A 55,634-nucleotide genomic window follows, 5' to 3' on the forward strand; every position below is an offset into this window, starting at 1 on the left:
CCCCCCCCCCCCCCCCCCCCCCCCCCCCCCCCCCCCCCGCCCCCCCCCCCCCCCCCCCCCCCCCGCCCCCCCCCCCCCCCCCCCCCCCCCGGGCCCCCCGCCACGGCGTCGTCGTGGTGGTGCACGTCGTCGTGGTGGTCGTCGTGGTGGTCGTCGTCGTCGGCGAGGACCTCGAGGCCGCCGGTGGCGTCGTCGTCGTGGTGCTCGTGCGCGTCGTGCTCGTAGGGCTCCTGCCGGTCGGCACCCGCGCCGGGGACGGGCGGCGGGGGCAGCGGCGAGCCGACCGCCGGCTGGGCGACGGTGGCCTCGTCGTCCGGCGGCACGTCGGTGCGCCGCTGCAGCCGGGACCAGGTCCCCACCGGGCGCGGGGGCAGCGGCGCGCTGGGGTGCGTACCGGCCGGGGCCGGCGGCTCCGGCGGGACGTCGCCGAGGCCGGGCATGCGGCCGGTGCGGTCGTCCTCGCCGGGCGAGGAGTGGCGGGCGTAGTCGGCGATCGGGAAGTCGGCCGCGTGCTCGCGGTCGATGACGCCCGCGCGGCGCCGCGGCGGCGCGGCCGGTGCGGGGCCGATGGTCGTCGGCGGCTCCGGTCGCGCGGGGGCCTGCTGGCGCGGCAGCCCGGCGGCCCAGGCGCTCAGCGACTGGCCGGCACCGTCGGTCCGGGCGTGCCGACCCCGCCCACCGGGCGGGGTCGGGAAACTCACGAGCGCCCCCGCTGGGCGTCGAGATAGGCCTGGAGGATGACCACGGCGGCCGCCTGGTCGATCACGGGGCGCTGCTGGCGGCTGTCGAGCCCGCTCGCCCGCAGGGAACCGGCTGCAGTCACGGTGGAGAGCCTTTCGTCGACGAGGTGCACGGGCACGGACCCGATGCGCCCGGCCAGGGCCCGAGCGTAGGCACGGGCCTCGCGGGCCGAGGCGCCCGACGCACCCGAGAGGTGGCGCGGCTCCCCCACGATCACCTCTGTCACCTCGTGTTCCACCACGAGCGCGGCGATGCGGTCCAGGTCGGACTCGTCGCGGGCCCGCTGCACGGTCTCCAGCGGGCTGGCCAGCGTGCCGGTCGGGTCCGACAGCGCCACGCCGACGCGCACCGTGCCGACGTCGAGGCCGAGCCGGCGGCCCTGCCGGCCGCGGCGCGGCGGCAGCGGCGGCAGCCCCGCGGGCAGGCCCTTCGACAGGTCGATCTCGGTGGTCTCGTTGCGCACCGGCGGGAAGCCGGCCGCGCGCAGGTCGATCTCCGTCGTGGCGTGGTGCACCGGCTGGTCCTGCGTCGGCGGCTGGCCGCCCGGCCGCGGTCGCGCCGGCGGGACGGCGGGGCGCTGCACGCGCCGCTCGCCGACCGGACCGGTCTCCTCGGGGTCCCAGCGCTGCTCGGGCATCTCAGCTCACCTTCCGGACGCGCGGTCGCGGACCGCCTGCTCGCCGGCCGCCAGGGCCGCGGGGATGCCGCCGGGGTCGGTACCGCCCCCCTGGGCGACGTCGGCCTTGCCACCGCCGCGGCCGCCGACCGGCCCGGCGGCCGTCTTGATCAGGTCCCCGGCCGAGAGACCCCGCTCCTGCGCGGCGGGCGTGAGGGCCGCCACGAGGGCAACCTTGCCCCCGGACTCGGAGGCGAGCAAGACCACGGCGGGTCGGTCGCCCAGCCTCGCGCGGACGTCGAGCGCCAGGGTGCGCAGGTCGCCGCCGGCCAGACCCTGCGGCGAGCCGGTGACCAGGGCGATCCCGTCGACGTCGGTGGCGCCGGCGGCCAGCGTGCCCGCGGCGGCCAGGGTCTGCTGGGCCCGCAGGTCGGCGAGCTCCCGGTCGGTCTCGCGCTGCCGGGCGAGGATGCCGCTGATGCGGTCGGCCAGGCCGTCGGCCGGGGTCTTGAGCAGCTCGCCCAGCTGGCGCACGAGGTCGCGCTCGCGGGCCAGGTAGCGGAACCCCTCCAGCCCGACCGCGGCCTCGACGCGGCGGGACCCGGAGCCGACCGAGGACTCGCCGGTGAGCGCCAGCGTGCCGATCTGGGCGCTGCCGCGCACGTGGGTGCCACCGCAGAGCTCGCGCGACCACGGGCCGCCGATCTCCACGACGCGGACCTGCTCGCCGTAGGTCTCGCCGAACAGCGCCAGCGCACCGATGGCCTGGGCCTCGGCCAGCGTCATGTAGCTGGCGGTCACGCCGTGGTCGGCGCGGACGGCGGCGTTGGCGACGTCCTCGATGTCGGTCCGCTGCTGCGCGCTGAGCGCGCCCTGCCAGGCGAAGTCCAGCCGCAGGTAGCCGGGGCGGTTGTACGAACCGGACTGCAGGGCCTGCGGGCCGAGCACCTGGCGCAGCGCGGCGTGCACCACGTGGGTGCCCGAGTGCGCCTGGCAGGCCGACAGCCGCCACTCGCGGTCGACCTGCGCGGTCAGCTCGACGCCGGCGCGCAGCTCCCCCTCGAGCACCCGCACCTGGTGGGCGACCAGGCCCTTGACCGGCCGCTGCACGTCGAGCACCTCGGCGCGGCCGCCGTCCCAGGTCAGGACGCCGGCGTCGGCCACCTGACCGCCGGACTCGGCGTAGAACGGCGTCCGGTCCAGGACGACGCGGGTCACCTCGCCGGGGCCGGCGACCGTGGCGGCGCCGTCGGAGTCGGTCAGGTCCGAGACGACGGCGAGCACGCGGGAGTCGGTCCGCAGCGCCTCGTACGCCTGCCAGTCGGTGGGCCCGTGCTCGGCCAGCAGCCGGCGGTAGGCCAGGACGTCGACCGAGCCGGTGCGCTTGGCGCGGGCGTCGGCGCGGGCGCGGTCGCGCTGCTGCTGCATGAGCGCCCGGAAGCCCGCCTCGTCGACGGTCACGCCCTGCTCGGCGGCCATCTCGAGGGTGACGTCGATCGGGAAGCCGTAGGTGTCGTGCAGGGAGAACGCCTGCTCCCCGGTCAGCGAGGGCGCCCCCGCGGCCTTGGCCTCGCGCACGGCGGTGTCGAACAGCGCGGTGCCCGAGCTCAGGGTGCGGCGGAAGGCCTCCTCCTCGGCGTAGGCGACCGAGGAGATGCGGGCGAAGTCGGTGGCCAGCTCGGGGTAGCTCGGGCTCATCGCGTCGCGGGACACCGGCAGCAGCTCCGGCAGCGTGGCCTCGTCGACGCCGAGCAGCTTCATCGAGCGGACGGCGCGGCGCAGCAGCCGGCGCAGGATGTAGCCCCGGCCCTCGTTGCCGGGGGTGACGCCGTCGCCGATGAGCATCAGGCCGCTGCGCACGTGGTCGGCGACGACCCGCAGCCGCACGTCGGCGTCGTGGTCCTTGCCGTAGGTGATCCCGGCGAGCTCGGCGGCGCGGCGGAGCACCGGCGCGACCTCGTCGATCTCGTACATGTTGTCGACGCCCTGGAGCAGGAAGGCCACCCGCTCCAGGCCCATGCCGGTGTCGATGTTCTTCTTCGGCAGCTCGCCGAGGACGGTGAAGTCCTCCTTGCTCCGGACGTCGGCCAGCTCGTACTGCATGAAGACGAGGTTCCAGATCTCCAGGAACCGGTCGCCGCCGGTGTCGACCAGCGGGCCGCCGTCGGGCCCGAACTCCGGGCCGCGGTCGTAGTAGATCTCCGAGCACGGACCGCCGGGCCCGTCGGCCCCGGTGTGCCAGTAGTTGTCCTTCTTGCCCAGCCGCTGGATCCGCTCGACCGGCAGGCCGGCGATGCGGTGCCAGGCCTCGGCGGCCTCGTCGTCGTCCAGGTAGACGGTGACCCAGATGCGCTCGGGGTCGAAGCCCAGCCCGCCGTCGTCCAGGCGCCCGGTCACCAGCTCCCAGGCGTGCCGGATCGCCCCCTCCTTGAAGTAGTCGCCGAAGGAGAAGTTGCCGTTCATCTGGAAGAACGTGCCGTGCCGGGTGGTCTTGCCCACCTCCTCGATGTCGAGGGTGCGGACGCACTTCTGCACGCTGGTCGCGCGCGGGAACGGCGCCGGCTCGCGGCCGGTCAGGTACGGGATGAACGGCACCATGCCGGCGACGGTGAACAGCAGCGACGGGTCCGGCGAGACCAGCGACGCGCTGGGGACGACGGTGTGGCCGCGGGCGGCGAAGTGCTCGAGGAAGCGGCGGCGGATCTCGGCGGTCTGCATGTCCTACTCGGGGTTCTCAGGGGTGGGGCGCCGGGTGCCGCGGCGCCGCGGAGGTCAGCGGGCGGACGGCGGAGCGCTGTGCCGGCCGGGCAGCTCGACGGCGCCGCGCTCGGGCAGCGGCGCGTCCAGTCCGGTACCCGACCGCAGCTCGTCCTCACGCGCCGCGGCGGCGGCCCGGACGTCGGCGCCGAACTCGCCGATCGCGTCGGCGAGGTCGCGCAGCCCCTCGACCAGGGCGCCGGCGAGGCTCTGCGGGGTGAGCTTCTCCGCGGCGGCCGACAGCTTGCGGACGACGAGGGCGCCGATGGTGATCCCCATGGCGAGCCAGAACAGCCGGCGCATCAGGCGGCCCGCCGGGCGGCCCGGCGCGCGCGGCGCGCCTCCTTGTCCCGCTGGGCGGCCTCGGCGACCGCCTGGCCCTCGCGGCGCTTGCGCGCGGCGCTGCGGACGCCGTAGCTGAAGGCCGCGACCTTGATCAGCGGGCTGCCCAGGGTGGCGGCCACGACGCTGGTCAGCGCGGCCACGTTGCTGGAGACGTTCGCGGCGTTGCCGGTGATGTCGTCGACCCGCTCGAGGTTGCTGTTGACGTGGGTGACCGTGGTGGTCGCCTGCGCCAGGATCGGCTGGCTCTGCTCGCGGACCTGGCGGATGGTCAGCGTCGTCTCGTCGAGCGTGCGGCCCAGCTTGAGCAGCGGGACGGCCAGCAGTACGACCAGCAGCACCAGCGCCAGGGCTGCGATGAGTCCGGCCCACTCTCCTGCGGACACGCGCGGTCTCCTGTTCGTCGGTTGGCTTGCGGCCGGGCACCGTTCCCCGGCGGGATCACAGTAGTCGGCGGGCCCCCCGGGCCGTGCCGCCCGCGGGAGAGGTGGGGCTGGTGGTCAGCGGCCGCGGCGCAGGATGGCCCGCAGCTTCGGCAGGCGGGCCGCGATCGGCCCCTCGGCCCCGCGCTGGGTGGGCCGGTAGTAGTCGCGGCCGACCAGGGCGTCGGGCGGGTACTGCTGGGCGACGATCCCGTCGGGGGCGTCGTGCGGGTACCGGTAGGTGCCGCCGTGCCCGAGCTTCTTCGCGCCCGCGTAGTGGGCGTCGCGCAGCCCGGGCGGCACCGGCCCGGCCAGGCCCGCCCGGACGTCGGCGACGGACTCGCCCATCGCGACGGTGACCGCGTTGGACTTCGGTGCGGTGGCCAGGTGGACGACGGCGTGGGCGAGCGGGAAGTGGCCCTCGGGCATGCCGATCATCTGGACCGCCTGCGCCGCGGCGACGGCGGTCTGCAGCGCCGTCGGGTCGGCCATGCCGATGTCCTCGCTGGCGGAGATGACCAGCCGCCGGGCGATGAAGCGCGGGTCCTCCCCCGCCTCGACCATCCGGGCCAGGTAGTGCAGCGCCGCGTCGACGTCGCTGCCGCGGATGGACTTGATCAGCGCGCTGGCGACGTCGTAGTGCTGGTCGCCCTGCCGGTCGTAGCGGACCGCCGCCTGGGCGACCGCCGTCTCCAGCGTGGCGAGGTCGATCTCACCGGCGCCCGCGGCGACCGCCGCGCCGGCACCGGACTCCAGCGCGGTCAGCGCCTTGCGGCCGTCGCCGCCGGCGATGCGCACCAGGTGCTCCTCGGCCTCCGGGCTGAGCGTGACGGCGCCGTCGAGGCCGCGGTCACTGGTGAGCGCCCGGTGCAGCAGGGCGCGGACGTCGTCGTCGGCCAGCGGCTGCAGGGCCAGCACGAGGCTGCGCGACAGCAGCGGGCTGACCACGGAGAAGAAGGGGTTCTCGGTGGTGGCGGCGATCAGGCTGACGATGCGGTCCTCGACCGCCGACAGCAGCGAGTCCTGCTGGGTCTTGGAGAAGCGGTGCACCTCGTCGATGAACAGCACGGTGCGCCGGCCGGCGTAGGTGAGCTCCCGCTTGGCGGCGGTGATGACCGCGCGGACCTCCTTGACCCCGGAGTCCAGCGCCGACAGCTGCACGAACTGACGACTGGTGGCCAGGGAGATGACGTGCGCCAGGGTGGTCTTGCCGGTGCCCGGCGGGCCGTAGAGGACCAGCGACATCGGCTCGTCGGCCTCGACCAGCCGGCGCAGCGGCGAGCGCGGGCCGAGCAGGTGCTGCTGGCCGACGACCTCGTCGAGGGAGCGCGGCCGCATCCGCACCGCCAGCGGCGCCCCCGGGTCGACGGCGGCGGGCCCGCCCGCCGCCGTGGCGCCGGCCGGCTCGTCGAACAGCGAACTCACGGGTGACGACGCTACCCGCGGGGAACGACGGTCTGGTCGCCTACGAGAGGGTCCCCGTGCAGCAGCGCACCATCGGCAACGACACCGTCGGCCGCGTGTCCGTCAGCGCCATCGGGCTGGGCGCGATGCCCCTGTCCACCAAGACCGACCGGCCCACGCCGGAGCAGGCCGAGGCGGTGGTGCACGCCGCCCTGGACGCCGGGGTCACGCTGATCGACACCGCCGACGCCTACGCCCACGACGAGGCGGAGTTCGGCCACAACGAGGAGCTGGTCGCGCGGGCGCTGCGCTCCTACGGCGGCGGCACGGACGGCGTCCTCGTCGCGACCAAGGGCGGGCACACCCGGCACGGCACCGACTGGGACCTCGACGGCAGCCCCGGCTACCTCCGGCGGGCCTGCGAGGGGTCGCTGCGCCGGCTGGGCGTCGAGGCGATCGACCTGTACCAGTTCCACCGCCCCGACCCCGACACCCCGTGGGAGGAGTCGATGGCCGGGCTGCGGGCGCTGTACGACGCCGGGCTCGTGCGCACGGTCGGCGTCTCCAACGCCGACATCGCCCAGATCGACGTCGCCCGCTCGGTGCTGGGCGACGCGCTGGTGGCGGTGCAGAACCAGTTCTCCCCCGGCTGGCGCTTCTCCGCCGACGAGCTCGCCCACTGCGCCGGGCACGGCCTGGCGTTCATCCCCTGGAGCCCCTTCGGCGGGGTGACGGCCGCCGGCTCGCTCGACGCCACCGCGCCGGCCTTCGCCGAGGTCGCCGCCGAGCTCGGGGTGTCGGTGTACCAGGTGACGCTGGCCTGGCACCTGGCGCAGGCCGACGTCGTGCTGCCGATCCCCGGCGCCTCGCGGCCGGCGTCGATCACCGACTCCGCCGCCGCGGCCGAGCTCACCCTGAGCGCGGAGCAGCTCGCGCGCCTGGGCTGAGCGCCCCGCCGTCTGTCCCGCTGTGTCCCGCCGTGATCATGGGCGTCGTGCCGCTCGGGCCGGCGTGTCCGCGCGTGTCGCCGGCAACGCGCCCATGATCACGAGCGGGGAGCTGCCCGCAGGTCCCGCCACCCGCGGCTGACCAACGCCCGGCGGGTCCGGTCGACCACCACCCCGGGACCTCCGAGGTGCCGCCCGGCGAAGCGCAGCACCAGCCACCCGTCGGCGGCCATGAGCGAGTAGCGGTCCACGTCCCGGCCGAACTGCTCCGGGTCGGCGTGCTGACGCCCCTCGTACTCGACCGCGACGCGGTACCGCTCGTAGCCGACGTCCGCGTGCGCCACCTCCCGGCCCCACCGGTCCCGCACCGGGACCTGGACGTCGGGCGCCGGGAGGTCGCTGGTGGCCAGCCAGTAGCGGATGAGGCTCTCCGGCCGCGACCTCGCCTCCGCCGAGAGCAAGGGAGCACACTCCCGGGCGCGGACGACGCCCTTGACGCGGTCGGCCAGCGCGAGGCGGGCCGCGAGTGCGGCCTCGTCCATGCGTCCCTGCCGCAGCAGGGCGTCCCCCACGGCCACGAGTTCCTGCGGTGGGAGGTGCAGGGCGAGGTCGAGGAAGGTCCGGGCGCCGGAGGTGACCCTCAGCCCGGCCGCCTCGACGACGTCTCCCGCGAGCAGCGCCCGCTCGTGCACGACGAGACCGCGGCGGCGGGGCGGCACCGGACGAGGGGTCAGGACGACGTGCACATCGGGCGCCCGGAGCTCGCGGCAGAGGCCGTCGTCGGCGCCGAGCAGCGCGACCGCCGTCTGCATCCCGAAGGCGGCGTCCGCCGGCAGCAGGCGGGTCCAGGCGGAGCAGCGCGCGGCCAGCGTCGCCGGCGCGGCCCGCGAGAGGTACAGGCCGTGACCGAGTCGGACGCCGTCCGCCGCGATCTGCCGGCGGCGTGCCCCCGCCTCCCGCGCTCGTCTCCAGGTGTAGGCCAGGGGCAGCTCGACGTCGTCCACGGCAGGGACGGTGCGTGCTCCGCGCCGACTCCCGTGGCCGAGTGACCGCGCTGTGGAGCGTCGCCGCCCCTGTGGACGGCGCTGGTCCTCGCGATCATGGGCATCGTGCCGCCGACACGCTGCGACGCGCTGGAGCGAGCGGCAAAGTGCCCATGATCACGGCGAGGGGGCTGGCGAAGGGGCGGCTGGTGACGACGTCGACGCGCGAGAACGCGCGGCGAGGGCGGCCGAGACCAGCAGCGCGCCGAGGACGGCCACCACCCACGGGACGAGGTCCCGCGCGCCGGGCTCGGCCGCCAGCCCGAACACCTGCCAGGCGCCCGCCAGGGCGTCCAGCAGGGTGTCCGGAAGACCGGCGCCGGGTCGCAACGCCGGCTCGAGGTAGGCCGTGGCGGTCAGCGCGGGCCCGGCGGACCAGGCCAGCAGCACCACCGCCGGCCACCACAGCAGGTGGACCGGCGGCCGCAGCCCGGCGGCGACGAGTGCCAGCGCGAGCACGGCCGCCCCGCTCCAGGAGACGAGCCGGCCGATCCCGGTGGACGCCTCCGGTCCGGTCACGGCGAACACGACCGACGACAGCCAGGACGGCGTGAGCCCCGCCAGCACCCCCAGGGCCAGCGCGAGCCCGCCGCGGCCGAGCAGCGCCAGCGAGCCGGCCAGCCACCCGGCCGCGGCGGCACCGACCGCGACCGCGGTCAGGCCGGTGAGCACCACCGGGTCGGCGGCGAAGGTCCCGGCGGCCGTGTCGCGCACCGCGGCCGAGGACTGCACGAGCGTGACGAGGACCGCGAGCGCCACCCCGCCGGCGGTCGCGGCGAGCCCCCGCCCGCGCCGCTCGGCCAGCCGGGCGAGCAGGCCCGCGGCGACGCCGCCGGCCAGGGCGCCGAGCACCAGCCCGCTGAGCCTCGAGGCGTCGAAGGGGACGGCCGTCGCGCCCCCGGCGTCCAGCCCGGCCAGGGTCAGCAGCCACCACAGGTGCCCGCCGACCCACCACACCGCGGCCGCCAGCGGCAGCAGGGCCAGGGCGGGCAGCCGCCGCGACCGGGCCGGGAGCGCGCCGTCCGGCGCCGGGTCCGCCGCCGGGGCGGCGGCCGCGGGGACCGGCAGCGTCACCGGCCGAGGACCTCGCGGAGGGCGGCGAGCACCAGCGCCACCTTCTCCGGCCGGGCGTTGGCGCCCATGAGGCCGATCCGCCACACAGTGGCCGCGTAGGCACCGACGCCGCCACCGATCTCCAGGTCGTAGCGCTCGAGCAGCTCCGCGCGGACCGCCGCCGAGTCGACGCCCTCGGGCACCCGCACCGTGGTGAGCTCCGGCAGCCGGTGCCCCTCGGCGGCGAACAGCTCCAGGCCCAGCTCGGCCAGCCCCTCGTGCAGCAGCCGGCCGGCCTCGGCGTGCCGGGCGTGCACGGCGTCCAGGCCCTCGTCGAGGATCCGGCCCAGCGCGGCGTGCAGGGACACGACCATGCCGGTGGGCGCGGTGTGGTGGTAGGTGCGCCCACCGGTGCCGGCGGCCTCGCCGGCGTAGCCGCCGAGCATGCCGAGGTCCAGGTACCAGCTCTGCGGCTTCTCGATCCGCCGCTCCCACGCCCGGTCGCCGATGGTGAACGGCGCGAGGCCCGGCGCGACGCCGAGGCACTTCTGCGAGCCGGAGTAGGCGAGGTCGACGCCCCAGTCGTCCAGCCGCACCGGGATGCCGCCGAGTGAGGTCACGCAGTCGGCGAGCAGCAGGGCGTCGCCCTTGCCCGAGGCCAGCGGCTCCAGGTCGGACCGGACGCCGGTGGAGGTCTCGGCGTGGACCGCGGCGACCAGCTTCGGCGACGGGTGCGCGGCCAGCACCCGCTCGGCGTCGACCGGCTGTCCCCACTCGTGGTCGACCCGCACGACCTCGGCGCCGCAGCGGGAGGCGACGTCGACCATGCGCTCGCCGAACAGGCCGTTGACGGCCACCACGACGACGTCCCCAGGGCCGACGGTGTTGACGAAGGCCGCCTCCATCCCCGCAGAGCCGGTCGCCGACAGCGGGAGGGTGCGCCGGTTCGCCGTCCCGAAGACCTCGCGGAGCCGGTCGGAGGTCTCGTCCAGGATCCCGAGGAAGACCGGGTCGAGGTGGCCCAGCAGCGGCTGCCCGAGGGCGACCGTGGCCTCCGGGTAGGGGTTGGACGGGCCGGGACCGAGCAGGGTGCGGGCGCGCAGCGGCATGCTGCGCAACGTACCGAGAGGGACGACGAGGAGCCCGATGACACCGCAGGCCGAGAGCCTCTGGGCCGCCTACCAGGCGACCCGCACCGCGCCCGCCCCGCCCGAGGAGCCGCCGGACGTCGAGCGGCTCGGTGACAGCCCCGCCCTGAACGACGCGCTGCTGGCCCTGGTCCTGGCGGGCACCAAGCGGGCCACGGCCGGGCTGGTCGCCGACTTCACCGACCACGGGCGACCGCTGCCGCGCATCGGGGCCCACTGGCTGGTCGCCGACGGCGCCGGCGTGCCGCGGTGCGTGCTGCGCTCCAGCGAGTTGCGGATCGGGCCGCTGCACAGCGTCGACGACGCGTTCGCGTTCGACGAGGGCGAGGGCGACCGGACCCGGCAGAGCTGGCTGGACGGCCACCTGCGCTACTTCACGCGCACGCTCGAGGCCCGCGGGCGGAGGTGGTCCGACGACCTGGAGGTGGTGTTCGAGCGCTTCGTCGTCGTCTGGCCGCGCGAGGTCGCCGACTGACGCGGGGGCGGCGAGCCGGGGCTGCGGCTCCTGCGGTGCCCCTCGTCCCGTCGCGGTGCTGCGAGCGCCGCAGGAGCACGGGGGACACCGCAGGAGCGGCTCAGCCCTTCGTCGGGTCGGACGGGCCGGGGGCGCCGGGCTCGCCGGGGAGCGGGGGCTCCTCCGGCTCGGCGTCGATGCCGGCCTCCTTGCGCTGCGCCTCGGTGATCGGCGTCGGCGCGCCGGTGAGCGGGTCGAAGCCCGCGCCGGTCTTCGGGAAGGCGATGACCTCGCGGATCGACTCGACGCCGGCCAGCAGCGCGGTCAGCCGGTCCCAGCCGAGCGCGGCGCCGGCGTGCGGCGGCGGGCCGTAGGCGAAGGCCTCGAGGAAGAAGCCGAACCGCTCGCGGGCCTCCTCGCGGGACATCCCCAGGGTCTCGAACACCCGCTCCTGCAGCGCGGCGTCGTGGATGCGCACCGAGCCGCTCATCACCTCGTTGCCGTTGATCACCATGTCGTAGGCGTCGGACAGCGCGCCGCCCTTGTCCTCGGCGAAGCGGTCGCGCCACTCGGGGGTGGGCGAGGTGAACGGGTGGTGCATGAAGGTCCAGTCGCCGTCCTCGGTCTCCTCGAACATCGGGAAGTCGACGACGAACAGGAACGACCAGGTGCCCGGCTGGATGAGCTCCAACCGCTTGGCGATCTCGTTGCGGGCGGCGCCGAGCAGCTCCTGCGAGGTGCGGCGGGCGCCGGCGGCGAAGAAGACGCAGTCGCCGGGCTCGGCACCGACGGCCTCGACCAGCCCGGACCGCTCGGCCTCGGAGATGTTCTTGGCCACCGGCCCGCCGAGCGTGCCGTCCTCGGCGATCGTCACGTAGGCCAGGCCGCGGGAGCCGCGGGAGCGGGCCCAGTCCTGCCAGGCGTCGAACGCGCGCCGCGGCTGCGAGCCGCCGCCGGGCATGACCACCGCGCCGACGTAGGGCGCCTGGAACACCCGGAACGGGGTGTCGGCGAAGAACTCCGTCAGCTCGGTCAGCTCGATGCCGAAGCGCAGGTCGGGCTTGTCGGAGCCGAAGCGGTCCATGGCCTCGCGGTAGGTCATCCGCGGGATCTCGGGCACCTCGTAGGAGGCGAGCTCACGCCACAGCGAGCGGACGACGTCCTCGGCGATCGCCAGGACGTCGTCGCGCTCGACGAAGCTCATCTCGAAGTCCAGCTGGGTGAACTCCGGCTGCCGGTCGGCGCGGAAGTCCTCGTCCCGGAAGCAGCGGGCGATCTGGTAGTAGCGCTCGAGCCCACCGATCATCAGCAGCTGCTTGAACAGCTGCGGTGACTGGGGCAGCGCGTACCACTTGCCCGGCTGCAGGCGCACCGGGACGACGAAGTCGCGGGCACCCTCGGGGGTGGAGCGGGTCAGCGTCGGCGTCTCCACCTCGGCGAAGCCGTGGCCGGCCATCACGGTCCGGGCGATCCGGTTGACCTCGCTGCGCAGCCGGATGATCCGGGCCGGGTCCTGACGGCGCAGGTCCAGGTAGCGGAAGCGGTAGCGGACGTCGTCGGAGGCCGGGGAGTCGGTCTCGATCGGGAACGGCAGCGGCGCGGCCGCCGACAGCACCCGCAGCGCGGTGGCGACGACCTCGATCTCGCCGGTGGGCAGCTCGGGGTTCTCGTTGCCCGCCGGCCGCTGCCGGACCTCACCGGTGATCAGCACGCAGTACTCGTTGCGGAGGGCGTGCGCCTCCTCCTCGCGGACGACGACCTGCACGTAGCCGGAGGCGTCGCGCAGGTCGAGGAAGACCACGCCGCCGTGGTCGCGGCGGCGGGCGACCCAGCCGGCGAGGGTGACCTGCGAGCCGGCGTCGGAACCGCGGAGGGTGCCGGCGTCATGGGTGCGGAGCACGGGGGATCTCTCTCTGTGGTGGGGAGGTCGGGGTTACCAGCGGTCGTGCACGTGCGCGCGGATGCGCTCGTCGTACACCCGCTCGAGGTCGGCGAGCTGGCCCTCGGTCAGGCGGGGCAGGCCGGCGGCGGCGACGTTGCCGCGCACCTGCTCCACGTCGCGCGCCCCGGGGATCACGGTGGTGACCCCGGGCTGGTCGATCACCCAGCGCAGCGCGAACGCCGCCGTCGGGGCCTCCCCGGCGATCTCCGCGACCTCGCGGGCGGCGGCGACGCCCACCTCGAACGGCACGCCGGCGAAGGTCTCGCCGACGTCGAAGGCCTCGCCGTTGCGGTTGAAGTTCCGGTGGTCGTCGGCGGGGAACGTCGTCGACTCGTCGTACTTGCCGGTCAGCAGACCGCTGGCCAGCGGCACGCGGGCCAGGATCCCGACCTCGGCGGCCTGCGCCGCGGGCAGCAGCTCCTCCAGCGGCTTGCGCCGGAACACGTTCAGGATCACCTGGATCGTCGCGACGCCGGGGTGCTGCAGCGCCGTCAGCCCCTCGGCGACGGTCTCCACCGAGACGCCGTAGGCGGCGATCGACCCGTCGGCGACGAACCCGTCGAGGGTGTCGTAGACCCGCTGGTCGGAGTAGACGGCGGTCGGCGGGCAGTGCAGCTGCACCAGGTCGAGCGTCTCGACGCCGAGGTTGCGCCGGGAGCGGTCGACCCAGGCGCGGAGGTTCTCCGGCGTGTACTGCTCGGCGGTGAAAGGGTCGGCCCGCCGGCCGGCCTTGGTCGCGACGAACGGCCGGTCCGACCGCAGCACCAGCGCCCGGCGGATCCGCTCCTCCGAGCGGCCGTCGCCGTAGACGTCGGCGGTGTCGAGCAGGGTCACCCCGGCGTCCAGCGCCGCCTCGAGCACCGCCTCGGCCGCCTCGTCGTCGACGTCGCCCCAGTCGCCGCCCAGCTGCCAGGTGCCCAGTCCCACGACGCCGACCTCGGCTCCGGTCCGGCCCAGCGGCCGCTGCTCCATGCTCATCCCCCCACCGTCGCACGTCGCAGCGCGTCGAACAGGTCGGCCACCGGGACGGCGGTCTGCTCGCCCGTGCGCAGGTCCTTGAGCTGGCCCACGCCGTCGGCCAGGTCCCGCTCGCCGATGACGACCGCGTGCGTGGCCCCCGAGCGGTCGGCGGCCTTCATCGCGCCCTTGAGGCCGCGGTCGCCGTACACGGTGTCGGCGGCGACGCCGGCCTCCCGCAGCTGACCGACCAGCCGGACGGCCAGCCGCTTGGCCTCGGCACCGAGCGGGACGACGAAGGCCTGCACCCCGGCGCTCACCCCGATGTCGAGCCCCTCGGCCTGCACGGCCAGCAGCGTGCGGTCGACGCCGACGGCGTAGCCGATGCCGGAGAGGTCCGGCCCGCCGAGCGCCGCCGACAGCCCGTCGTAGCGGCCGCCGCCACCGATGGCCGACTGCGCGCCGAGCCCGGAGTGCACGAACTCGAACGTCGTCTTCGTGTAGTAGTCCAGCCCGCGGACCAGCCGCGGCGCCTCGGTCCAGGTGACGCCGAGGTCGCTCAGGTGCTGCCGGACCGCGTCGTAGTGCGCCTTCGTCGAGTCCGACAGGTGGTCGACCATGAGCGGGGCGTCGTCCAGCTGCGCCTGCACCTCGGGCCGCTTGTCGTCGAGCACCCGCAGCGGGTTGATCGCCGCGCGCCGGCGGGTCTCCTCGTCCAGGTCCAGCTTCTCCAGGAAGGCGACCAGCAGCTCGCGGTACTGCGGCCGGCAGGTGGCGTCGCCCAGCGAGGTGAGCAGCAGCTCGAAGTCGGTCAGCCCGAGGTCGCGGAAGCCCTGCACGCCCAGCGCGACCACCTCGGCGTCCAGCGCCGGGTCGTCGACCCCGAGAGCCTCCATGTCCACCTGGGTGAAGTGCCGGTAGCGGCCGGCCTGCGGCCGCTCGTAGCGGAAGCAGGAGCCGACGGTCCACAGCTTCACCGGAAGCGCGCCGGTGTGCAGGCGGTGCTCGATGAACGCCCGCATGAGGCCGGCGGTCAGCTCGGGGCGCAGCGTGAGCGACCGGCCGCCGCGGTCGTCGAAGGTGTACATCTCCTTCGTCACGACGTCGGTGGACTCCCCGACCCCGCGGGAGAAGACGGCGGTCTCCTCGAACACCGGCGTCTCGACGTAGCCGTACCCCGCCCGCCGCAGTGGCGCGGTGAGCGCGTCGCGGACGGCCAGGAACCGCGCGGACTCCGGCGGCAGGGTGTCGAACGTGCCCTTCGGCGCGGTCAGCCCGGTCACAGGCCGCGCCCCTTCGGCGCGGGCCCCGACGCGGCCGCCTCGGCCAGGTAGGGGTTCGTCGCCCGCTCCCGGCCGATGGTGGTCGGCCCGCCGTGGCCGGGCAGCACGATCGTCTCGTCGGCCATGGGGAGGACGACGTCGCGCAGCGAGGCGAGCATCGACTGCCACGAGCCGCCGGGCAGGTCGACCCGCCCGACCGAGCCCTCGAACAGGACGTCGCCGGCGAGCAGCCCGGGCGCCTCGCCGAGGTCGAGGGAGAACACCACCGACCCCTGCGTGTGCCCCGGGGCGTGCCGGACGGTCAGCGTGACTCCGGCGAGCTCCAGCACCGCGCCGTCGTCCAGCGTCCGGACCTCCGAGGGGTCGGGCAGCCGGGCGCCGCGGATCAGCGGCGCCAGCGCGGGCCCGTGCCAGGCGACCGGGTCGCTGAGCATGCCAGTGTCGGCCGGGTGGATGTAGGCGGGGATGTCGTAGCCCTCGCAGACGGGCACCACGGAGAAGGTGTGGTCGAGGTGGCCGTGGGTGAGCACGACCGCGACCGGCTTGAGGCCGTCCTCGGCGAGCAGCTGGGACAGCGGGCCGACGGCGTCCATGCCGGGGTCGACGACGACGCACTCCTGACCCCGCCCGGTGGCGACGGCGTAGCAGTTGGTGCCGAAGGCGCCGGCCGGGAACGAGCGGATGAGCACCCGTGCAGGTTACGCGGGCGTGATCACCCCTCGCGCCGCTCGCCCCGACCCGCCCCCGACGCTGGTCTCCCCGACCCGCCCCGACGCTGGTCTCCCCGACCCGCCCCGACCCCGAGTGCCCGGGGATCCCCAGCCCGGCCGCCTAGACTCGCGAGCCGACCAGCGGGGCCCCGTCCGGGCGCGGTCGTCCGAGGCGGCCCCGCAGCACCCGCACGCCCCGAGGAGCGTCCCCCCGTGCCGAGCAACAAGCAGCGCCGGCAGGCTGCCCAGCGCCACCTGCAGCGGCAGCTCGAGCGCCGTGCCGAGCTGGCCAGGAAGCGCCGCCGCAACACGCTGGTCGCCGTCACCGCCGCGGCGGTGGTCCTGGTCGTCGGCGCGGTGCTGCTCGTGACCGGGCTCGGCGGGGACGACGACGACTCCACCGTCGCCGGCGGGACCAGCACCTCCGCCGCCGGCCCCTCGACCGGGCCCGGCGCCGAGCGGGCCGGCCAGACGACCACGGCCGGTCCGTGCACCTACACCTACGACGCCCAGGGCAGCTCCGGCGTCGCCGTCGACGCACCCTCGGGCGACCTCCCCGCCGAGGGCACGGTGACCGAGACGATGACGACCAGCGCGGGCGCGATCGGCCTCACCCTGAACCGGGCCGGGACGGCCGCGTGCGCCACGGCGAGCTTCGTCTCGCTGGCCGAGCAGGGCTTCTTCGACGGCACCCCCTGCCACCGGCTGACCACCAGCCCCGGCCTGCAGGTCCTCCAGTGCGGGGACCCCTCGGGCGTCGGCAACGGCGGGCCCGGCTACAGCTTCCCCACCCAGGTCACCGGCACCGAGACCTACCCGCGCGGCGTCGTCGCGATGGCCAACAGCGGACAGGGCACCGACGGCAGCCAGTTCTTCCTCGTCTACGGCGACAGCCTCGAGGGCAACCCGAACTACACGGTCTTCGGCACCATCGACGAGGCCGGGCTGGCGGTGCTCGACCAGATCGCCGCGGCGGGCGTCGCCGACGGGTCGACCGACGGCGCCCCGGCCACCCCGGTGACCATCGAGTCCGTGACGGCCGCGCAGTGACCCGGCCGCGCGCCGCGCTCGCGCTCTCGGCACTGGCCGCGCTGGTGCTCACCGGGTGCGGCGACGACGAGGTCTCCGGCACGGGGTCCCCGGACGGCGGCGCGGCCGGCGGAGGCGCCACCGTCTCCTGCGACTGGGTGCCCGACGGCAGCGGCGTGGACGTCGGCACCCCGCCGGAGGAGGTGCCCGCCGAGGGCAGCCGGTCGGTCGTCCTGACCCTCGGCCAGGGCGAGCTCACCCTGACGCTGGACTCCGCGGGTGCCCCCTGCGCCGCGGCGAGCACGGCCTACCTGGCCGACGCCGGCTTCTTCGACGGCAGCCCCTGCCACCGGCTGGTCGACCAGCCGACGTTCGGCGTCCTGCAGTGCGGCGACCCGACCGGCACCGGGCGCGGCGGGCCGGGCTACCGGTTCGCCGAGGAGGTCACCGCCGACACCGAGTACCCGGCCGGCTCCGTGGCGATGGCCAACAGCGGGCGGCCCGGCTCGACCGGCAGCCAGTTCTTCATCTGCTACGTCGACACCCAGCTCTCGCCCGACTACACCGTCGTCGGCACGCTGGACGACGCGGGGCTGGCCGTGGTCCAGGAGATCGCCGCGGCCGGCGACGACGGCTCGTTCGACCCCTCCCCGGGCGGCGGCGCGCCGAACGTGGACGTCGTCATCGAGTCCGCCGTGGTCGTGGCGTGAGCGCCCGCACCGCCGCCGCGCGGCTGGCCGGGGCGACGCTGGTCGCCGGCGCCGCCCTGGCCGGCTGCACCGCCACGGTCGACGGCACCGCCTCCCCCGCTGCTGCCGGCACCGGGGGCGCGGGCGGCACGGCGGACGTGCAGCGGTACGACTACGCGGCCGGGCAGGACCACGTCACCACGAGCGTCGACTACTCCGAGTCCCCGCCGGTCGGCGGGCCGCACGCCGCGGTGTGGGCGGACTGCACCGGCACGGTCTACGACGTCGACGTCCGGCACGAGAACGCCGTCCACTCCCTGGAGCACGGCGCCGTGTGGATCACCTACGACCCGGACGCGCTCTCGGCCGACGAGGTCGCGACCCTGGCCGACCTGGTCGAGGGTGTCCCGTACCGGATGCTGTCGCCCTACGAGGGGCTGGGCTCCCCGGTGAGCATCCAGGCCTGGAACCACCAGCTCACGGCCGACTCGGTCGACGACCCGCAGCTGGCGGCGTTCGCCGACGAGTTCACCCAGAACGCCGACACGACCCCCGAACCGGGCGCGACCTGCGAGAACCCGGCCTTCCTGGCCGACCCCGAGACCGCCTGAGCAAGGACCCCGCTGCCCCCCCACCGCTCGCGAGCTCGCGGCGGGCCCCTGCAGCGGGGCCGTCAGGCGGTGACGCGCTCCACGTCGAAGACGCCGTCGACGTTGCGGACGGTCTGCAGCACCGCGCCCAGGTGTGCCGGGTCGGCCAGCTCGAAGGTGAACCGGCTGATGGCCACGCGGTCCCGGCTGGTCTGCACCGAAGCCGAGAGGATGTTGACCCGCTCGTCGGCCAGGGCCTTGGTGACGTCGGAGAGCAGCCGGTGCCGGTCGAGCGCTTCCACCTGGATGGCCACGAGGAACACCGACCCCGGCGCGCTGGCCCACTCGACCTCGACCAGCCGCTCCGGCTTGCGCTGCAGGTCGGCGGCGTTGGTGCAGTCGGTGCGGTGCACGCTGACGCCGCCGCCCCGGGTGACGAAGCCGAGCACGTCGTCCCCGGGGACGGGGGTGCAGCACTTGGCGAGCTTGGCCCACACGTCGGTCATGCCGTGGACGACGATGCCGGGTTCGCCGCCGGCGGCCCGGCGCGGGCCGACGCGGCGGGTGGGGATGGCGGTCTCGGCGATGTCCTCGACCGCGCCCTCGGTGCCCCCGAGCGCCGCGATGAGCTTCTCCACCACCGACGCCGCCGACAGCTGGTTCTCCCCCACCGCGGCGTACAGGGCGGTGACGTCGGCGTAGCGCAGGTCCTTGGCGAGCGTGGACAGCGCCTCCCCGCCGAGCAGCCGCTGCAGCGGCAGGCCCGCCTTGCGCATCGCCCGGGTGAGCGCCTCCTTGCCGGCCTCGACGGCGTCCTCGCGGCGCTCCTTGGTGAACCACTGGCGGATCTTGGTGCGCGCGCGGGAGGACCCGACGAAGGCCAGCCAGTCCTTCGACGGCCCGGCGGTGGGCGACTTCGAGGTGAAGATCTCCACGACGTCGCCGTTGTTCAGCGTGCTGTCCAGCGAGACGAGCGCCCCGTTGACGCGGGCCCCGATGCACCGGTGGCCGACCTCGGTGTGCACGGCGTAGGCGAAGTCGACCGGGGTGGAGCTGCCGGGCAGGCTGACGACGTCGCCCTTCGGCGTGAAGACGAACACCTCCTGCGGGCCGAGGTCGTACCGCAGGGTCTCGAGGAACTCGCCGGGCTCCTGCGCCTCGCGCTGCCAGTCCAGCAGCTGCCGCAGCCACAGCATGTCGTCCGGCGAGCCGGCCTTGCTGGCCCCGAACTCCCCCGCGGCGGGCCGGCCGCCGGCCCGCGCCTTCTCCTTGTACTTCCAGTGCGCCGCGATGCCGTACTCGGCGGTGCGGTGCATGTCGTGCGTGCGGATCTGCAGCTCGACCGGCTTGCCCTGCGGGCCGATCACGGTCGTGTGCAGCGACTGGTACATGTTGAACTTCGGCATCGCGACGAAGTCCTTGAAGCGACCGGGCACCGGCTGCCAGTGGGCGTGCATGATGCCCAGCGCCGCGTAGCAGTCACGGACCGAGTCGACCAGGATGCGGATCCCGACGAGGTCCCAGATGTCGGTGAAGTCGCGGCCGCGCACGATCATCTTCTGGTAGATCGAGTAGTAGTGCTTCGGCCGGCCGGTGACGACGGCCTCGATGCCCGCGGCCTTGAGCTGCTCGGTCACCGACGCGGTGACCTCGGCGAGGTAGGTGTCGCGCGACGGCGCCCGCTCGGCGACCAGCCGGACGATCTCGTCGTACCGCTTCGGGTACAGCGTCGCGAACGCGAGGTCCTCGAGCTCCCACTTGATGGTGTTCATGCCCAGCCGGTGGGCCAGCGGGGCGAGGATCTCCAGCGTCTCGCGCGCCTTCTTCTCCTGCTTCTCCGGCGGGAGGAAGCGCAGCGTGCGCATGTTGTGCAGCCGGTCGGCGAGCTTGATCACCAGCACCCGCGGGTCGCGGGACATCGCCACGATCATCTTGCGGATCGTCTCGGCCTGCGCGGCGTCACCCAGCTTGACCTTGTCGATCTTGGTGACCCCGTCGACGAGGTGCGCCACCTCGGGCCCGAAGTCCCTGCTGATCGACTCCAGGGTGACGCCGGTGTCCTCCACCGTGTCGTGCAGCAGCGCCGCGATGAGCGTGGTGGTGTCCATGCCCAGGCCGGCGAGGATCGTCGACACGGCCAGCGGGTGGGTGATGTAGGGGTCGCCGCTCTTGCGCTTCTGCGTCGCGTGCGCGGCCTCGGCCACGTCGTAGGCCCGCTGCAGCACCGCCAGGTCGGCCTTGGGGTGGCTCTGCCGGTGCAGGGCCGCCAGCGGCTCGAGCACCGGGCGGACGACGGTGCTGCGCTGCCCGGCGACGATCCGCCGGGCCAGGCGGTCGCGGACGCGGCGGCGCGGCGTGCCCGGGTCGTTCTCGGCCGGCGGCTCGGAGCCGACGTCGTCGGGCCGGCGGACCAGCGGCCGGGCCGGCAGCGGCGCGCGATCGGCGGCCGGCGCGCCGGGGGGCAGCGCGGCGGGCGCTGCCGCGGACTCGGCAGCGGGCGGTACGCCCCCCGGACGCCCGGCAGCCACGTTGGTGGCGGCGGCGTCGGGGGCCACGGCGACTCCTGCGGGCTCGAGGAGGGTGGACCTCTCCCATGCTAGCCGGGTCCGCCCGCGGTCCCGCGAACGGCGGCCGGGAGTCCCCCCTCGTCGGGGGTGCGTCGCGGCTAGGTGGTCCAGAGGGAGTGCACCGTGTGCGGCGCCAGGACCTGCCGGCCGCCGAGCTCGGTGAGTTCGACGACGACCGACACCGCGGTCACCACGCCGCCCAGCTCCTCCACCAGCCCGATCGCCGCGGCCAGCGTGCCGCCGGTGGCGAGGACGTCGTCCACCACGAGGACGCGCTGGCCCGGCGTGACGGAGTCGGTGTGCATCTCCAGCGTCGCCGACCCGTACTCCAGGTCGTAGGAGGCCGACACCCGCTGCCGCGGCAGCTTGCCGGCCTTGCGGACCGGGACCACCCCGACGCCCGCGTCGAGGGCGACCGCGGCGGCGAGCAGGAAGCCGCGGGCCTCGACCCCGACGACGACGTCGAAGCCGGGGTGCGCCCCGTCGCGGGCCGAGGACAGCGCCGCCACCCGCGGGTCGACCGAGGCGGCCGAGGCCAGCCCGTCGACGACCCGGCGGAAGGCCGGGCCGTCGGCGAAGACCGGCGTCAGGTCGCGGAAGACGATCCCCGGCTCGGGGAAGTCCGGCACGTCCACGGCCAGCGAGGCGACCAGTTCGTCGAGGGGCGGCTGGGCCCCGGCGGGCTCGGTCACCGGCGCTTCTTGCCCCCGCCGCCGGCCCGGCGGCCGGCCGGCCGCTGCGGGCGCGCCCCGGGCCGCGGCGCCGCCGTGGCCCCGGACCGCGGCTCGGACGGACCCACCGACGCCGGCGACTCGACGACGACGTCGGCCTGCACCGGCCCGAGGTCCTCCTCGCGGGCCGCGGCACCGACGGCCGTCTGCCGGCGGGCCGCCGGCGAGCGGCGGGCGCTGGCCACCGGTCCCCGGCCGGGACCGGTGCCCCGGCCGGCCGCCTCGCGGGCGGCCGACGCCCGGCGGGCGAGGACCCGCTTGCGCAGGGCCTGCACCTGCGGCTCGCGCTCCTTGAGGTCGGCGACGATGGGGGTCGCCAGGACGATCGAGGAGTACGTGCCGGCCGCCAGACCCACGAAGAGCACCAGCGCGAGGTCCTTGAGCGTGCCGACGCCGAGCAGGCCGGCGCCGACGAACAGCAGCCCGGCGACGGGCAGCAGCGCGATGACCGAGGTGTTGATCGAGCGCATCAGCGTCTGGTTGACGGCGAGGTTGGCCGCCTCGCTCCACGTCATCCGGGCGGTCTTGTCCAGGTCCTTGACGTTCTCGTCGACCTTGTCGAAGACGACGACGGTGTCGTAGAGCGAGAACCCGAGGATGGTCAGGAAGCCGATGACCGTGGACGGGGTGACCTCGAAGCCGACCAGGGCGTAGACACCCGCCGTCACGACGATGTCGTGCACCAGGGCCGCCATCGCGCCGATCGCCATCTTCGGCTGGAACCGGACGGCCAGGAAGAGGCTGACGGCCACGAGGAACACGATCAGGGCGAAGATCGCCTGGTCGGTGATGTCGTCGCCCCAGTCGGCGCTCACCGACTCGGGGCTGACCTGCGACGGGTCGACGCCGGCCGCCCCGGCGACCGCCGCGACGACGTCGCGCTCGCCGTCGTTGTCCAGCTCACCGGTGCGCAGCAGGATCGTGTTGCCACCCACGATCTGGGCGGTGCTCACCTCGGCCCCGGCGTCCTCGGCCGCCTCGCGCACCTCGGTGAGCTGCTCGCTGGTGCCCGGCAGCCGGAAGCTGTTGCCGCCGACGAAGTCGATGCCGAAGTTGAAGCCCCGGAACACCACGGCGGCCAGGCAGAGGAGCACCACCACGGCGGTGATCCGGTAGACGAGGCGGCTGCGGCCGACCACGTCGAGGCCGGCCTCGCCGTTGTACAGGCGGTGCCCCAGCCCCGACAGGCGTCGGGCGCGGGGCGCGCCGGCCCGGTCGAGGCCCTCGCGCGGCAGCCCGGCGTCGGCCAGGGCCTCCTCCTCGGGGGTGACCGCGGCGTCGTCCGATGGGCCGTCCACCTCCGCGTCGGGCCCGGTCTCCAGGTCGCGATCGGCGTCGCCGCGGGTCATGAGGAACTCCTGTCCGTGCTGCCGGTGGTGCCCGCGCCGACGAGCTCGCGCCCGGACGTCCCGGACGGGTCGCGGCGCCGGGTGTGCTCCACCCGGCCGAGGCCGGAGAACCGGCTGCTGCCGAAGGACCGGAACCGGGCGAGCACCGCCATCAGGGGGTGCGTGAAGAGGAAGACGACGACCAGGTCCAGCACCGTGGACATGCCGAGGGTGAACGCGAAGCCCTTCACGTCACCGATCGCCAGCCAGTACAGGATCGCCGCGGCGAGGAAGCTGACCGCGTCGGCCGACAGGATGGTCCGCCGCGCGCGCACCCACGCCCGCGGGACGGCCGAGCGCAGCGTCCGGCCCTCCCGGATCTCGTCCTTGAGCCGTTCGAAGTAGACGACGAACGAGTCGGCGGTGATGCCGATCGAGACGATGAACCCGGCGATGCCGGCGAGGCTTAGGGTGAAGCCGATCTGCCGGCCCAGCAGCACCAGGCAGCCGTACACGACGACGGCCGACAGGACCAGGCTGGCGATCATCACCAGGCCCAGCGCCCGGTAGTAGAGCAGCGCGTAGACGAACACCAGCCCGATGCCGATCGCGCCGGCGATCAGCCCGGCCTGCAGCTGCTCCTCGCCGAGCTCGGTGGAGATCGACTGGGCCGTCGCCTGCTCGAAGGTCAGCGGCAGGGCGCCGTAGCGCAGCTGGTTGGCCAGCTCCTCGGCGCTCTCCTGGTCGAACTGGCCGGTGATGGTGGTCGGGTTGCTGGTGATGGCCGACTGGATGACCGGCGCGGAGACGACCCGCTCGTCGAGCGTGAACGCCACCTGCTCCTGCTGGTGCTCGATCGTGTAGTCGGCCCAGGTCCGCACGCCGGCGCTGTTGAAGTCCAGCAGCACGATCCACTCGCCGGTGGCCTGCTGCGTGCCGGCCTGCGCGTCCTCGATCTCCGTGCCCTCGATGATCGCCGGCCCGAGCAGGTACTTGCCCTGGCCGTCCTCGGTGCAGGCGGCGACGTAGGAGTCGGGGTCGGCCGGGAGGACGGGCTCGTCCTGCGCGTCGCAACGGAGCGCGTTGTAGGCCGGGGCGGCCTCCTCCGGGGTCGCCGCGATCGCCGGCGTCGACGGCTCCGCGGGGTCTGCCGGGGCGCCCGTGCCGGTCGGCGCGGCGGTGTCGGACGGCGTCGCGGCGTCGGTCGGCGTCGCGGTGTCCGTGGGAGCGGCGGCGTCGGTGGGCGCGGCCGTGTCGGTCGGCGCAGCCGTGTCGGTCGGCGCGGCCGTGTCGCTCGGCGCGGCCGTGTCGGTCGGCGTCGCGCTGGCCGCGGCCTCCGAGACCGTGTTGTCGAGGGTCGCGCACAGGCCCGTGAGGTCGGTGGCCGAGGGGCAGATCACCGGGCGGAAGCGCAGCTGGGCCGTCTGCCCGAGCTCCCGCGCCTGGTCACCGTCGTCCCCGGGGACGGAGATGACGATGTTGCTGTCGCCCTCGGTGACCACCTCGGCCTCGGCGACGCCGAGGCCGTTGACCCGCTGCTCGATGATCTGGCGGGCCAGCTCGAGGTCCTCGGGGTCGGGCGCGTCGCCGCCGGGGGTCTGCGCCGTCAGGGTGACCGTCGTCCCGCCCTGCAGGTCGAGGCCCAGCTGCGGGGTGCGCGAGTCGCCGGTGAAGAAGACGAGCGCGTAGAGGACGGCGACGATGAGCAGGAACGCCGCGAAGTACCGGCGCGCAGGAGCCTGGCGGGTGGCCACGGTGGGCTCAGCGGGTGGTGTCGGCGGGACCGCCGTCGACGATCCCGGGGGTGTCGTCGCCGGAGGTCGCCCCGGTGCCCGGCTCGGCACCGGCCGGCTTGCGCACCTCGAGGATCGCCTGGCGCACGAAGGTGACCACGACGCCCGGGGCCACCTCGACGTCCACGGTGGTGTCGGTCTTGCCGGCCACCGTGCCGTGGATGCCGCTCGTCGTCATGATCGGCGTCCCCGGCTGCAGGGACTCCTGCATCTGCTGCTGCTGGGCGGCCATCCGCTTGCGCTGGCGCGCCGGCATCACGATGAGCAGCACGAAGGCCAGCGCGAGCAGGATCAGAGGGAAGAACTCCACGGCAGGGGTGCCTCTCTACCGCGCCGGGACTGCGCGCGGTCGGTGCGATCCGGGACGGGACCGCTCGGGTACGTCGGCTGTCACATCACTGGGGCGCGCAGCGACCCGCCGTGGAGCGCACGGCCGGCCGGACCGTCTCCGCAGTCGAGTTGCGCGCCAGCGACAGGCAGTCTAGGCGTCGAACAGCGGTTCGGTGTCCGGGCGCGCGGCTGGTGGGGCTGCTGAGCCACCCCCGAGGGGCAGTCCGCCGCGCGGCAGCGGCTGGTCCAGGTGCCGCCAGGCCGCCTCGGTGGCCACCCGGCCCCGCGGCGTGCGGGCGAGCAGCCCGGCGCGCACGAGGAACGGCTCGCACACCTCCTCGACGGTGTGCGGCTCCTCCCCCACGGCCACCGCCAGGGTCGAGACGCCGACCGGCCCGCCGCCGAAGCGCACCACCAGCGCCTCCAGCACGGCACGGTCCAGCCGGTCCAGGCCCAGGTCGTCGACGTCGTAGAGCGCCAGCGCGGCGCGGGCGACCGACCGGGTGACCCGGCCGTCGCCCTCCACCTCGGCGTAGTCGCGGACGCGGCGCAGCAGCCGGTTGGCGATCCGCGGGGTGCCCCGGGACCGCCAGGCGATCTCCGCCGAACCGTCGTCGGTCAGCTCGACCCCCAGCAGCTCGGCGCTGCGGGCCAGCACCTGCTGCAGCTCGGCCGGCTCGTAGAACTCCATCTGGCCGACGAACCCGAACCGGTCGCGCAGCGGGCCGGTGAGCAGGCCGGCGCGCGTGGTCGCCCCGACCAGGGTGAACGGGTTGATGTCCAGCGGGATGGCGGTGGCGCCGGGCCCCTTGCCGACGACGACGTCGACCCGGAAGTCCTCCATCGCCATGTACAGCAGTTCCTCGGCGGGCCGGGCGATGCGGTGGATCTCGTCGATGAAGAGCACGTCGCCGGGGCCGAGGTTGGACAGCATCGCCGCGAGGTCGCCGGAGCGCTCGATGGCCGGGCCGCTGGTGATCTTCACCGACGTGCCGAGCTCGGAGCCGATGATCAGGGCGAGGCTGGTCTTACCCAGGCCGGGGGGCCCGGACAGCAGCACGTGGTCCGGCGGCCGGCCGCGGCGCTTGGCTCCCTCGAGCACGAGCGCGAGCTGCCGGGCGACCTTGGGCTGGCCGATGAAGTCGTGCAGGGAGTGCGGCCGCAGCGCCGACTCGACGACGCGCTCCTCCTCGCCGGCCTGCGGCGAGACGGCGAACTGGCGGCCGAGGTCGTCGTCGACCTCACCGGACAGGCCCCGGTCGAACGGCGACGTCACGATCTACCCAGCAGCTGGATCGCCTGCCGGAGCAGCACGGAGATCTGCACCCCGCCGTTCGACTGCTGCTCCTCGGCGACGGGCGCGAGCGCGGTCAGCGCCGTGTCGGCCTCCTTGCCCGACCAGCCCAGGCCGACGAGGGCCACGGTGAGCTGGTCGCGCCACGGCGCCACCGGCGTGAGGGGGCCGGCGCCGGCGGGCAGCGCCGGGGCGCCGTCCAGCTGGGTGTCGGTGCTGGTGGTGCCCAGCCGGTCACGCAACTCGAGGATGAGGCGCTCGGCGCCCTTCTTGCCGATGCCCGGCACCTGCATCAGCGCCTTGACGTCGGCCGTCGACACCGCGCGGCGCACCTCGCGGGGCGGGTGGATGGCCAGCACCGCCTGCGCCAGCCGCGGGCCGACGCCGTTGGCCGTCTGCAGCAGCTCGAACAGCTGGCGCTCGTCGTCGTCGGCGAACCCGTACAGGGTCAGCGAGTCCTCGCGCACGACCAGGCTGGTCGACAGCCGCGCGTTCTCCCCCACCTGCAGCCGCGCGATCGTGCCCGGCGTGCACTGCACCGCCAGCCCGACCCCGCCGACCTCGACGACGGCGCCGTCCGGGCCGACCGCGGCCACCCGGCCGTTCACACTCGCGATCACGTACCTCAGACCCCCTGCCACCGCGGCAGCGTCCGCGGCTGGACGTTCGCGCCGATGCCCCCGGCCAGGGCCGCCACGCGCAGCCGCTGCTGGGCCGGGCCGCGCCAGACGTGGCAGACGGCCAGCGCGAGCGCGTCGGCCGCGTCGGCCGGCTTGGGCGCGGCGGCCAGGCCGAGCACGCGGGTCACCATCAGCGTGACCTGCTCCTTGTCGGCCCGGCCGTTGCCGGAGATCGCCGCCTTGACCTCGCTGGGCGTGTGCCAGGCGACCGGCCGGTCGGCCTGCGCGGCGGCCAGCGCGGCCACCCCCGCCGCCTGCGCGGTGCCGGTGGCCGTGCCCTTGTTGTTCTGCGTGAAGACCCGCTCGATGGCCACCACGTCGGGCCGGTGCTCGCGCAGCAGCGCCGTCACGGCCGTGTGCAGCTCCAGCAGCCGCAGCTCGAGGTCGAGCTCGGGCGAGCTGCGGACGACGCCCACGCCGACCGCGGCCGGCCGGGCACCCGGGCGGCCGTCGACGACGCCCCACCCGCACCGGGTGAGGCCGGGGTCGATGCCCAGCACCCGCATGGACGCCTCCTGACCGCTGCCGAACTGGTGTTCGACCGAGGCTAACCGGCGGGGACGACGGTCCGCCGCGGACACGCCCGCCGGGCTCAGCCGACCTTCTCGAGCACCTCGTCGGAGACGTCGTAGTTCGCGTACACGTTCTGCACGTCGTCGCAGTCCTCGAGCGCGTCGATCAGCCGGAAGACCTTGGCCGCGTTCTCCTCGTCGAGCTCGACGCTGACGCTGGGCACGAAGCCGGCGTCGGCGGAGTCGTAGTCGATGCCGGCGTCCTGCAGCGCGGTGCGCACGGCGACCAGGTCACCGGGCTCGCAGACGACCTCGAACGAGTCGCCCTGGTCGCGGACCTCCTCGGCGCCGGCGTCCAGGACCGCCATGAGCACCGAGTCCTCGTCGACCCCGTCGGCGGCGGGCACGACGATGACGCCCTTGCGGGAGAACAGGTAGGACACCGACCCCGGGTCGGCCATCGACCCGCCGTTGCGGGTCATCGCCGTGCGGACCTCCATGGCCGACCGGTTCTTGTTGTCGGTCAGGCACTCGATGAGGACGGCGACCCCACCGGGCGCGTAGCCCTCGTAGGTGATGCCCTGGTAGTCGACGCCACCGGCCTCGGCGCCGGAGCCGCGCTTGACGGCGCGGTCGATGTTGTCGTTGGGCACCGAGCTCTTCTTCGCCTTCTGGATGGCGTCGAACAGCGTCGGGTTGCCCGCCGGGTCACCGCCGCCGGTGCGGGCGGCGACCTCGATGTTCTTGATCAGCTTCGCGAAGAGCTTGCCGCGCTTGGCGTCGATCCCGGCCTTCTTGTGCTTCGTGGTCGCCCACTTGGAATGTCCGCTCACGACGGTCTCCTCTCCTCCCCGGCGACGGCGCCGGACCTGCGTCCCCGGGCGCTGCGCACGACCTCGACGAAGAGCGCGTGCACCCGGCGGTCCCCGGTCAGTTCGGGGTGGAAGCTGGTGGCCAGGAGGTCCCCCTGGCGAACCGCCACGATCTTACCGTCGCCCTCCGCGCCTTCGACCCGGCCGAGCACCTCGACGCCCGGCCCGGCCTCCTCGACCCACGGGGCGCGGATGAACACGGCGGGCACCGGCGGCCCGCCGAGGCCCGGGCCGGACAGCTCGACCCGGGACTCGAAGGAGTCCACCTGCCGGCCGAAGGCGTTGCGGCGCACCGTCACGTCGAGCCCGCCGACGGTCTCCTGCCCCTCGGCGGCGTCCACCAGCCGGTCGGCCAGCAGCACCATCCCGGCGCACGAGCCGTAGACCGGCAGCCCGGCGCGGACGGCGTCCCGCAGCGGCTGCATGAGACCCGACCGGACGGCGAGCTTGGCGATCGTCGTCGACTCCCCGCCGGGCAGCACCAGCCCGTCGACGGCGGCGAGCTCGGCCGGCCGGCGCACGGGTACCGCGGTGGCGCCCTCGCCGGCCAGCGCGGCCAGGTGCTCGCGGACGTCGCCCTGCAGGGCCAGCACCCCGACGACCGGTCCTCCGCGCACGGCCGGCCAATCTACGGCGTGCGGCGCCGCGACCCCTCCGCGGCCGGCGCGCCGGCCGCGGCGCGCGAGCTCCACGTGAGCACCCGCTCCAGCGGCCCGCGGCCGAGCAGCAGCCGCCACAGGCTCGCGGCGACGAGCGCGACCGCGCAGAACCGCAGCCACAGCCCCGTCCCGGCCGGGAACCCAGGGTCGAGCAGCGCGATGGCCACCAGGTGCCCGCTGTACACCGACAGGGCCAGCGCGCCGACCGAGGCCAGCGGCCAGACCGGCCAGGGCAGCAGGTCGGCCAGGACCAGGCACACCCCCAGCACGGCGAGCGCGACGCCGGTCGAGCCGACGACCTCGAACGTCGTCCCGCCGTGGGGCGCGGCGCCGCTGAGCCAGGCGAGGTCGAACTCGCCCAGGCGCCGGAACCCCTCCTCGACGCCGTCGGAGGCGCGGCCGCCGGCCCACGCGCGGGTGCTCCACCGGCCGCCCGCGTAGCCGAGCACGGCCAGTCCGGCGCCGGCGGCGACCAGCGCCGCCCGGGTGCGGGCCGCGCGCAGGTCCAGCCGCCCGACCGCCAGGCCGACGAGGACGAAGGTCCACCAGATGACGGCCGGGTAGAAGCCGGTCACGACGAGCTGCGCGAACGCCTGGTCGGCGTCCCCGTGCTCGGTGACCAGCTGCCCGGCGAACAGGTCGACCACCGGGGTGACGACCGCGAGCACCGCCGCGAGGGCGAGCAGCCGGGCCGGCGGCCAGCGCAGGAACGGCACGGCCAGCACGAACAGGACCGCGTAGACGCCGAGGATCACCGCGACGAAGGTGTCGAGCAGCTCCAGCAGCCCGCCGAGCAGGAACACCCAGGCGGCCCGCACCAGCACGCGCACCCGTGCCCGGACCAGCGCCTCGCCCGTGGCCGGCTCGCGTCCGCCGGACAGCAGGGCGATCGACACCCCGGCGAGGACGGCGAAGAGGATCGACGGGCGCCCGTCGACGACGGCCCGCCAGGTCGCGGGGTCCCAGGCCAGCTCGGCGTCGCGGCCGATGCCCATGTGGGCGCCGAACATGCCCAGGACGGCGACCCCGCGGGCCAGGTCGACACCACCGATCCGGCCGCCGGTCCGCACCGCGGCGGGCCTCACCGCGCCGGGGCCGGCGCGCTCACCAGCCGCGGGTGGCGAACCGCTCGGACCCCGGCAGCGTGGTCACGTCGATCCCGACCATCGCCTCGCCCAGGCCGCGGGAGACCTTGGCGATCACGTCGGGGTCGTCGTGGAAGGTGGTGGCCTGCACGATCGCCGCGGCCCGCTGCGCGGGGTCGCCGGACTTGAAGATGCCCGAGCCGACGAACACCCCCTCGGCACCCAGCTGCATCATCATCGCCGCGTCGGCCGGGGTGGCGATGCCGCCGGCGGTGAACAGCACGACCGGCAGCTCCCCGGTGCGGGCCACCTCGGCGACCAGGTCGTGCGGGGCGCGCAGCTCCTTGGCGGCGACGAACAGCTCGGTCCGGTCGAGGGTGGTCAGCCGGCGGATGCCGGCGCGGATGGCGCGCATGTGCCGGACGGCCTCGACCACGTTGCCGGTGCCGGCCTCGCCCTTGGAGCGGATCATCGCCGCGCCCTCGGCGATCCGGCGCAGCGCCTCGCCCAGGTCGGTGACGCCGCAGACGAACGGCACGGTGAACGCGTGCTTGTCGATGTGGTGGGCCTCGTCGGCCGGGGTGAGCACCTCGGACTCGTCGACGTAGTCCACGCCCAGGCTCTGCAGCACCTGCGCCTCGACGAAGTGCCCGATCCGCGCCTTGGCCATCACCGGGATCGACACCGCCGCGACGATCGACTCGATCATGTCCGGGTCGCTCATCCGCGCGATGCCGCCCTGGGCGCGGATGTCGGCGGGCACCCGCTCCAGCGCCATGACCGCGACCGCGCCGGCGTCCTCGGCGATCCGCGCCTGCTCGGGGGTGACGACGTCCATGATGACGCCGCCCTTGAGCTGCTCGGCCATCCCGCGCTTGACCGCGGTCGTGCCGGTGGCGTGCGGGGTGGACTGGTCGGGCGTCGACATCGCGGGAGCCTCGCAGGGGATCGGTGGGCGGGCCCTCGCTGGACCCACTCCATCCTAGAGAGGGCTCAGGGCCGCCCTCGGCCGGCGGCGTCGACCAGCTCCCCGTAGCTGTCGTCGATGTCGAAGTAGCGCGGCAGGGGGCGACGGGCGTGCAGCCGCAGCAGCCGCGGGAACCGGCGGCCGCGCAGCTCCCGGGTGTCGCGGACCGCGTCGTTGTAGAAGCGGCGGGCCAGCGCCACCCGCTGCGCGGTCCCGGCGAGGTCGGCGGCCAGCGCCTTCTCGGTCGCCGGCAGGTCGCGCAGCAGTCCGCGCAGCTCCCGGCCGAGCAGGTTCTCGGCGAGCTCCCGGTCGGGCGTCCAGGGCAGCCGGGCACCGTCGGCGGCCCGGGCCAGGCGGGCGGCGCGCTCGGGCTCGAGCGCGGCGGCTCCTCCGCGGGCGACCTCGGCGGCCAGGGCGGCGCGCCGCCGCAGCTGCGTCTCCAGCGCGGTCTGCGCGCGGTCCACGCGGGCCTCGAGGCGGCGGAGCCGGGCGAGGGTCCACGCCGTCCACGCGACGAGCAGCAGGACGACGACGCCGGCGGCGACGGCCCAGACGGTGAGACCCACGCGGGGAGGCTAGCGTCGGACGCGCCGCCGCAGGCGCTGCCGGTCCGGGTCGCGGCCGGCCAGCCCGACCACCGCGGCGTCGTCCTCGGCGGCGGTGACCTCGCCACCGCCGGGCAGCACGACCGTCTCGTACACGGCCAGCACCCGCCGGGCGACGACCGACCAGTCGTAGGCCCAGGCCGCGGCCCGGCCGCGCTCCGACAGCTCCGCGCGCCGGCCGGGGTCGTCCAGCAGGTCCGCGAGCGCGGCGGCGAGCGCGGCCGCGTCGCCCCGGCGGACCAGCACGCCCACCTCGCCGTCGGCCAGGACCGCGGCGAACGCGTCGAGGTCGCTGGCGACGATCGGCGCCCCCGCGGCGAGCGCCTCGATGAGGATGATCCCGAAGGACTCCCCCAGCAGGTTGGGCGCGCAGTAGACGTCGACCGAGCGCAGGAACGCGGCCTTGTCCGCCTCGGTGAGCTCGCCGAGCAGCTCGACGTGCGGCCGCAGCTCCGGGGCGATCGACGCACGCAGCGCGTCGGGATCGCCGCGGCCGGCGATGAGCAGGCGGGCGTCGGGGTGCCGCCGGACCACCTCGCCCATCGCCTCGAGCAGCACGGGCAGGCCCTTGCGCGGCTCGTCGTAGCGGCCGAGGAAGCCGATCGTCGGGGCGCCGGTCCCGCGCCCCCGGCCGGGCAGCGGGGGGCCCTCGGCGAACGCGGCCACGTGCACGCCGTTGGGGATGACGACGGCGTCGCCGCCCAGGTGCTCGACCTGCAGCCGGCGGGCGAAGTCGGAGACGGCGATGCGGCCGCTGATCCGCTCCAGCCACGGCCGGATGACCGGCCCCCAGGCGATCAGCCACTTCGAGCGCACGGTCGCCGCGTGGAAGGTCGCCACGATCGGGCCCTCGGCGAGGATGAGCACGAGCAGCCCGATCGACGGCGGGGCCGGGTCGTGCACGTGCACGACGTCGAAGTGGCCCTCGCGCAGCCACCGGCGCACGCGGGCGGCGGAGATCGGGCCGAACTGCACGCTGGCCATCGACCCGTTGTAGGGGACCGGCACGGTGCGCCCGGCGAAGGTGACGTGCTCGGCGGGCAGCGACTCCTCGTGCTCGGCCGGGGTCAGGATCTCCACGTGGTGGCCGAGGCCGCGCAGCGTGTCGGCGAGGTCGCGGACGTGGTACTGGACGCCGCCGGGGCGGTCCCAGCGGTAGGGGCAGACCAGGCCGATCCGCATCAGGCGCGCTCCGCGTCGGGCGGCACGTCGGGCCAGATCCGCGACAGCACGTGCCAGTCCTCGGGGTGGCGGGCGATGGTGCCGGCGAAGGCGTCGGCGACCTGCTGGGTCGCCGCGTGCACCCGGTCGCGCAGCCGCCCGGCGCCGTCGACCGGCACCTCCGGGTGGAACACCACCCGCCAGCCGCGCGCGGTGAACGAGGGGACGGCGGGCACGAGCGCGGCCCCGGTCTGCGCGGCCAGCAGCGCCGGCCCGGAGGGCATCGTCGTCGGCCGCCCGGCGAAGGTCACCGGCACGCCGTTGCGCGGCAGGTCGCGGTCGGACAGCAGGCAGATCGCGCCGCCGCCGTCCAGCCACTCCCTGAGGACCGTCGCGCTGGGCCGCGGTCCACCGGTCAGCGGGACGATCCGCATGCCGAGGGACTCCCGGAACGCCACGAAGCGGCGGTACAGGGACTCGGGTCGCAGCCGCTCGGCCACCGTCATGAACGGACCGCCCAGGTACTCGACGAACCACATCCCGGCGGCGTCCCAGTTCCCGCTGTGCGGCAGGGCGGCGACCACCGGCCGGCCTCCCGCCCGCGCCCGGTCCATGTGCTCCCCGCCCTCGATCTCGGTGTCGCGGACGATGCGCGCGGGGTCCAGCCGCGGCAGGCGGAAGGCCTCCTGCCAGTAGCGGCCGTAGGAGCGCATGGCCCGGCGGGTCAGCGCGTCGAGGGCCGCCTCGTCGAGCGTGCCGCCGGTGACGACCCGCAGGTTGGCGCGCAGCTGGCGGACGCCGGTCCCGTCGCGGCGCGCGACCCGGTCGAAGGCGGCGTCGAAGCCGCCCCGGGCGATCGGCTCGGGCAGCGCCTTGACCGCGCCCCACCCGGCGGCGAAGCCGAGGTCGGTGAGCCGGGCGGTGGCCCGCTCGCGCAACCCCGCGGGCGCGGGGTCCCCGGGAGCCGGCGGGGCGACCTCCCGTGCCTGCGCGGTCACGGCGCCGCCGGGGTGCTGGGCAGCTGCCGGCCCGCGGCCTGGCGGTGCACCTCCGCACCCCGCTGCGCGACGGTGACGACGCTGCCCACCAGCAGCAGCCACAGCCCGACGTGCACCGCGTACGGCACCCCGAGGCCGGACAGCCCGGTGCCGGTCAGCACGAGGATGAGGCGCTCGGTCCGCTCGACCACCCCGACGTCGCAGCGCAGGCCCACGCCCTCGGCGCGTGCCTTGACGTAGCTGGTCAGCACCGACAGGACGAGGCACAGCAGCGCCAGCAGGGCGAGCAGCCGGTTGTCGCCCTCGCCGGTGAACCACCAGACGAGGGCGCCGAACACCGCCGCGTCGACCAGCCGGTCGAGGCTGGAGTCGAGCACGGCGCCGAACAGCGAGCCGCCGCCGCGGGCCCGGGCGAGCGCGCCGTCGAGCATGTCGAGCAGCACGAACACCGTCACGGTGAACGCGCCCCAGAACAGGTGACCGGTGGCGATCAGGCCGAGCGCGCCGGCGACGGAGCCGAGGGTGCCGGTCACCGTCACCGCGTCGGCGGTGACGCCCGCCCGCAGCAGCGTCGCGACCACCGGCGCCCAGAACCGCCCGACGGCGGCGCGGGCACCCGCGCCGAGCACGTCAGCGCTCCCCGGCGCCGGCGGCCGGCCAGGACGCGGCCAGCAGCGCGCGGGTCTCGCGCAGCACCTGCGGCAGCACCCGGGTCAGCCCGATGACCGGCATGAAGTTCGTGTCCCCGCCCCAGCGCGGCACCGCGTGCTGGTGCAGGTGGTCGGCGATGCCGGCACCGGCCACCGATCCCTGGTTCATCCCGATGTTGAACCCGTGCGCGCCGCTGACCGCGCGCACCACCCGCATCGCCGTCTGGGTGAAGGCGCCGAGCTCGGCGACCTCCTCCGGCGTGAGGTCGGTGTAGTCCGGCACGTGCCGGTACGGCACGACCATGAGGTGGCCGGCGTTGTACGGGTAGAGGTTGAGGACGGCGAACACCGTGCGCCCGCGGGCGACGACCAGCCCCTCCTCGTCGTCCATCCGCGGGATCAGGCAGAACGGGCAGTCGTGCTCGCCCGTGGGCTTGCCCTCGCCGCGGATGTAGGCCATCCGGTAGGGCGTCCACAGGTGCTCGAAGACCGTCGTCGGACCGCCGTCGTCGCCGGCGACCGCGGCGAGGTCCTCGTCGCCCCCCGTCATCCGGCCACCTGCAGCGCCTCGGCCGACGGGTCGGCGTTGGCTCGGGACGCGACGTAGCCGGCGATCGCCGCCACGGCCTGCTCCACCGGGACGCCGTTGTGCTGGCTGCCGTCGCGGAAGCGGAAGGAGACCGCGCCCGCCTCGGCGTCGGTCGCCCCGGCGATGAGCACGAACGGCACCTTCTGCTTGCTGGCCGTCCGGATCTTCTTCTGCATCCGGTCGTCGGAGTCGTCGACCTCGACCCGGATGCCCTGGGCCCGCAGCCGCAGCGCGACGTCGGTGAGGTAGGGCACCTGCTCGTCGGTGACCGGGACGCCGAGCACCTGGACCGGGGCCAGCCAGGCCGGGAACGCGCCGGCGTAGTGCTCGGTGAGCACGCCGAAGAACCGCTCGATCGAGCCGAACTTCGCCGAGTGGATCATCACCGGCTGCGCGCGGTCACCGCCGGGGGTCGTGTACTCCAGGCCGAAGCGGGCGGGCTGGTTGAAGTCGTACTGGATGGTCGACATCTGCCAGGTGCGGCCGATGGCGTCGCGGGCCTGCACGGAGATCTTCGGCCCGTAGAAGGCGGCGCCGCCCGGGTCGGGGACGAGCTCCAGGCCGGTCTCGCGGGCGGCCTCCTCCAGGACGGCGGTGGCCACGGCCCACTCTTCGTCGGAGCCGATGAACTTCTCCGACTCCCCGCGGGTGGACAGCTCCAGGTAGTAGTCGTCGAGGCCGAAGTCGCGCAGCAGCCCGAGGACGAAGGCCAGCAGGTGGCGGATCTCGCCGGGTGCCTGCTCGGGGGTGACGTAGCTGTGCGAGTCGTCCTGGGTGAGCCCGCGCACCCGGGTGAGGCCGTGGACGACGCCGGACTTCTCGTACCGGTACACCGACCCGAACTCGAAGAAGCGCAGCGGCAGCTCCCGGTAGGACCGCCCGCGCGACCGGAAGATCAGGTTGTGCATCGGGCAGTTCATGGCCTTGAGGTAGTACTCGCTGTTCTCCAGTTCCATCGGCGGGAACATGGTGTCGGCGTAGTACGGCAGGTGCCCCGAGGTCTCGAAGAGCACGCCCTTGGAGATGTGCGGCGTGCCGACGTACTGGAAGCCCTCCTCGATGTGCCGGCGGCGGACGTAGTCCTCCATCTCCCGCTTCACCACCCCGCCCCTGGGGTGGAAGACCGCGAGGCCGGAGCCGATCTCGTCGGGGAAGCTGAACAGGTCCAGCTCCACCCCCAGGCGGCGGTGGTCGCGGCGCTCGGCCTCGGCGAGCTGCTCCAGGTAGGCCTTGTGGGCCTCCCTGCTCTCCCAGGCGGTGCCGTAGACGCGCTGCAGCTGCGGGTTCTTCTCGCTGCCCCGCCAGTACGCGGCGGCGCTGCGGGTCAGCGAGAACGCCGGGATGTTGCTGGTGCGCGGCAGGTGCGGGCCGCGGCACAGGTCGGTCCAGACCCGGTCGCCGGTGCGGGCGTCGAGGTTGTCGTACATCGTCAGCTGGGCGCCGCCGACCTCGACGTCGGCCCCCTCGGCCGCCTCCCCCGCGCCGCCCTTGAGCCCGATGAGCTCGAGCTTGTACGGCTCGTGGGCGAGCTCGGCCTCGGCGTCGGCGTCGCTGATCTCGCGGCGGGCGAAGTGCTGGCCGGCGCGGACGATCTCGGTCATCCGCTTCTCGAGCGCCTGCAGGTCCTCGGGGGTGAACGGCCGCTCGGGGTCGAAGTCGTAGTAGAAGCCGTTCTCCACCGGCGGGCCGATGCCCAGCCGGGTGCCGGGGAACAGGTCCTGCACCGCCTGGGCGAGCACGTGCGCGGTCGAGTGCCGGATGACCGCGCGGCCGTCGGGGCTCGCCGCCGGCACGGGCTCCACGTCGGCGTCGGCGTCGGGCACCCAGGCGAGGTCCTTGAGGTCGCCGGTCGCGACCTCGCGGACGACGACGGCGCCGTCGGGGCCCTTGAGCGGCACACCGGCGTCCTTGAGCGCCTGCTGGGCCGTCGTCCCGGCCGGCACCCGGATCGGGGCGACAGCGGTGGGGGTGGGCGCGGCGGGCACGGGGACTCCTACGGGGTTTCGCGACGGCGCCCGGCCGGGCAGCCGGACACCTGCAGGGTATCCACCGGCGCACCCCCGTTCGGTGCGCGTCGCCGGTCGGCCCGGTGGTCAGCCGGCGGGGGGCTCCGCCTCGTCCTCCAGCCGCACGGGGTCGCCGACGGCCACCCGGCCGGGCGCGAGCACCTCGGCGTACACGCCCAGGCAGTGCTTGGGCGTGCGGGTGACCCGCAGCAGCGCCTCCCCCACCCGCAGCCGCCGGCCGACCCAGTCGCGCTCGTCGCCGCCGTCCAGCGCGAGCAGCAGGTTGGCCCGCGGGTCGTCGGCCGAGCAGCCCTCGGGCACGTCCCCGGCCGCGGCCCGGTCGACCGCCTGCCGGCTGACCAGGTGGACGGCGGCCGCGTCGACCTGCGGACCCGCGTCCGAGGCGGCCAGCCGCACCGGCCGGCCCAGCACCGCGGTCAGCGTCTCGGTGTCGGCCCCGGCGTCCCCGGTGGCGACCACCTCGCGCATCCGCGGCGTCGTCTTCACGGTCACCCGCTCACCGGTCGTCGCGTCGACCACCGCGTACGTCCGGTCGCCGCGCAGCCCGGCGGCGTCCACGTGCGCCTCGGGCACCGTCCGGCCGCCGAGCGACTTCACCGGGTAGACCGCCACCTGCTCGACCGTGCCGACCACCGTCTCCACGGACGCGACGCTACGCACCCGCGGCGCGCGGGGCCCTGCGCCTCAGCCGCCGGAGCTGGGCGTCGAGGTAGGGCCGGGCGCGCCGCTGACCGCCGCGCTCGGCGATGGCGGCGGCCAGCGCGGTGAGCGACCGCTCCAGCCGGGCCCCGTCGGGCGACCAGCCGCGCCGGCGGCACTCCTCCAGCCACTCCACCGGCGCCACGTGGCCGCGTGCGGCGTTGCACCGCCGGCAGGCCGCGACCTCGTTCTCGGGCCAGGACGGGCCGCCCTTCACCCGGGGCACCACGTGCTCGGTGGTGGGCGGCACCAGCCCGCCGAGGACCCGGCCGCACCAGATGCAGGTGGCGCCGTCCCGGGCCAGCGCCGCGGTCAGCCGGGCGGCGCGGTCGGGCTGGGGCACTCCCCCATCGTCCGCGCCTCCGGCCTCCCGTGCAGGGCCGCCGGTCAGCCCGCCGCGGTGGGGGCGGGGACGGCGATGGTCGCCAGCGCGGCGCGCTGCCGGTCGGTCAGCGGGACGGCGGCGGTGCGGCCCGCGTCCACGTGCGCCACCACGACCTGCGCGTCGACGACGGGCCGGCCGCCCTGGTGCACGCGCACGGCGAGCTCCACCGACGTCCGGCCGACCCGGACGACGCCCACCTCGAAGTCGGCCGGGGCCACGAAGACCTCGTGCCGGTAGTCGAACGCCGCCCGGACGACGGCGATGTCCCGCGGCGGCAGGACGTCGTCCCCCAGGTCCAGCAGCACCTGCTCCCACACCTGCGACACCGCCTCGACGACGAGGTGGTGCGGCGCGTGGTCGCCCTCGCGGTCGGAGCCGTCGGGGTGCGGGCGGGCGGCGACGGGACGGCTGAGCACGGGCACGTCCGGGCACGCTAGCCGGACGCCCACGGAACGGATCCGGCCGCCACCGATGAGGAACCGCACCGCCCTCCGTCTCCCCTCCGACAGACTCACCGCCGGCGGCCACCGGGCCGCGGCGAGCTCCTCAGGAGGAAGACCCATGGGCGCGATCAGGGTGCACGAGTTCACGACCGTCGACGGGGTGGTGGACGCCCCGATGTGGACGATGGACTACGGGTTCCCCGACGACCTGGCCGGGTCCATCGGCTCCCTCACCGCGCCGGCGCAGGGGATCCTGCTGGGCCGGACCACGTTCACGATGTTCGCCCCGGCCTGGTCGACCCGCACCGCCGAGGACGACCCGGGCGCGCCGTTCTTCAACGACACCCCCAAGCACGTCGTGTCCTCGACGCTGACCGACGCCGAGTCGGTCTGGCGCAACTCCTCGGTGCTCGGCGGCTACGACGCCGACCGCATCCGGGAGCTCAAGGCCCGGGGCGACCTGTACGTCAGCGGCAGCGCCACGCTGGTCCGCGCCCTGGTCGCCGACGGCCTGGTCGACGAGCTGCACCTGTACGTCTACCCGGTGGCCGTCGGCGAGGGCATCCGCCTGTTCCCCGAGGGGACGGCGCGGACGCCGCTGTCGCTGCTGGGCGCCGAGGCGCTGTCCAACGGGGTGGCGCACCTGACCTACGGCCCGGCCGCCGGCTGAGTCGCGCCCCAGAGACGACGAGGGCCCCGGGTCTGTCGACCTGGGGCCCTCGTGCCGGTGGGCGATACTGGGTTCGAACCAGTGACCTCTTCGGTGTGAACGAAGCGCTCTACCACTGAGCCAATCGCCCGGTGCGCCTCTGATTGTGCCAGACGCCTACCGCCAGAGCGGCACCCACCCCGGTACCCAGTCGGGGACGCCGGTGAGGTGCAGCGTCACCACGAGCACGCCGTAGACGAACGCCGCGGTGGCCAGCGCCACGAGGCCGCGGACCCACACGGGCTGGCGGCCCAGCCAGTCGGTCCAGGCCTTGACGTTGCGCTTGGTGAACTCGAGCAGGCGCTCGGCCCAGAAGAACTCGCTGGCGAGCACGAAGAGACCGGCGATGACGGTCAGCCAGCCGGGACCGGGCAGCGGGATGGTCGCCAGCCCGACCGCGACGATCAGGCCGCCGACCACGCCGACGCCGACGCGGTAGGCGTGGTCGGTGCTGCGCCGCGCGGCGATCCGCCGGCGCCAGCCGGTCTCGGCGACGCGCTCGCGCAGGGAGCGGACGCCGTCGTCGGCGAAGTGCGCCCGCCGCGCCTCGTCCGGCGGCCGGGCGGTCCCGCCGGCGGCCGCCTCACCGCTGCGGGGCGTGGGCAGCGACGCCCGCCCGGGGGCCGCCACCGTCTCCTGCTCGCTCAGCTCGTCACCTACCCGCTCGCGACCACCACCGTCGGTTCCGACGGCGCCTCCCGACCCGGCTCGAGACTGACCGCATAGCCCTCGAAGTCGTCCAGCCCGGTCGTGGTGGAGCGTACGGTCTGGACGTCGGTCCGGGAACGGTCCACGTCGAAGGTGCCCAGCGGGACCGGGGAGTCCCCGTCGATCCCCCACACCACGTAGACCTGCGACTCCTGGTCGTTGAGCGGCAGCCCCTGCGTGACCACCTGGACCTGCGAGTCTCGGGCCACGACCGTCGCCACCTGACCGTCGTCGCCGGAGAGCGGGGCGATGGTCGCCGTCCCCGGCTCCAGGAGGGACTGCACCACCCGTTCCTGGTCGGCGGCCTGCTCGACGGCGTCGTCCCGGGCGTCGCTGAGGACGACGTTCCAGGTGCCCAGCCCCAGGATCGCGGCCACCGCCGCGGCGACGAGCGCGTTGGGCAGCACCCGGCGCCAGGACGGGCGCGGGTCGGCCGGCCGCGGCGCCGGCGGCCGGTAGTCCGGGAAGCCGGTGGCCCGGGTCGCGCCGCCGCCCGGCGCCGGGGTGCTCGCCGGCCCGGGCCGCGGCTGGGCCGGAGGCGCGGGCCGGGCCGGGGGCTGCGCGGGCGGGTCGGCGAGCGGCTGCGGCGCCTGCGGCACCTGCGGCACCTGCGGCGTCTCCTCCACGGCCGCGCGCAGCCGGTCCCGCAGGCCGGGGCTCGGCTCGGCCTGGGGCAGGTCCTGCGCCAGGGCCCCCATCACCTCGGAGGTCTCGGCCACGGTCCGCGCGCAGCGGGCGCAACCGGGCAGGTGGGCGGCGAAGACGACCTCGTCCTCGGGCTCGAGCGCGTGCAGCGCCCAGCCGACCGCGAGCTCGTCGTACACCTCGTGACCGTCCGGCTCCAGCCGGGGCCCGCGCCGCTCGCTCACCGGGACGTCCCCAGGGCGCCACCGGGCGCGGCACCGGCCACGCCGCCCAGCTCGGTCCGCAGTCGCCGCATCCCGGCGAGCATGCGCGTCTTGACGGTGCCCAGGGGTGCGTCCGTGAGAGCTGCCACCTCCCGCTGGGTGTACCCGCCGTAGTAGGCGAGGGTCAGCGCCTCGCGCTGCGCCTCCGGGAGGTTCCCCAGCGCGCTGCGGACGCGGTCGGCGACGACGCGCCGCCAGACGTCGTCCTCGACGTCGGCGGTCGCCGTCGGCGCGGCGAGCGCCACCTCGTCCTCGGCGCGGGACTGGCGGCGGCGCTGGGACTCCTCGCGCCGGACGGCGTCGACGGCCTTGTGGTGGACCATCGCCAGGAACCAGGACGCGAAGCTGCCGCGCGCGCCGTCGTAGGCCCCGGGGTCCCGCCAGACGGCGAGGAACGCGTCCTGCAGGACGTCCTCGGCCAGCACGTCGTCGGCCAGCACCCGCTTCGCCAGCGCGAAGGCCGGACGGCGGAAGCGCTCGTAGAGGTCGTCGACCGCCGACCGGTCGCCCGCACGCAGCCGGGCGACGAGGTCGGCGTCCCCGGGATCGTCCCCGAGTCGACGCGCGGGACGGCTCACGGTTCCCATCGTCACACGGGGCCTTCGTCGCAGGGCGCCGCGTCGGTTCAGCTCGTGCGGGCGCGCCGACGCACGGCCGCGACACGCCCGGGATGCACCCGTGCGTCACCCGACCACCACTCGGTCGTTGCCCGGTCATGGCGAGCCGCTCCACCCCCGGACACTCCACCTCCACGACGCTGCACCTGGTCGGTCCGCACTCCTGGACCGAGGTGCCGGCGACGCTCGGCTACGAGGTGGCCGACCCCTTCGCCGTCCGGATCGCCTTCGGCGACCCCGGTGCGGACGACGGCATCTCGTGGCTGCTGGCGCGGGACCTGCTGCGCGCGGGGCTGGACCGGCCCGCCGGCGAGGGCGACGTCCGGCTGTGGCCGGCCCGCACCACCGGTGACGTCCTCTTCCTGCACCTGCGGGCCCCCTCCGGCGAGGCGCTGTTCGAGGTGTCGCGGGCCGCGGTGGCCGCCTTCCTGCGGCAGACCGAGCAGCTGGTGCCCCCGGGCGAGGAGTCGGCGGTCCTGCGGGTGGACGACGAGCTGGCGGCCCTGCTGTCCGGCGGCGCCGACCCCGGGGCCCGCTGATCCCTCCCCACCCCGAGGGGGACCCCCCCTGAAACGGGTCCGCCGGGCCGTGTAATGTTCTCCCTGCAACGCGGACGTGGCTCAGTTGGTAGAGCATCACCTTGCCAAGGTGAGGGTCGCGGGTTCGAATCCCGTCGTCCGCTCGGAACCTCGGGCGCTGGTCGCGAGACCGGCGCCCGTGTGTGCGGTGGAGTGGCCGAGAGGCGAGGCAACGGCCTGCAAAGCCGTCTACACGGGTTCAAATCCCGTCTCCACCTCGTCTCGCTCGCGAGGGCGGTGGAGCGGGCCGGTCACCAGACCGGACCCCGGGCGATTAGCGCAGTGGTAGCGCGCTTCCCTGACACGGAAGAGGTCACTGGTTCGAACCCAGTATCGCCCACCAGCACGAGAGGCCCCGACCATCCGGTCGGGGCCTCTCGTCGTCTGCGGGGCGCGAGGCAGCCAGGGGTCAACCCAGCCGGGGGGCCCGAGGCCTCCGCGGGCTCAGCCCAGGTGGGGGGCCACGTGCTCGGCCCAGAAGCGGTCCACCTGGGCGGCCAGCTGCTCGGGCGAGCCGCTGTTGTCCAGGACGACGTCGGCCACGGCCCGCCGCTGCTCGTCGGTGGCCTGGACGGCGATCCGGGCGCGGGCGTCGTCCTCGGACATCCCCCGCCGCACCAGCCGCTGCAGCCGGGTCTCCAGGTCGGTCTCGACGACCAGCACCAGGTCGTGCGCGCCGCCGCGGCCGCCCTGGCCGGACTCGACGAGCAGCGGGATGTCGTGCACGACGACGCCGTCGTCGGGGACCGCCGCCGCGAGCTCCGCGGCCCGCTCCCGCACCAGCGGGTGCACGATCGCGTTCAGCCGCTCCCGGGCCTCGGGGTCGGCGAAGACCACCGCGCCCAGCGCCGGCCGGTCCAGCGTGCCGTCGGGGGTCAGCACGCCCTCGCCGAAGGCGGCGACGACCGCCGCGAGGCCCGGGGTGCCCGGTTCGACCACCTCGCGGGCGATGGCGTCGGCGTCGACGACCACCGCGCCGCGCTCGGCCAGCAGCCGCGACACGGTGCTCTTCCCCGACCCGATCCCACCCGTCAACCCGATGCGCAGCACGCACGGACAGTAGCCAGCACGCTGCCGACCATCACGGACAGGTAACACGGGCCCGTCCCGCCCGGCGCGTCGCACCAGTCCCACCCGTCACGCTGCATAACGTCCGCCTCGGCGATCTCCCGAACGCCGAGGTAGTACGCCAAGGAAGGCAGAACCGCGATGTCGCGTCCCACGCAGGCCACCGTCCCGACCTCCCCCGCGGGCTCCCGCGGCCGGCACCGGCTCGACCGGCCCTCCGGCGTGCGGGCCAGCGACCTGCCCGGCGTCCGCGAGCGGCTGGCCCAGCGCGAGGCGGCCGACGTGCGGCCGCGCAACGCGTTCCTCCGCTGGCTGACCACCAGCGCCCCGGCCGGCCGGCACACCTGGGCGTTCCTCGCCGGGTCCGGCGGCCGCCCGCGCACCGCCTTCGCCATCATCCTGAGCCTGTAGCGGCACGGGAGGCCGGCGCGCGGGCCAACCTCCCGCCGCGTCCCTCCCCCGGACAGCACGGAGGCCCAGGACCGGTCGGTCCTGGGCCTCCGTGGTCGAGCTGTCAGCTCACCTCAGCGCGGCGGTGGTCACTCCCCGCCGGCGAGCTTGGCCCGCAGCGCGGCGAGCGCCTCGTCGCTGGCCAGGGTGCCCCCCGAGGCGTCGGACGCGCCGGCGTCCCCACCCGAGGAGTAGTTCCCACCCGCGGCGGCCTCGGCGTCGGCCTCCTTGGCAGCGGCGATCTGCTTCCGGTGCGCCTCGTACCGCGCCTGGGCCTCGGCGTACTGCCGCTCCCAGGTCTCCCGGGCCTCCTCGTAGCCCTCGAGCCACTCGCCGGTCTCCGGGTCGAAGCCCTCGGGGTAGATGTAGTTGCCCTGCTCGTCGTAGCTGGCGGCCATGCCGTAGGCGGCGGGGTCGAACACGTCCTCGTCGCCGACGACGCCCTCGTTGGCCTGCTTGAGCGACAGCGAGATCCGGCGGCGGTCCAGGTCGATGTCGATGACCTTGACCAGGATCTCGTCGCCGACCTGCACGACCTGCTCGGGGATCTCCACGTGGCGCTCGGCCAGCTCGGAGATGTGCACCAGACCCTCGATGCCCTCGTCGACGCGGACGAACGCACCGAAGGGCACCAGCTTGGTGACCTTGCCGGGCACGACCTGGCCGATCTGGTGCGTCCGGGCGAACTGACGCCACGGGTCCTCCTGCGTCGCCTTCAGCGACAGGGAGACCCGCTCGCGGTCCAGGTCGACGTCGAGGACCTCGACGGTGACCTCCTGGCCCACCTCGACGACCTCGGACGGGTGGTCGATGTGCTTCCAGGACAGCTCGGAGACGTGCACCAGGCCGTCGACGCCACCCAGGTCCACGAAGGCACCGAAGTTGACGATCGAGGAGACGACGCCGGTCCGGACCTGGCCCTTGGCGAGCTTGTTGAGGAACTCGCTGCGGACCTCGGACTGCGTCTGTTCCAGCCACTGCCGACGGGAGAGGACGACGTTGTTGCGGTTCTTGTCGAGCTCGATGATCTTGGCCTCGAGCTCGCGGCCCACGTAGGGCTGCAGGTCGCGGACGCGGCGCATCTCGACCAGCGAGGCGGGGAGGAACCCGCGCAGGCCGATGTCGAGGATGAGACCGCCCTTGACGACCTCGATGACGGTGCCGGTGACGACCTCGTCGGCTTCCTTCTTCGCCTCGATCGTGCCCCAGGCGCGCTCGTACTGGGCGCGCTTCTTGGACAGGATCAGGCGGCCTTCCTTGTCCTCCTTCTGGAGGACCAGGGCTTCCACCTCGTCGCCGACCTTGACGACCTCGTTGGGGTCGACGTCGTGCTTGATGGAGAGCTCACGCGAGGGGATGACGCCCTCGGTCTTGTAGCCGATGTCCAGCAGCACCTCGTCCCGGTCGACCTTGACGATGACGCCCTCGACGATGTCGCCATCGTTGAAGTACTTGATCGTCTGGTCGATCGCGGCGAGGAAGTCCTCGGCGGTGCCGATGTCGTTCACCGCGACCTGCGGGGTGCTGTTAGGACGGACCTGGGTGGAGGTCATGTGGTCGAGTGCTCCGGACGGGGGATGCGTAGGGACAGGACGTCCCGCGGCCGGGTGACCGCGGGGAGCGGGGAGAGCCAGCGCGCGCTGGTACTCAAGAAGGGCAGAGCCCCCGGTGAGGGACAGCGTTGACAGACCTCTGGCGCATCCCCATGGTACGGAGCCCGGGGCACCCCGGTCCACCTGGGTCCGGCCCCGGTCCGCGGCCCCGGCGTGTCACGCTCCCGGGTGATGACCTCCCTCCCCCTCGGCCCCGACGGCTACCCCGCTGCCGGCGGCGTCGCCCGCCGTCGCGCCGGCGACGCCGAGTCCGCCCGCGCCAACCGCCGCTGGTGGGACGCGGCCGCGCCCGCCTACCTCGCCGAGCACGGCGACGACCTCGGCGACGTCGACTTCCTGTGGTGCCCGGAGGGCCTCCGCGAGGGCGACGCGCACCTGCTGGGCGACGTCGCCGGACGCCGGGTGCTCGAGGTGGGCTGCGGCTCGGCGCCCTGCGCGCGCTGGCTGCGCCGGGCGGGCGCGGACGTCGTCGCGCTGGACCTGTCGGCCGGGATGCTGGCCCGCGCCGCCGGGCTGAACCGGGCGACCGGGCTGGCCGTCCCGCTGCTGCAGGCCGACGTCAGCGCCCTGCCGCTGGCCGGCGCCGCCGTGGACGTCGTGTGCTCGGCGTTCGGCGGGCTGCCCTTCGTCGCCGACGTCGAGGGCGCGCTGCGGGAGGTCGCGCGGGTGCTGCGCCCGGGCGGCCGGTTCGTCGCGTCGGTGAACCACCCCATGCGCTGGCCGCTGCCGGACTCCCCCGACCCCGCCGACCTGACCGTGACGTCGTCCTACTTCGACCGCACGCCCTACGTGGAGACCGACGACGACGGGCGGGCCACGTACGTCGAGCACCACCGCACGGTCGGCGACTGGGTGCGGGCGGTGGTCGGCGCCGGGCTGGTGCTCGACGACCTGGTGGAGCCGGAGTGGACGCCGGGCCGCACGCAGGAGTGGGGGCAGTGGTCCCCCGCCCGCGGCGCGCTGGTGCCCGGGACGCTGATCCTGGTCGCCCACCGACCGTGAACCTCGACCTCGACCACACCTCGAGAGCTGTGGTCGTGGCCCCGATGCAGGGCCCCGCGCCGAGCATGCGAGGCGTGGGGGGCATCGGGGTCCTCCCTCAGTGGGCGGCGGCGTCCCAGCTGGCGCCGAAGCCGACGGAGACCTCCAGGGGCACCGACAGCTGCGCCGCGCCGGCCATCTCGCGGCGCACCAGGGTCTCCAGCGCGTCCCGCTCCCCCGGCGCCACCTCGAGCACGAGCTCGTCGTGGACCTGCAGCAGCATCCGCGACCGCAGCCCCTCGGCGGCGATGGCCTCCTCGACCCGCAGCATGGCGACCTTGATGACGTCGGCCGCCGAGCCCTGGATCGGGGCGTTGAGCGCCATCCGCTCGGCCATCTCCCGCCGCTGCCGGTTGTCGCTGGTGAGGTCGGGGAGGTACCGGCGGCGGCCGAGGGTGGTGACCGTGTAGCCGGTCCGCCGGGCCTCGTCGACCACGGAGTCGAGGTAGTCGCGGATGCCGCCGAAGCGCTCGAAGTAGGCGTGCATCTGCCCGCGCGCCTCCTCCGGGGTGATCCGCAGCTGCTGCGCGAGCCCGTAGGCCGACAGCCCGTAGGCCAGGCCGTAGCTCATCGCCTTGATCCGGCGGCGCATCTCCGGGTCGACCTGCTCGATCGGGATGTCGAAGGCCTTCGACGCCACGAACGAGTGCAGGTCCTCCCCCGACGTGAAGGCCTCGATGAGGCCCTCGTCGCCGGACAGGTGCGCCATGATCCGCATCTCGATCTGGCTGTAGTCGGCGGTCATCAGCGACTCGAAGCCGCCGCCCACCACGAACGCCTGCCGGATGCGGCGTCCCTCGGCGGTGCGGATCGGGATGTTCTGCAGGTTCGGGTCGGTCGAGCTGAGCCGGCCGGTCGCCGCGATCGTCTGCTGGAACGTGGTGTGGATGCGACCGCCGTCGTCGACCATCGGGATGAGCCCGTCGATCACCGTGCGCAGCCGCGTCACGTCACGGTGACGCAACAGGTGCTCGAGGAACGGGTGCCCCGTCTGCGCCAGCAGCGAGGTGAGGGCCTCGGCGTCGGTCGTGTACCCGGACTTGATCTTCTTGGTCTTGGGCAGCGCCAGCTCGTCGAACAGCACGGTCTGCAGCTGCTTGGGCGAGCCGAGGTTCACCTCGTGGCCGATGACGGCGTAGCACTCGGCGGCCGCGGCCGCGACGCCCTCGGCGAACTCGCGCTGCAGCTCGTGCAGGAAGTCCAGGTCAGCGGCGATGCCGCGGTACTCCATGGCGGCGAGCACCCGGGTCAGCGGCAGCTCGATCTCGCCGAGCAGCGAGTCGCCGCCGCGCTGGCCGAGCACGGACTCCAGCGCGTCGGACAGGTCGTTGACCGCCACCGCCTTGAGGACGTCGGCGTGCGCCGCCTCGGCCGCGAGGTCGGCCTCGCTGGGGCCCATCCCGTCCAGCGTCAGCTGGCTCTCCTGCGCGGCGGCGTCCTTGAGCTCGCGGCGCAGGTAGCGCACGGCCAGGTCGGCCAGGTCGAAGGAGCGCTGGCCGGGGGTCGCGAGGTAGGCGGCGAGCTCGGTGTCGCTGACCAGCCCGCGCAGCTCCCAGCCCCGCGCCCAGACCGCCAGCAGCGGGCCCTTCACGGCGTGGGCGACCTTCGGCCGGTCGGCGTCGGCCAGCCACGCGGCCAGCGCCTGCTCGTCGGCGGGGTCCAGGTCGGGCCCGAGGTCGACGAAGGTGGCGTGGTCGTCGCCGGCGGCCAGGGCCAGCCCGGTCAGCTCGCCGGTGCCCCGGCCCCAGGTGCCGCGGAACACCAGCCCGGTGCGACCGCGCGCGTGCGCGTCCAGCCAGGCGCCCAGCCCGCCGGGCGCCACGTCGTCGGCGGTGACCTCGAAGCCGCCCTCGACCTCCGGCTCGGCGCTGGACAGCGTGGCGAACAGCCGGTCGCGCAGCACCCGGAACTGCAGGTTGTCGAACAGGGTGTGGACCTCGTTGCGGTCCCACGGCTGGACGGCGAGGTCGACGGGCCCCACCTCCAGCGGCACCGCACGGTCGAGCTCGGTGAGCCGCCGGTTCTGCAGCACCGACGACAGGTGCTCGCGCAGCTTCTCGCCGACCTTGCCCTTCACCGTGTCGACCCGGTCGACCAGCTGGTCGAGGGAGCCGTACTCCCGGACCCACTTGGCCGCGGTCTTCTCCCCGACGCTCGGGATGCTCGGCAGGTTGTCGCTCGGGTCGCCCCGCAGCGCCGCGAAGTCCGGGTACTGCGCCGGGGTCAGCCCGTACTTGGCCTCGACCTCCTCCGGCGTGAACCGGGTCAGGTCGGACACGCCCTTGCGCGGGTAGAGCACCGTCACGTGCTCGTTGACCAGCTGCAGCGCGTCGCGGTCGCCGGTGCAGATCAGCACGTCCATGCCGGCGTCGACCGCCTGCACGGTGAGGGTGGCGATGACGTCGTCGGCCTCGAAGCCCTCGGCGGTGATCACCGGCACGTGCAGGGCGGCGAGCACCTCCTGGATCAGGCTCACCTGGCCGCGGAAGTCCGTGGGGCTCTCCGACCGGTTGGCCTTGTATTCCGCGTAGATCTCGCTGCGGAAGGTCTTGCGGCCGACGTCGAACGCCACGGCGAGGTGCGTGGGCGCCTCGTCGCGCAGCACGTTGATCAGCATCGACGTGAAGCCGTAGACGGCGTTGGTCGGCTGGCCGGTGGTCGTGGAGAAGTTCTCGACCGGCAGCGCGAAGAAGGCGCGGTAGGCCAGCGAGTGCCCGTCGAGCAGCAGCAGACGCGGGCGCTGCCCGCTCGGGGTCGAGGGGGCGGCGGGCGCGGGGGTGGTGACCGGTGCGGACATCGCCCGCGATCCTAGGTCCGCCCACCGACAGCCACGGGAGCGCGAGCGGCGAAGCGGGCGGGGTCGCCGCGGGGCGCCGGCGGCGCGCGGCTAGCGTGCCGGGACGTGATCCCCGCCCCGCCCGACTGGATCCCGGCCGGCCAGAGCAGCCCGCTCGACGACAAGCTCGGCATCCGCATCACCGACTTCGACCCGGACCGCACCGTCGCGACGATGCCGGTCGAGGGCAACGAGCAGCCCTACGGACTGCTGCACGGTGGCGCGACCTGCGCGCTGGTGGAGTCGGTGGGCTCCTGGGCGGCGGCCCTGAACGCCGGCCCCGAGCGCAGGGTGGTGGGCATCGAGCTCAACGCCAGCTACCTGCGGGCGGCGACCGCCGGCACCGTCACCGCGGTGGCGACGCCGGTCCGCCGGGGCCGGACGCTGTCGACGTTCACGGTCGAGGTCACCGACGACACCGGCCGCGTGACGGCCACCGCCCGGCTGACGTGCATGGCCACAGCGACCTGAGCACCGGGCCCCGCCGGACGCCTCCGACGTGTCGCCCCGTCGCGACGGAGTGACACCGGCGGGTCGCGGAACGGTCACAGGTGACCGGGGACGGACATGTTGTGCAACATCTCTGGGTTACCTTCCGTGCTCCACTCACACGCAGGGAGCACGCGTGACGCACGCGCCAGATCGCGTCCGCCGGGAAGACCCCCGTCGGACGCCGTCCCCTTCCGCGGGGCGGGCCGGCACGACCGGCCACCGACCGTCGCACCGGCGGCACGTCGTCTTGCGACTGCTGCTGGTCACCTTCTTCGGGCTCGCGATCGCCGCGCTCACGCCGGGCGTCGCCTCGGCGGAGGGCGAGCAGGTCCGCGGGACGCTGACCACCGGCGCCACCGGCCCCATCGAGGGGGTGACGATCACGGTCGAGACCGCCGACGGGCAGGAGGTCGGCGAGGGCGAGAGCGACGAGCGCGGGCGGTTCTCCGTCCCGGTGCCCGGACCGGGTGAGTACGTCGTCACCCTCGACGCCGACTCCCTCCCCGAGGGTGTCTCGGTCGGCGGCGCCGGCGACACCCGCACCGTCACCGTCGAGCTCAACGGCCGCGAACCGGTCAACTTCGCCCTGTCCGACGGGCAGCGCGGCAGCGGCAGCGATCGCATCCTCGCCGTCCAGCTCTTCGTCGACGGCCTGCGGTTCGGCCTGCTGATCGCGATCAGCGCGGTGGGCCTGTCGCTCATCTTCGGGACGACGGGGCTGACCAACTTCGCGCACGGCGAGCTGGTCACCATCGGCGCGATCGTCGCCTTCTACCTCAACGTGGACGCCGACATCCCGCTGGTCGCCTCCGCGGTGATCGCCGTCGTCATCGGCGGCCTGGTCGGTGCCCTCAACGAGCTCGGGCTGTGGCGCCCCCTGCGCCGGCGCGGGACCGGCCTGGTCGCGGCGCTGGTCGTCTCCATCGGTCTGTCCCTGGCGGTGCGCTACCTGATCCAGACGGTCTACGGCGGGCGCTCCAACCCCTACATCGACTACCAGTCGCAGCGGGCCCGGGACTACGGCGCCTTCGCCCTCACCGACCGCGACCTGTACTCGATCATCATCTCGCTGGTCGTGCTCCTCGCCGTCGCGGTGATGCTGCAGCGCAGCCGGATCGGCAAGGCGATGCGCGCGGTCGCCGACAACCGCGACCTGGCCGCCTCGTCCGGCATCGACGTGAACCGCGTGATCCTCGTCGTGTGGGTCATGGGCGGCGCGCTGGCCGCGCTGGGCGGCGTGCTGCTCGGGCTGTCGGACCAGGTCCAGTGGGACATGGGCTTCCGGCTCCTGCTGCTCATGTTCGCCGGCGTCACCCTCGGTGGCCTCGGGACGGCGTACGGCGCCCTGGTGGGCAGCGTCATCGTCGGCGTCTTCGTGCAGATGTCCACGCTCGTCATCCGCGACGACATGAAGTACGTCGGAGGGCTGCTGCTCTTGATCCTCATCCTCGTCGTCCGGCCCCAGGGCATCCTGGGCAGCCGCGCCCGGATCGGCTGACCGCCATGGGAGAGCTCCTCGACGCCCTGGTGCTGGGCATCCGCGCGATGTTCGCCTACCAGGCCGTGTTCTTCGCCCTGCTGGCCATCGGCCTCAACCTGCACTTCGGGTACACGGGTCTGCTGAACTTCGGCCAGATCGCCTTCGCGATGGTCGGCGGCTACGGCATCGCCATCTCCGTGTCCCAGTGGGACCTGCCGTTCTGGGTCGGCGTCGTCGTCGGCCTCGGCGCGGCGGTGATCCTCGCGCTGCTGCTGGGCCTGCCCACGCTGCGGCTGCGCGCCGACTACCTCGCGATCGTCACCATCGCGACGGCGGAGGCGTTACGACTGCTGTTCCGGTCCGTCGGCTCCACCGAGATCACCGGCAGCACCGAGGGCCTGTTCGACTTCAACAGCAGCTTCTTCACGCTGTGCCCGTGGTCGGTCAGCGGCCGCTTCGACATCCTCGGCACCCGGTGGCGCGGCAGCGAGCTGTGGGTCATCACGATCGGCTGGTCCATCGTGCTGCTGGCCTGCCTGCTCGTCTGGGCGCTCATGCGCAGCCCGTGGGGCCGCGTGCTGCGGGCCGTCCGCGAGGACGAGGACGCCGCGCGGGCGCTGGGCAAGAACGTCTACGCGTTCAAGATGCAGTCGCTGGTGCTGGGCGGCATCTTCGGCGCCCTCGGCGGGATGATCTACGCCGTCGGGACCGGGTCGCAGAACCCCGACCAGTACCAGAACGCGAACACGTTCCTCGCCTACGGCGCGCTGATCCTCGGCGGCGCGGCCACGGTGATCGGGCCGGTCATCGGCGCGATGCTGCTGTGGTTCATCATCGCGTTCTCCGACAGCGCGCTCGCCGCGCTGGTCTCGGAGGGGAACTCGTTCTTCGGCCTGTTCGAGTGGGGCGACCTGCTGTCGACCACCGACATCGCCTACATCCGGTTCATCATCATCGGGTTGGGCCTGATGCTCCTCATGATCTTCCGGCCCCAGGGCATCCTGGGTGACCGACGAGAGGTGATGCTCGATGCCCGCTGACCAGCCGCACGGGGCCACCGCGGCCTCGCAGTCGTCCGCGACCGGCGCCCCGCCGGCCCGGCTGGCCCAGGCCGCCCTGCGGGACGTGCCCTGGGAGGTCGGTGTCGCCAAGCCCGACCCGGCCGTCGTGGTCGACGGGGTGACCCGCACGTTCGGCGGCCTGACCGCCGTGTCGGTCGACCACCTCGAGATCCAGCGGGGCGGGATCACCGGCCTGATCGGGCCCAACGGCGCCGGAAAGACGACGCTGTTCAACCTGCTCACCGGCTTCGACCAGCCCAACTCCGGCACGTGGTCCTTCGACGGCCGCTCGCTGGGCAAGCTGTCGCCGCACCAGGTCGCGCGCCTGGGCGTCGTCCGGACCTTCCAGCTCACCAAGGCGCTGTCCCGGCTCTCCGTGCTGCAGAACATGCTGCTCGGCGCCCAGGACCAGCGCGGCCAGAGCTTCTTCCGCTCGCTGGTGCCCGGCGCCTGGCGGGCGCAGGAGAAGGCGAACACGGAGAAGGCCCTCGACCTGCTGGCCCGCTTCAAGCTGGACGCCAAGAAGGACGACTTCGCCGGCACCCTGTCCGGCGGTCAGCGCAAGCTGCTCGAGATGGCGCGCGCGCTCATGAGCGACCCGAAGGTCGTCATGCTCGACGAGCCGATGGCCGGGGTGAACCCCGCCCTGACGCAGAGCCTGCTGGGTCACGTCAAGGACCTGCGCGAGCAGGGCATGACCGTGGTCTTCGTCGAGCACGACATGGACGTCGTCCGCGACATCAGCGACTGGGTGGTCGTCATGGCCGCCGGCCGCGTCATCGCCGAGGGTCCGCCCGAGTCGATCAGCCAGAACCAGGCCGTCGTGGACGCCTACCTGGGCGCCCACCACGACGCGCCGCTGACCGTCGAGGAGGAGGACCGGGTGCTCGCCGAGGCCGAGGCGGCGATCGCCCGCGAGGAGGGCACCGACGGCGAGGTCCTCACCTCCGACGGCACCGACCGCGAGGGGACCCAGCGATGAGCGAGCCACTGTTCGAGGTCGACGAGTCCGGCGAGGACGTCACCCGGGCCCAGGAGGCCGCGGCGGGCACCGCCGAGCTCTCCCCCGCCGAGAAGGCGGCGACCCGCGAGGAGCACCTGCGGCTCGCCGAGGGCGCGCTGGTGCGGGCCGACGACCTGGTCGCCGGCTACGTGCCCGGGGTGAACATCCTGCGCGGGGCGGACTTCTACCTGCAGGAGGGCGAGCTCGTCGGCATCATCGGCCCGAACGGGGCCGGGAAGTCGACGCTGCTGAAGACGCTCTTCGGGCTGATCCCCGTGCGTTCGGGGTCGGTGAGCCTCCGCGGGGAGGACATCACCTCCGCGCCGGCGCACCGGCTGGTGTCGCTCGGGGTCGGCTACGTGCCGCAGAACAACAACGTGTTCCCCTCGCTCACGATCGAGGAGAACATGCAGATGGGCGTCTACCTGCGGCCGCGGACCTTCCAGGAGCGCTTCGACTACGTCGTGGACCTGTTCCCGCTGCTCGGTGAGCGGCGCAAGGGCAAGGCCGGGGCGCTGTCGGGCGGCGAGCGGCAGATGGTCGCCATGGGCCGCGCGCTGATGATGTCGCCGTCGGTGCTGCTGCTCGACGAGCCCTCGGCGGGCCTGTCGCCGGCGTACCAGGACGAGGTGTTCATCCGCTGCCGGCGGATCAACGCGACCGGCGTCTCGATCATCATGGTCGAGCAGAACGCCCGCCGGTGCCTGCAGATCTGCGACCGCGGCTACGTGCTCGACCAGGGCCGCAACGCCTACACCGACACCGGGCAGTCGCTGATGAACGACCCGAAGGTCATCGAGCTCTACCTCGGGACGCTGGCCAAGGCCCACTGAGGCACCGCCCCACCCCGACGGCGCCGGTCCCTCCCCGACGGGAGGGGGCCGGCGCCGTCGGGGTATGGGGCCGGGATGAACTGGACCTGGGATCTGCGCAGCCGCGACGGCGGCATGAACGGCCTGGAGTTCGCCCGGGCGCTGACCGCCGGCGGGTTCTCCCGCGTGCTGGTCCACGCCGCCCCGAGCCGGCTCGAGGTGCGCGTGACGGCGGACGACGGCGCCGTGGTCGCGCTCGGGGACGTCGACCGGGACGGCGACTACTCCCCCGTCACGCTGCTGACCCTCGTGGGCGACGGGCTCACCCGCGCCGAGGTCTGGCCCGGCGAGGAGCACCTGGGCCTGCCCGTGCTGCTGCCCGGCGGCGAGGTCGGCGTCCTCACCGCCTGGGAGCACGCCGGCGACCGCAGCTGGTGGCGCTGGTCGGTGGAGTTCTCGAACCACACCGGGCGGCCGGCCGACTGGGCACCGTCGGGGCAGCGCCTGCAGCGCTGAGCGCCCGGGGACCGGTCCCGGGACGCACAGCGGCCCGGCACCGTGGTCGGTGCCGGGCCGCTGCCGTCCTACCGGGGTGGGTGCCCCGCCGTTCCCGGCGGGGACGCCCTCCGGGTCACTCGCCCGCGGGGCCGATGCCCTGCGCGTTGAGCTCCTGGATGATGCGGGCCGACTCGTCGAACCCGATCACGATGATGGCGTCCGGGTCGAACTCCACCATCTGCTGGACCTCGGAGTCGTACGACGAGGCGTTCGGGTCGTACGTGATCGCCTGGATGTCGTCCTCGGAGAGGCCGCCCTCGACCAGGTTGGCCGTCACGTTGTCGGCCAGGCCCGTGCCGTAGGCGTCGTTGAGGTTCAGGATCCCGACCCGGCTGTTGCCGTCGGCCAGCACCAGGTCGGCCAGCGGGATGGCCTGCAGCTGGTCCGGGGGCGCGGTGCGGAAGTACAGCCCCTGGTCGTTGTAGTCGGTGAACTGGTCCGACGTGTTGGCCGGCGAGATCTGCAGGACGCCGGCGTTCACGATCTTGTCGATGACCGTGAGGCTCACCGAGGACGACGCCGCACCGATGATCGCGTCGGCGTTGGCCGCCAGCAGGCGGTCGACGCTGGTGTTCGCGGTGTCGGTCGAGGTGTCACCGGAGTCGGTCTCGATCAGCTGCACCGGGGCGCCCAGGACGCCGCCGGCCTCGTTGACCTCCTGCAGGGCCAGCTGGGCGCCGGCGACCTCGGGCGGGCCGAGGAAGGCGAGCGAGCCGGTCAGCGGCAGCAGGGTGCCGATGATCAGCGGGTCGCCGGTGGCGCCCGCGGGCACCGGGGCCGGGCCCTCGTCGGAGGCCTGCTGCGTCTCGTCGCCGGCCACCTGGAACTCGGTGAGCGAGTCGTCGATCGCGTTGTCCTCGCCGAAGGTCAGGAGACCGAAGGAGGCCACCGCCGGCTCACCGGCGTCGGTGAAGCTCAGCGGCCCGGAGGCGCCGTCGTAGTCGACGTTCCCGCCGGCGTTGAGGATCTCCAGGCAGCTGGCGAAGTCCTCGCACTTGTCGCCGCCGAAGGTCAGGCCGTTGATGTAGGGCGCGAAGTCCCGCGCCTCGCTGCTGCCCGCGGCCTGCGCCGCCAGCGAGACGAGGATGAAGGCGTCGTAGGTCTCACCGGCGTAGTTGTACGTGCCGCCGAGGTCCGGGTCGATCGCGTCCAGCCGGGCCTTGAAGTCGTCGCTGAGGTCGGTCAGCGGCGTCGTGCC

General features: G+C 74.7%; 55 protein-coding genes and 4 tRNA genes (1 of these 59 running past the window's edge). 18 read left to right on the plus strand and 41 right to left on the minus strand.

The window, feature by feature from the left end:
• Positions 1-697 precede the first annotated feature (697 nt).
• The 5 genes from ruvX to ACI8AX_RS13740 all read right to left on the minus strand — a co-directional run bounded on the left by ruvX (position 698) and on the right by ACI8AX_RS13740 (position 6,303).
• Positions 698-1,378: a Holliday junction resolvase RuvX gene (gene ruvX, locus ACI8AX_RS13720; protein ID WP_456550385.1), complete on the minus strand. Its 681-nt coding sequence runs from the start codon at positions 1,376-1,378 to the stop codon at positions 698-700.
• Between the two features lie 6 nt (positions 1,379-1,384).
• On the minus strand, positions 1,385-4,075 hold the full coding sequence (alaS, locus tag ACI8AX_RS13725) for an alanine--tRNA ligase (RefSeq protein ID WP_456550386.1): 2,691 nt from the start codon (positions 4,073-4,075) through the stop codon (positions 1,385-1,387).
• Positions 4,076-4,129: 54 nt separating this feature from the next.
• A complete protein-coding gene (locus ACI8AX_RS13730; protein WP_456550387.1) occupies positions 4,130-4,417 on the minus strand; it encodes a hypothetical protein in 288 nt (95 codons plus the stop codon).
• On the minus strand, positions 4,417-4,842 hold the full coding sequence (locus ACI8AX_RS13735) for a DUF948 domain-containing protein (RefSeq protein WP_456550388.1): 426 nt from the start codon (positions 4,840-4,842) through the stop codon (positions 4,417-4,419). Before ACI8AX_RS13735 ends, ACI8AX_RS13730 begins: the two co-directional genes overlap by 1 nt.
• A 114-nt stretch (positions 4,843-4,956) precedes the next feature.
• On the minus strand, positions 4,957-6,303 hold the full coding sequence (locus ACI8AX_RS13740) for a replication-associated recombination protein A (RefSeq protein ID WP_456550389.1): 1,347 nt from the start codon (positions 6,301-6,303) through the stop codon (positions 4,957-4,959).
• A gap of 2 nt (positions 6,304-6,305) precedes the next feature.
• Here ACI8AX_RS13740 and ACI8AX_RS13745 point away from each other — a divergent pair, with 2 nt between their 5' ends.
• The gene (locus ACI8AX_RS13745; protein ID WP_456550390.1) at positions 6,306-7,229 is read left to right on the plus strand and encodes an aldo/keto reductase; all 924 of its coding nucleotides are present in this window, start codon (positions 6,306-6,308) and stop codon (positions 7,227-7,229) included.
• Between the two features lie 98 nt (positions 7,230-7,327).
• On the opposite strand, the gene ACI8AX_RS13750 is transcribed toward ACI8AX_RS13745, so the two are convergent.
• From ACI8AX_RS13750 to ACI8AX_RS13760, 3 genes are all read right to left on the minus strand, one after another.
• On the minus strand, positions 7,328-8,233 hold the full coding sequence (locus ACI8AX_RS13750; RefSeq protein ID WP_456550391.1) for a hypothetical protein: 906 nt from the start codon (positions 8,231-8,233) through the stop codon (positions 7,328-7,330).
• A 156-nt stretch (positions 8,234-8,389) separates the two neighbouring features.
• Complete coding sequence (locus ACI8AX_RS13755) at positions 8,390-9,346, minus strand: hypothetical protein (protein ID WP_456550392.1); 957 nt, start codon at positions 9,344-9,346, stop codon at positions 8,390-8,392.
• Positions 9,343-10,434 carry a pyridoxal-phosphate-dependent aminotransferase family protein gene (locus ACI8AX_RS13760; RefSeq protein ID WP_456550393.1) on the minus strand — a complete coding sequence of 364 codons (1,092 nt, stop codon included), beginning with the start codon at positions 10,432-10,434 and terminating at the stop codon, positions 9,343-9,345. The genes ACI8AX_RS13755 and ACI8AX_RS13760 overlap by 4 nt, the downstream gene beginning before the upstream one ends.
• A 37-nt stretch (positions 10,435-10,471) precedes the next feature.
• Between ACI8AX_RS13760 and ACI8AX_RS13765 the strand changes: the two genes are divergently transcribed.
• On the plus strand, positions 10,472-10,948 hold the full coding sequence (locus tag ACI8AX_RS13765; RefSeq protein ID WP_456550394.1) for an ASCH domain-containing protein: 477 nt from the start codon (positions 10,472-10,474) through the stop codon (positions 10,946-10,948).
• A 100-nt stretch (positions 10,949-11,048) separates the two neighbouring features.
• Here the strand turns inward: ACI8AX_RS13765 and aspS are convergent, their stop codons facing one another.
• The 4 genes from aspS to ACI8AX_RS13785 are packed head-to-tail and all read right to left on the minus strand — an operon-like array spanning position 11,049 to position 15,798.
• On the minus strand, positions 11,049-12,827 hold the full coding sequence (gene aspS, locus ACI8AX_RS13770; protein ID WP_456550395.1) for an aspartate--tRNA ligase: 1,779 nt from the start codon (positions 12,825-12,827) through the stop codon (positions 11,049-11,051).
• A 33-nt stretch (positions 12,828-12,860) separates the two neighbouring features.
• Complete coding sequence (locus ACI8AX_RS13775) at positions 12,861-13,847, minus strand: aldo/keto reductase (RefSeq protein ID WP_456550396.1); 987 nt, start codon at positions 13,845-13,847, stop codon at positions 12,861-12,863.
• A complete protein-coding gene (hisS, locus tag ACI8AX_RS13780) occupies positions 13,844-15,109 on the minus strand; it encodes a histidine--tRNA ligase (protein ID WP_456550397.1) in 1,266 nt (421 codons plus the stop codon). The genes ACI8AX_RS13775 and hisS overlap by 4 nt, the downstream gene beginning before the upstream one ends.
• Positions 15,106-15,798, minus strand: coding sequence for an MBL fold metallo-hydrolase (locus ACI8AX_RS13785; protein WP_456550398.1), 693 nt, complete (start codon positions 15,796-15,798; stop codon positions 15,106-15,108). Before ACI8AX_RS13785 ends, hisS begins: the two co-directional genes overlap by 4 nt.
• A gap of 234 nt (positions 15,799-16,032) precedes the next feature.
• Between ACI8AX_RS13785 and ACI8AX_RS13790 the strand changes: the two genes are divergently transcribed.
• The 3 genes from ACI8AX_RS13790 to ACI8AX_RS13800 are packed head-to-tail and all read left to right on the plus strand — an operon-like array spanning position 16,033 to position 18,148.
• Complete coding sequence (locus ACI8AX_RS13790; RefSeq protein ID WP_456550399.1) at positions 16,033-16,869, plus strand: peptidylprolyl isomerase; 837 nt, start codon at positions 16,033-16,035, stop codon at positions 16,867-16,869.
• Positions 16,866-17,558, plus strand: a complete 693-nt coding sequence (locus tag ACI8AX_RS13795) for a peptidylprolyl isomerase (protein WP_456550400.1) — start codon at positions 16,866-16,868, stop codon at positions 17,556-17,558. Before ACI8AX_RS13790 ends, ACI8AX_RS13795 begins: the two co-directional genes overlap by 4 nt.
• Positions 17,555-18,148 carry a DUF3105 domain-containing protein gene (locus ACI8AX_RS13800; protein WP_456550401.1) on the plus strand — a complete coding sequence of 198 codons (594 nt, stop codon included), beginning with the start codon at positions 17,555-17,557 and terminating at the stop codon, positions 18,146-18,148. The genes ACI8AX_RS13795 and ACI8AX_RS13800 overlap by 4 nt, the downstream gene beginning before the upstream one ends.
• Positions 18,149-18,210: 62 nt before the next feature.
• Here ACI8AX_RS13800 and ACI8AX_RS13805 read toward each other — a convergent pair whose 3' ends face one another.
• The 21 genes from ACI8AX_RS13805 to ACI8AX_RS13905 all read right to left on the minus strand — a co-directional run bounded on the left by ACI8AX_RS13805 (position 18,211) and on the right by ACI8AX_RS13905 (position 38,481).
• Positions 18,211-20,682, minus strand: a complete 2,472-nt coding sequence (locus ACI8AX_RS13805) for a RelA/SpoT family protein (RefSeq protein WP_456550402.1) — start codon at positions 20,680-20,682, stop codon at positions 18,211-18,213.
• A 110-nt stretch (positions 20,683-20,792) separates the two neighbouring features.
• On the minus strand, positions 20,793-21,386 hold the full coding sequence (locus tag ACI8AX_RS13810; protein ID WP_456550403.1) for an adenine phosphoribosyltransferase: 594 nt from the start codon (positions 21,384-21,386) through the stop codon (positions 20,793-20,795).
• The gene (gene secF, locus ACI8AX_RS13815) at positions 21,383-22,774 is read right to left on the minus strand and encodes a protein translocase subunit SecF (RefSeq protein ID WP_456550404.1); all 1,392 of its coding nucleotides are present in this window, start codon (positions 22,772-22,774) and stop codon (positions 21,383-21,385) included. Before secF ends, ACI8AX_RS13810 begins: the two co-directional genes overlap by 4 nt.
• Positions 22,771-24,507 carry a protein translocase subunit SecD gene (gene secD / locus ACI8AX_RS13820; protein ID WP_456550405.1) on the minus strand — a complete coding sequence of 579 codons (1,737 nt, stop codon included), beginning with the start codon at positions 24,505-24,507 and terminating at the stop codon, positions 22,771-22,773. Before secD ends, secF begins: the two co-directional genes overlap by 4 nt.
• A gap of 7 nt (positions 24,508-24,514) precedes the next feature.
• Positions 24,515-24,856: a preprotein translocase subunit YajC gene (gene yajC / locus ACI8AX_RS13825; protein ID WP_456550406.1), complete on the minus strand. Its 342-nt coding sequence runs from the start codon at positions 24,854-24,856 to the stop codon at positions 24,515-24,517.
• A 171-nt stretch (positions 24,857-25,027) separates the two neighbouring features.
• On the minus strand, positions 25,028-26,152 hold the full coding sequence (gene ruvB, locus ACI8AX_RS13830; RefSeq protein ID WP_456550407.1) for a Holliday junction branch migration DNA helicase RuvB: 1,125 nt from the start codon (positions 26,150-26,152) through the stop codon (positions 25,028-25,030).
• Positions 26,149-26,790 carry a Holliday junction branch migration protein RuvA gene (gene ruvA, locus ACI8AX_RS13835; protein ID WP_456550408.1) on the minus strand — a complete coding sequence of 214 codons (642 nt, stop codon included), beginning with the start codon at positions 26,788-26,790 and terminating at the stop codon, positions 26,149-26,151. The genes ruvB and ruvA overlap by 4 nt, the downstream gene beginning before the upstream one ends.
• 5 nt (positions 26,791-26,795) lie before the next feature.
• Positions 26,796-27,356: a crossover junction endodeoxyribonuclease RuvC gene (gene ruvC, locus ACI8AX_RS13840; RefSeq protein WP_456550409.1), complete on the minus strand. Its 561-nt coding sequence runs from the start codon at positions 27,354-27,356 to the stop codon at positions 26,796-26,798.
• 86 nt (positions 27,357-27,442) lie between these two features.
• The gene (locus tag ACI8AX_RS13845) at positions 27,443-28,195 is read right to left on the minus strand and encodes a YebC/PmpR family DNA-binding transcriptional regulator (protein ID WP_456550410.1); all 753 of its coding nucleotides are present in this window, start codon (positions 28,193-28,195) and stop codon (positions 27,443-27,445) included.
• Positions 28,192-28,851, minus strand: a complete 660-nt coding sequence (gene pdxT / locus ACI8AX_RS13850; protein ID WP_456550411.1) for a pyridoxal 5'-phosphate synthase glutaminase subunit PdxT — start codon at positions 28,849-28,851, stop codon at positions 28,192-28,194. Before pdxT ends, ACI8AX_RS13845 begins: the two co-directional genes overlap by 4 nt.
• 11 nt (positions 28,852-28,862) lie before the next feature.
• The gene (locus tag ACI8AX_RS13855) at positions 28,863-29,978 is read right to left on the minus strand and encodes a heparan-alpha-glucosaminide N-acetyltransferase domain-containing protein (RefSeq protein WP_456550412.1); all 1,116 of its coding nucleotides are present in this window, start codon (positions 29,976-29,978) and stop codon (positions 28,863-28,865) included.
• A gap of 19 nt (positions 29,979-29,997) precedes the next feature.
• On the minus strand, positions 29,998-30,906 hold the full coding sequence (gene pdxS / locus ACI8AX_RS13860; protein ID WP_456550413.1) for a pyridoxal 5'-phosphate synthase lyase subunit PdxS: 909 nt from the start codon (positions 30,904-30,906) through the stop codon (positions 29,998-30,000).
• Positions 30,907-30,971: 65 nt separating this feature from the next.
• On the minus strand, positions 30,972-31,511 hold the full coding sequence (locus tag ACI8AX_RS13865) for a hypothetical protein (RefSeq protein WP_456550414.1): 540 nt from the start codon (positions 31,509-31,511) through the stop codon (positions 30,972-30,974).
• A 9-nt stretch (positions 31,512-31,520) separates the two neighbouring features.
• Positions 31,521-32,732: a glycosyltransferase family 4 protein gene (locus ACI8AX_RS13870; RefSeq protein ID WP_456550415.1), complete on the minus strand. Its 1,212-nt coding sequence runs from the start codon at positions 32,730-32,732 to the stop codon at positions 31,521-31,523.
• A complete protein-coding gene (locus tag ACI8AX_RS13875; RefSeq protein WP_456550416.1) occupies positions 32,732-33,709 on the minus strand; it encodes a phosphatidylinositol mannoside acyltransferase in 978 nt (325 codons plus the stop codon). Before ACI8AX_RS13875 ends, ACI8AX_RS13870 begins: the two co-directional genes overlap by 1 nt.
• Positions 33,706-34,338, minus strand: a complete 633-nt coding sequence (gene pgsA, locus ACI8AX_RS13880) for a phosphatidylinositol phosphate synthase (RefSeq protein ID WP_456550417.1) — start codon at positions 34,336-34,338, stop codon at positions 33,706-33,708. The genes ACI8AX_RS13875 and pgsA overlap by 4 nt, the downstream gene beginning before the upstream one ends.
• Position 34,339: 1 nt before the next feature.
• Entirely contained in the window at positions 34,340-34,909 is a 570-nt protein-coding gene (locus ACI8AX_RS13885; protein WP_456550418.1) for an HIT family protein, read from the minus strand.
• On the minus strand, positions 34,906-36,933 hold the full coding sequence (gene thrS, locus ACI8AX_RS13890) for a threonine--tRNA ligase (protein ID WP_456550419.1): 2,028 nt from the start codon (positions 36,931-36,933) through the stop codon (positions 34,906-34,908). Before thrS ends, ACI8AX_RS13885 begins: the two co-directional genes overlap by 4 nt.
• Positions 36,934-37,041: 108 nt before the next feature.
• Positions 37,042-37,617, minus strand: a complete 576-nt coding sequence (locus tag ACI8AX_RS13895; RefSeq protein WP_456550420.1) for an MOSC N-terminal beta barrel domain-containing protein — start codon at positions 37,615-37,617, stop codon at positions 37,042-37,044.
• A 10-nt stretch (positions 37,618-37,627) separates the two neighbouring features.
• Positions 37,628-38,017, minus strand: a complete 390-nt coding sequence (locus ACI8AX_RS13900; RefSeq protein ID WP_456550421.1) for an HNH endonuclease — start codon at positions 38,015-38,017, stop codon at positions 37,628-37,630.
• Positions 38,018-38,061: 44 nt separating this feature from the next.
• On the minus strand, positions 38,062-38,481 hold the full coding sequence (locus tag ACI8AX_RS13905; RefSeq protein WP_456550422.1) for an acyl-CoA thioesterase: 420 nt from the start codon (positions 38,479-38,481) through the stop codon (positions 38,062-38,064).
• Between the two features lie 139 nt (positions 38,482-38,620).
• Here ACI8AX_RS13905 and ACI8AX_RS13910 point away from each other — a divergent pair, with 139 nt between their 5' ends.
• Entirely contained in the window at positions 38,621-39,172 is a 552-nt protein-coding gene (locus ACI8AX_RS13910; RefSeq protein ID WP_456550423.1) for a dihydrofolate reductase family protein, read from the plus strand.
• A 58-nt stretch (positions 39,173-39,230) separates the two neighbouring features.
• Here the strand turns inward: ACI8AX_RS13910 and ACI8AX_RS13915 are convergent.
• The 4 genes from ACI8AX_RS13915 to ACI8AX_RS13930 form a co-directional block, all read right to left on the minus strand.
• Positions 39,231-39,302, minus strand: a tRNA-Val gene (locus ACI8AX_RS13915).
• Positions 39,303-39,328: 26 nt separating this feature from the next.
• The gene (locus tag ACI8AX_RS13920) at positions 39,329-39,841 is read right to left on the minus strand and encodes a TIGR02611 family protein (protein WP_456550424.1); all 513 of its coding nucleotides are present in this window, start codon (positions 39,839-39,841) and stop codon (positions 39,329-39,331) included.
• A gap of 26 nt (positions 39,842-39,867) precedes the next feature.
• Positions 39,868-40,788 (minus strand): anti-sigma factor domain-containing protein, encoded by a 921-nt coding sequence (locus ACI8AX_RS13925; protein ID WP_456550425.1) that lies wholly within the window; start codon positions 40,786-40,788, stop codon positions 39,868-39,870.
• Positions 40,785-41,414 (minus strand): sigma-70 family RNA polymerase sigma factor, encoded by a 630-nt coding sequence (locus tag ACI8AX_RS13930; protein ID WP_456550426.1) that lies wholly within the window; start codon positions 41,412-41,414, stop codon positions 40,785-40,787. Before ACI8AX_RS13930 ends, ACI8AX_RS13925 begins: the two co-directional genes overlap by 4 nt.
• Positions 41,415-41,542: 128 nt before the next feature.
• Between ACI8AX_RS13930 and ACI8AX_RS13935 the strand changes: the two genes are divergently transcribed.
• The 4 genes from ACI8AX_RS13935 (at position 41,543) to ACI8AX_RS13950 (ending at position 42,365) form a co-directional block, all read left to right on the plus strand.
• Positions 41,543-41,983: an SsgA family sporulation/cell division regulator gene (locus tag ACI8AX_RS13935; protein ID WP_456550427.1), complete on the plus strand. Its 441-nt coding sequence runs from the start codon at positions 41,543-41,545 to the stop codon at positions 41,981-41,983.
• Positions 41,984-42,053: 70 nt separating this feature from the next.
• Positions 42,054-42,126: transfer RNA gene (locus ACI8AX_RS13940), tRNA-Gly, on the plus strand.
• 43 nt (positions 42,127-42,169) lie between these two features.
• Positions 42,170-42,240 (plus strand) — tRNA-Cys (locus tag ACI8AX_RS13945).
• A 50-nt stretch (positions 42,241-42,290) separates the two neighbouring features.
• Positions 42,291-42,365: transfer RNA gene (locus ACI8AX_RS13950), tRNA-Val, on the plus strand.
• Between the two features lie 101 nt (positions 42,366-42,466).
• Here the strand turns inward: ACI8AX_RS13950 and coaE are convergent.
• A complete protein-coding gene (gene coaE, locus ACI8AX_RS13955) occupies positions 42,467-43,072 on the minus strand; it encodes a dephospho-CoA kinase (RefSeq protein ID WP_456550428.1) in 606 nt (201 codons plus the stop codon).
• 159 nt (positions 43,073-43,231) lie between these two features.
• On the opposite strand from coaE, the gene ACI8AX_RS13960 reads away from it, so the two are divergent.
• Positions 43,232-43,501 carry a hypothetical protein gene (locus tag ACI8AX_RS13960; protein WP_456550429.1) on the plus strand — a complete coding sequence of 90 codons (270 nt, stop codon included), beginning with the start codon at positions 43,232-43,234 and terminating at the stop codon, positions 43,499-43,501.
• Between the two features lie 128 nt (positions 43,502-43,629).
• On the opposite strand, the gene rpsA is transcribed toward ACI8AX_RS13960, so the two are convergent.
• Complete coding sequence (gene rpsA, locus ACI8AX_RS13965; RefSeq protein WP_456550430.1) at positions 43,630-45,093, minus strand: 30S ribosomal protein S1; 1,464 nt, start codon at positions 45,091-45,093, stop codon at positions 43,630-43,632.
• A 231-nt stretch (positions 45,094-45,324) separates the two neighbouring features.
• On the opposite strand from rpsA, the gene ACI8AX_RS13970 reads away from it, so the two are divergent.
• Positions 45,325-46,155, plus strand: coding sequence for a class I SAM-dependent methyltransferase (locus ACI8AX_RS13970; protein ID WP_456550431.1), 831 nt, complete (start codon positions 45,325-45,327; stop codon positions 46,153-46,155).
• A gap of 97 nt (positions 46,156-46,252) precedes the next feature.
• Here the strand turns inward: ACI8AX_RS13970 and polA are convergent, their stop codons facing one another.
• Entirely contained in the window at positions 46,253-48,991 is a 2,739-nt protein-coding gene (polA, locus tag ACI8AX_RS13975) for a DNA polymerase I (protein WP_456550432.1), read from the minus strand.
• A 105-nt stretch (positions 48,992-49,096) separates the two neighbouring features.
• On the opposite strand from polA, the gene ACI8AX_RS13980 reads away from it, so the two are divergent.
• The 6 genes from ACI8AX_RS13980 (at position 49,097) to ACI8AX_RS14005 (ending at position 54,394) form a co-directional block, all read left to right on the plus strand.
• Positions 49,097-49,501, plus strand: coding sequence for a PaaI family thioesterase (locus ACI8AX_RS13980; RefSeq protein WP_456550433.1), 405 nt, complete (start codon positions 49,097-49,099; stop codon positions 49,499-49,501).
• Between the two features lie 268 nt (positions 49,502-49,769).
• A complete protein-coding gene (locus tag ACI8AX_RS13985) occupies positions 49,770-51,020 on the plus strand; it encodes a branched-chain amino acid ABC transporter permease (protein WP_456550434.1) in 1,251 nt (416 codons plus the stop codon).
• 5 nt (positions 51,021-51,025) lie between these two features.
• Complete coding sequence (locus ACI8AX_RS13990; RefSeq protein ID WP_456550435.1) at positions 51,026-52,042, plus strand: branched-chain amino acid ABC transporter permease; 1,017 nt, start codon at positions 51,026-51,028, stop codon at positions 52,040-52,042.
• Positions 52,032-53,045, plus strand: a complete 1,014-nt coding sequence (locus ACI8AX_RS13995) for an ABC transporter ATP-binding protein (RefSeq protein WP_456550436.1) — start codon at positions 52,032-52,034, stop codon at positions 53,043-53,045. Before ACI8AX_RS13990 ends, ACI8AX_RS13995 begins: the two co-directional genes overlap by 11 nt.
• On the plus strand, positions 53,042-53,899 hold the full coding sequence (locus ACI8AX_RS14000) for an ABC transporter ATP-binding protein (protein ID WP_456550437.1): 858 nt from the start codon (positions 53,042-53,044) through the stop codon (positions 53,897-53,899). The genes ACI8AX_RS13995 and ACI8AX_RS14000 overlap by 4 nt, the downstream gene beginning before the upstream one ends.
• A 75-nt stretch (positions 53,900-53,974) precedes the next feature.
• Positions 53,975-54,394, plus strand: coding sequence for a DUF7712 family protein (locus tag ACI8AX_RS14005; protein WP_456550438.1), 420 nt, complete (start codon positions 53,975-53,977; stop codon positions 54,392-54,394).
• Between the two features lie 115 nt (positions 54,395-54,509).
• Here ACI8AX_RS14005 and ACI8AX_RS14010 read toward each other — a convergent pair whose 3' ends face one another.
• Positions 54,510-55,634, minus strand: partial view of an ABC transporter substrate-binding protein gene (locus ACI8AX_RS14010; RefSeq protein ID WP_456550439.1) — the 3' portion only. It continues 204 nt past the right edge of the window; only the last 1,125 of its 1,329 coding nucleotides appear in the window; its start codon lies off the right edge, out of view — the gene reads right to left on this strand; the stop codon is at positions 54,510-54,512.

Source organism: Blastococcus sp. SYSU D00813 (assembly GCF_054050735.1).

Coding starts and splice junctions, on each gene's coding strand:
- ruvX (WP_456550385.1), bottom strand. CDS start 1,378: ATGCCCGAGCAGCGCTGGGACCCCGAGGAGACCGGTCCGGTCGGCGAG.
- alaS (WP_456550386.1), bottom strand. CDS start 4,075: ATGCAGACCGCCGAGATCCGCCGCCGCTTCCTCGAGCACTTCGCCGCC.
- ACI8AX_RS13730 (WP_456550387.1), bottom strand. CDS start 4,417: ATGCGCCGGCTGTTCTGGCTCGCCATGGGGATCACCATCGGCGCCCTC.
- ACI8AX_RS13760 (WP_456550393.1), bottom strand. CDS start 10,434: ATGCCGCTGCGCGCCCGCACCCTGCTCGGTCCCGGCCCGTCCAACCCC.
- ACI8AX_RS13765 (WP_456550394.1), top strand. CDS start 10,472: ATGACACCGCAGGCCGAGAGCCTCTGGGCCGCCTACCAGGCGACCCGC.
- ACI8AX_RS13775 (WP_456550396.1), bottom strand. CDS start 13,847: ATGAGCATGGAGCAGCGGCCGCTGGGCCGGACCGGAGCCGAGGTCGGC.
- secF (WP_456550404.1), bottom strand. CDS start 22,774: ATGACCCGCGGCGACGCCGATCGCGACCTGGAGACCGGGCCCGACGCG.
- ruvC (WP_456550409.1), bottom strand. CDS start 27,356: ATGCGGGTGCTGGGCATCGACCCCGGCCTCACCCGGTGCGGGTGGGGC.
- pdxS (WP_456550413.1), bottom strand. CDS start 30,906: ATGTCGACGCCCGACCAGTCCACCCCGCACGCCACCGGCACGACCGCG.
- ACI8AX_RS13870 (WP_456550415.1), bottom strand. CDS start 32,732: ATGCGGATCGGCCTGGTCTGCCCCTACCGCTGGGACCGCCCCGGCGGC.
- ACI8AX_RS13885 (WP_456550418.1), bottom strand. CDS start 34,909: ATGACGGGGGGCGACGAGGACCTCGCCGCGGTCGCCGGCGACGACGGC.
- ACI8AX_RS13910 (WP_456550423.1), top strand. CDS start 38,621: ATGGGCGCGATCAGGGTGCACGAGTTCACGACCGTCGACGGGGTGGTG.
- ACI8AX_RS13930 (WP_456550426.1), bottom strand. CDS start 41,414: ATGGGAACCGTGAGCCGTCCCGCGCGTCGACTCGGGGACGATCCCGGG.
- ACI8AX_RS13935 (WP_456550427.1), top strand. CDS start 41,543: ATGGCGAGCCGCTCCACCCCCGGACACTCCACCTCCACGACGCTGCAC.
- ACI8AX_RS13960 (WP_456550429.1), top strand. CDS start 43,232: ATGTCGCGTCCCACGCAGGCCACCGTCCCGACCTCCCCCGCGGGCTCC.
- rpsA (WP_456550430.1), bottom strand. CDS start 45,093: ATGACCTCCACCCAGGTCCGTCCTAACAGCACCCCGCAGGTCGCGGTG.
- ACI8AX_RS13970 (WP_456550431.1), top strand. CDS start 45,325: ATGACCTCCCTCCCCCTCGGCCCCGACGGCTACCCCGCTGCCGGCGGC.
- polA (WP_456550432.1), bottom strand. CDS start 48,991: ATGTCCGCACCGGTCACCACCCCCGCGCCCGCCGCCCCCTCGACCCCG.
- ACI8AX_RS13990 (WP_456550435.1), top strand. CDS start 51,026: ATGGGAGAGCTCCTCGACGCCCTGGTGCTGGGCATCCGCGCGATGTTC.
- ACI8AX_RS13995 (WP_456550436.1), top strand. CDS start 52,032: ATGCCCGCTGACCAGCCGCACGGGGCCACCGCGGCCTCGCAGTCGTCC.
- ACI8AX_RS14000 (WP_456550437.1), top strand. CDS start 53,042: ATGAGCGAGCCACTGTTCGAGGTCGACGAGTCCGGCGAGGACGTCACC.
- ACI8AX_RS14005 (WP_456550438.1), top strand. CDS start 53,975: ATGAACTGGACCTGGGATCTGCGCAGCCGCGACGGCGGCATGAACGGC.